This window comes from Neorhizobium galegae (genome assembly GCF_017877135.1).
Classification (GTDB): domain Bacteria; phylum Pseudomonadota; class Alphaproteobacteria; order Rhizobiales; family Rhizobiaceae; genus Neorhizobium; species Neorhizobium galegae_A.
In genome coordinates this window covers 57,672-115,342 of the sequence record NZ_JAGIPH010000011.1, presented here as the reverse complement: position 1 = coordinate 115,342, position 57,671 = coordinate 57,672, and the positions used below count along the sequence as shown (strand labels likewise).

General features: G+C 61.2%; 45 protein-coding genes and 2 pseudogenes (2 of these 47 cut by a window edge). 23 read left to right on the top strand and 24 right to left on the bottom strand.

The genetic code is table 11. The features are described from left to right. The 9 genes from J2858_RS22765 to J2858_RS22725 form a co-directional block, all read left to right on the top strand. On the top strand, window positions 1-227 hold the 3' end of the coding sequence (locus J2858_RS22765; RefSeq protein WP_210107165.1) for a dihydrodipicolinate synthase family protein. It extends 682 nt beyond the left edge of the window; only the last 227 of its 909 coding nucleotides appear in the window; the start codon falls outside the window, past its left edge; the stop codon is at window positions 225-227. Then, window positions 224-1,390, top strand: a complete 1,167-nt coding sequence (locus tag J2858_RS22760) for a mandelate racemase/muconate lactonizing enzyme family protein (protein WP_210107164.1) — start codon at window positions 224-226, stop codon at window positions 1,388-1,390. Before J2858_RS22765 ends, J2858_RS22760 begins: the two co-directional genes overlap by 4 nt. A gap of 24 nt (window positions 1,391-1,414) precedes the next feature. Next, a complete protein-coding gene (locus J2858_RS22755) occupies window positions 1,415-2,686 on the top strand; it encodes an ABC transporter substrate-binding protein (RefSeq protein WP_210107163.1) in 1,272 nt (423 codons plus the stop codon). A gap of 69 nt (window positions 2,687-2,755) precedes the next feature. Continuing rightward, window positions 2,756-3,682, top strand: coding sequence for a carbohydrate ABC transporter permease (locus tag J2858_RS22750; RefSeq protein WP_210107162.1), 927 nt, complete (start codon window positions 2,756-2,758; stop codon window positions 3,680-3,682). Window positions 3,683-3,692: 10 nt separating this feature from the next. After that, complete coding sequence (locus J2858_RS22745; RefSeq protein ID WP_210107161.1) at window positions 3,693-4,523, top strand: carbohydrate ABC transporter permease; 831 nt, start codon at window positions 3,693-3,695, stop codon at window positions 4,521-4,523. Window positions 4,524-4,525: 2 nt separating this feature from the next. Next, window positions 4,526-5,608, top strand: coding sequence for an ABC transporter ATP-binding protein (locus J2858_RS22740; protein ID WP_210107160.1), 1,083 nt, complete (start codon window positions 4,526-4,528; stop codon window positions 5,606-5,608). Next, on the top strand, window positions 5,605-6,588 hold the full coding sequence (locus tag J2858_RS22735) for an NAD-dependent epimerase/dehydratase family protein (protein WP_210107159.1): 984 nt from the start codon (window positions 5,605-5,607) through the stop codon (window positions 6,586-6,588). Before J2858_RS22740 ends, J2858_RS22735 begins: the two co-directional genes overlap by 4 nt. Then, window positions 6,585-8,267 carry an SMP-30/gluconolactonase/LRE family protein gene (locus tag J2858_RS22730; protein ID WP_210107158.1) on the top strand — a complete coding sequence of 561 codons (1,683 nt, stop codon included), beginning with the start codon at window positions 6,585-6,587 and terminating at the stop codon, window positions 8,265-8,267. The genes J2858_RS22735 and J2858_RS22730 overlap by 4 nt, the downstream gene beginning before the upstream one ends. 2 nt (window positions 8,268-8,269) lie before the next feature. Beyond that, window positions 8,270-9,031: an SDR family NAD(P)-dependent oxidoreductase gene (locus J2858_RS22725; RefSeq protein WP_210107157.1), complete on the top strand. Its 762-nt coding sequence runs from the start codon at window positions 8,270-8,272 to the stop codon at window positions 9,029-9,031. Between the two features lie 308 nt (window positions 9,032-9,339). Here the strand turns inward: J2858_RS22725 and J2858_RS22720 are convergent, their stop codons facing one another. Further along, window positions 9,340-9,957 (bottom strand): TetR/AcrR family transcriptional regulator, encoded by a 618-nt coding sequence (locus J2858_RS22720; RefSeq protein WP_210107156.1) that lies wholly within the window; start codon window positions 9,955-9,957, stop codon window positions 9,340-9,342. 88 nt (window positions 9,958-10,045) lie between these two features. Between J2858_RS22720 and J2858_RS22715 the strand changes: the two genes are divergently transcribed. Next, on the top strand, window positions 10,046-10,819 hold the full coding sequence (locus tag J2858_RS22715) for an SDR family oxidoreductase (RefSeq protein ID WP_210107155.1): 774 nt from the start codon (window positions 10,046-10,048) through the stop codon (window positions 10,817-10,819). 330 nt (window positions 10,820-11,149) lie between these two features. Here J2858_RS22715 and J2858_RS22710 read toward each other — a convergent pair whose 3' ends face one another. The 5 genes from J2858_RS22710 to J2858_RS22690 all read right to left on the bottom strand — a co-directional run bounded on the left by J2858_RS22710 (window position 11,150) and on the right by J2858_RS22690 (window position 17,542). Beyond that, window positions 11,150-13,372: a glycoside hydrolase family 95 protein gene (locus J2858_RS22710; protein ID WP_210107154.1), complete on the bottom strand. Its 2,223-nt coding sequence runs from the start codon at window positions 13,370-13,372 to the stop codon at window positions 11,150-11,152. A 14-nt stretch (window positions 13,373-13,386) separates the two neighbouring features. Beyond that, on the bottom strand, window positions 13,387-14,460 hold the full coding sequence (locus J2858_RS22705; RefSeq protein ID WP_210107153.1) for an ABC transporter ATP-binding protein: 1,074 nt from the start codon (window positions 14,458-14,460) through the stop codon (window positions 13,387-13,389). A gap of 30 nt (window positions 14,461-14,490) precedes the next feature. Then, a complete protein-coding gene (locus tag J2858_RS22700; RefSeq protein WP_210107152.1) occupies window positions 14,491-15,312 on the bottom strand; it encodes a carbohydrate ABC transporter permease in 822 nt (273 codons plus the stop codon). After that, the gene (locus J2858_RS22695; RefSeq protein ID WP_245367063.1) at window positions 15,312-16,178 is read right to left on the bottom strand and encodes a carbohydrate ABC transporter permease; all 867 of its coding nucleotides are present in this window, start codon (window positions 16,176-16,178) and stop codon (window positions 15,312-15,314) included. Before J2858_RS22695 ends, J2858_RS22700 begins: the two co-directional genes overlap by 1 nt. A gap of 89 nt (window positions 16,179-16,267) precedes the next feature. Next, window positions 16,268-17,542 (bottom strand): ABC transporter substrate-binding protein, encoded by a 1,275-nt coding sequence (locus tag J2858_RS22690; RefSeq protein WP_210107150.1) that lies wholly within the window; start codon window positions 17,540-17,542, stop codon window positions 16,268-16,270. A gap of 236 nt (window positions 17,543-17,778) precedes the next feature. Here J2858_RS22690 and J2858_RS22685 point away from each other — a divergent pair, with 236 nt between their 5' ends. Beyond that, window positions 17,779-18,804 carry a LacI family DNA-binding transcriptional regulator gene (locus J2858_RS22685; protein WP_210107149.1) on the top strand — a complete coding sequence of 342 codons (1,026 nt, stop codon included), beginning with the start codon at window positions 17,779-17,781 and terminating at the stop codon, window positions 18,802-18,804. Window positions 18,805-18,975: 171 nt separating this feature from the next. On the opposite strand, the gene J2858_RS22680 is transcribed toward J2858_RS22685, so the two are convergent. Further along, window positions 18,976-20,916 (bottom strand): autotransporter outer membrane beta-barrel domain-containing protein, encoded by a 1,941-nt coding sequence (locus tag J2858_RS22680; RefSeq protein ID WP_210107148.1) that lies wholly within the window; start codon window positions 20,914-20,916, stop codon window positions 18,976-18,978. Between the two features lie 401 nt (window positions 20,917-21,317). Then, window positions 21,318-22,094: an SDR family NAD(P)-dependent oxidoreductase gene (locus J2858_RS22675; RefSeq protein WP_210107147.1), complete on the bottom strand. Its 777-nt coding sequence runs from the start codon at window positions 22,092-22,094 to the stop codon at window positions 21,318-21,320. 197 nt (window positions 22,095-22,291) lie between these two features. On the opposite strand from J2858_RS22675, the gene J2858_RS22670 reads away from it, so the two are divergent. Then, window positions 22,292-23,068: a FadR/GntR family transcriptional regulator gene (locus J2858_RS22670; protein ID WP_210107146.1), complete on the top strand. Its 777-nt coding sequence runs from the start codon at window positions 22,292-22,294 to the stop codon at window positions 23,066-23,068. A 351-nt stretch (window positions 23,069-23,419) separates the two neighbouring features. Next, on the top strand, window positions 23,420-23,653 hold the full coding sequence (locus J2858_RS22665; protein ID WP_210107145.1) for a hypothetical protein: 234 nt from the start codon (window positions 23,420-23,422) through the stop codon (window positions 23,651-23,653). A gap of 213 nt (window positions 23,654-23,866) precedes the next feature. On the opposite strand, the gene J2858_RS22660 is transcribed toward J2858_RS22665, so the two are convergent. The 8 genes from J2858_RS22660 to J2858_RS22625 all read right to left on the bottom strand — a co-directional run bounded on the left by J2858_RS22660 (window position 23,867) and on the right by J2858_RS22625 (window position 33,303). Next, window positions 23,867-25,300, bottom strand: coding sequence for a M20 family metallopeptidase (locus J2858_RS22660; protein WP_432443395.1), 1,434 nt, complete (start codon window positions 25,298-25,300; stop codon window positions 23,867-23,869). Window positions 25,301-25,421: 121 nt separating this feature from the next. Then, on the bottom strand, window positions 25,422-26,966 hold the full coding sequence (locus J2858_RS22655; protein WP_210107143.1) for an ABC transporter substrate-binding protein: 1,545 nt from the start codon (window positions 26,964-26,966) through the stop codon (window positions 25,422-25,424). Window positions 26,967-27,004: 38 nt separating this feature from the next. Beyond that, window positions 27,005-27,874, bottom strand: coding sequence for a serine hydrolase (locus tag J2858_RS22650; protein WP_210107142.1), 870 nt, complete (start codon window positions 27,872-27,874; stop codon window positions 27,005-27,007). Between the two features lie 2 nt (window positions 27,875-27,876). Further along, window positions 27,877-29,505 carry an ABC transporter ATP-binding protein gene (locus tag J2858_RS22645; protein ID WP_210107141.1) on the bottom strand — a complete coding sequence of 543 codons (1,629 nt, stop codon included), beginning with the start codon at window positions 29,503-29,505 and terminating at the stop codon, window positions 27,877-27,879. After that, window positions 29,502-30,320 carry an ABC transporter permease gene (locus J2858_RS22640; RefSeq protein ID WP_210107140.1) on the bottom strand — a complete coding sequence of 273 codons (819 nt, stop codon included), beginning with the start codon at window positions 30,318-30,320 and terminating at the stop codon, window positions 29,502-29,504. The genes J2858_RS22645 and J2858_RS22640 overlap by 4 nt, the downstream gene beginning before the upstream one ends. Beyond that, the gene (locus J2858_RS22635) at window positions 30,317-31,261 is read right to left on the bottom strand and encodes an ABC transporter permease (RefSeq protein WP_210107139.1); all 945 of its coding nucleotides are present in this window, start codon (window positions 31,259-31,261) and stop codon (window positions 30,317-30,319) included. The genes J2858_RS22640 and J2858_RS22635 overlap by 4 nt, the downstream gene beginning before the upstream one ends. 172 nt (window positions 31,262-31,433) lie before the next feature. Then, a complete protein-coding gene (locus J2858_RS22630) occupies window positions 31,434-32,348 on the bottom strand; it encodes a LysR family transcriptional regulator (RefSeq protein WP_210107172.1) in 915 nt (304 codons plus the stop codon). A gap of 49 nt (window positions 32,349-32,397) precedes the next feature. Continuing rightward, a complete protein-coding gene (locus J2858_RS22625; protein WP_245367059.1) occupies window positions 32,398-33,303 on the bottom strand; it encodes a LysR family transcriptional regulator in 906 nt (301 codons plus the stop codon). A gap of 112 nt (window positions 33,304-33,415) precedes the next feature. On the opposite strand from J2858_RS22625, the gene J2858_RS22620 reads away from it, so the two are divergent. Beyond that, a complete protein-coding gene (locus tag J2858_RS22620) occupies window positions 33,416-34,765 on the top strand; it encodes an MmgE/PrpD family protein (RefSeq protein WP_210107137.1) in 1,350 nt (449 codons plus the stop codon). A gap of 99 nt (window positions 34,766-34,864) precedes the next feature. Here J2858_RS22620 and J2858_RS22615 read toward each other — a convergent pair whose 3' ends face one another. Genes J2858_RS22615 through J2858_RS22605 form a run of 3 tightly spaced genes read right to left on the bottom strand, consistent with a single transcriptional unit; the run spans window position 34,865 to window position 39,408 of the window. Next, window positions 34,865-35,764, bottom strand: a complete 900-nt coding sequence (locus J2858_RS22615; RefSeq protein WP_210107136.1) for a DMT family transporter — start codon at window positions 35,762-35,764, stop codon at window positions 34,865-34,867. Beyond that, window positions 35,761-38,163, bottom strand: a complete 2,403-nt coding sequence (locus J2858_RS22610; protein ID WP_210107135.1) for a PIG-L family deacetylase — start codon at window positions 38,161-38,163, stop codon at window positions 35,761-35,763. The genes J2858_RS22615 and J2858_RS22610 overlap by 4 nt, the downstream gene beginning before the upstream one ends. Window positions 38,164-38,181: 18 nt before the next feature. Next, complete coding sequence (locus J2858_RS22605; RefSeq protein WP_210107134.1) at window positions 38,182-39,408, bottom strand: ROK family transcriptional regulator; 1,227 nt, start codon at window positions 39,406-39,408, stop codon at window positions 38,182-38,184. A gap of 254 nt (window positions 39,409-39,662) precedes the next feature. Here J2858_RS22605 and J2858_RS22600 point away from each other — a divergent pair, with 254 nt between their 5' ends. The 8 genes and pseudogenes from J2858_RS22600 to J2858_RS22570 all read left to right on the top strand — a co-directional run. Further along, window positions 39,663-40,916 (top strand): extracellular solute-binding protein, encoded by a 1,254-nt coding sequence (locus J2858_RS22600; RefSeq protein WP_210107133.1) that lies wholly within the window; start codon window positions 39,663-39,665, stop codon window positions 40,914-40,916. A 14-nt stretch (window positions 40,917-40,930) separates the two neighbouring features. After that, on the top strand, window positions 40,931-41,872 hold the full coding sequence (locus J2858_RS22595; protein ID WP_210107132.1) for a carbohydrate ABC transporter permease: 942 nt from the start codon (window positions 40,931-40,933) through the stop codon (window positions 41,870-41,872). Continuing rightward, window positions 41,869-42,711 (top strand): carbohydrate ABC transporter permease, encoded by an 843-nt coding sequence (locus tag J2858_RS22590; protein ID WP_210107131.1) that lies wholly within the window; start codon window positions 41,869-41,871, stop codon window positions 42,709-42,711. The genes J2858_RS22595 and J2858_RS22590 overlap by 4 nt, the downstream gene beginning before the upstream one ends. Before the next feature lie 4 nt (window positions 42,712-42,715). Beyond that, window positions 42,716-44,230, top strand: a complete 1,515-nt coding sequence (gene argH / locus J2858_RS22585; protein WP_210107130.1) for an argininosuccinate lyase — start codon at window positions 42,716-42,718, stop codon at window positions 44,228-44,230. Further along, window positions 44,230-45,267 (top strand): ABC transporter ATP-binding protein, encoded by a 1,038-nt coding sequence (locus J2858_RS22580; protein ID WP_210107129.1) that lies wholly within the window; start codon window positions 44,230-44,232, stop codon window positions 45,265-45,267. The genes argH and J2858_RS22580 overlap by 1 nt, the downstream gene beginning before the upstream one ends. Further along, window positions 45,264-46,172: a carbohydrate kinase family protein gene (locus tag J2858_RS22575; RefSeq protein ID WP_210107128.1), complete on the top strand. Its 909-nt coding sequence runs from the start codon at window positions 45,264-45,266 to the stop codon at window positions 46,170-46,172. Before J2858_RS22580 ends, J2858_RS22575 begins: the two co-directional genes overlap by 4 nt. Before the next feature lie 370 nt (window positions 46,173-46,542). Continuing rightward, window positions 46,543-46,706: pseudogene (locus J2858_RS24180) on the top strand (IS3 family transposase); the annotation flags it as partial. Then, window positions 46,694-47,051 (top strand): annotated as a pseudogene (locus J2858_RS22570) (transposase); the annotation flags it as partial. The pseudogenes J2858_RS24180 and J2858_RS22570, both read left to right, overlap by 13 nt. Before the next feature lie 91 nt (window positions 47,052-47,142). On the opposite strand, the gene J2858_RS22565 reads toward J2858_RS22570, so the two are convergent. Both J2858_RS22565 and J2858_RS22560 read right to left on the bottom strand, forming a co-directional pair. Then, window positions 47,143-47,463: a helix-turn-helix domain-containing protein gene (locus J2858_RS22565; protein ID WP_245367057.1), complete on the bottom strand. Its 321-nt coding sequence runs from the start codon at window positions 47,461-47,463 to the stop codon at window positions 47,143-47,145. 721 nt (window positions 47,464-48,184) lie between these two features. Continuing rightward, a complete protein-coding gene (locus J2858_RS22560; RefSeq protein WP_210107127.1) occupies window positions 48,185-50,230 on the bottom strand; it encodes a sensor histidine kinase in 2,046 nt (681 codons plus the stop codon). A gap of 87 nt (window positions 50,231-50,317) precedes the next feature. Between J2858_RS22560 and J2858_RS22555 the strand changes: the two genes are divergently transcribed. Then, window positions 50,318-51,058 carry a response regulator transcription factor gene (locus J2858_RS22555; RefSeq protein WP_210107126.1) on the top strand — a complete coding sequence of 247 codons (741 nt, stop codon included), beginning with the start codon at window positions 50,318-50,320 and terminating at the stop codon, window positions 51,056-51,058. Window positions 51,059-51,231: 173 nt separating this feature from the next. On the opposite strand, the gene J2858_RS22550 is transcribed toward J2858_RS22555, so the two are convergent. From J2858_RS22550 to J2858_RS22540, 3 genes are all read right to left on the bottom strand, one after another. Then, the gene (locus J2858_RS22550) at window positions 51,232-51,843 is read right to left on the bottom strand and encodes an invasion associated locus B family protein (protein ID WP_348635522.1); all 612 of its coding nucleotides are present in this window, start codon (window positions 51,841-51,843) and stop codon (window positions 51,232-51,234) included. 114 nt (window positions 51,844-51,957) lie between these two features. Continuing rightward, on the bottom strand, window positions 51,958-53,574 hold the full coding sequence (locus J2858_RS22545) for a ShlB/FhaC/HecB family hemolysin secretion/activation protein (RefSeq protein WP_210107124.1): 1,617 nt from the start codon (window positions 53,572-53,574) through the stop codon (window positions 51,958-51,960). A gap of 188 nt (window positions 53,575-53,762) precedes the next feature. Continuing rightward, window positions 53,763-57,671 carry the 3' portion of an MBG domain-containing protein gene (locus tag J2858_RS22540; RefSeq protein ID WP_210107123.1) on the bottom strand. 2,541 nt of this gene lie beyond the right edge of the window, so only the last 3,909 of its 6,450 coding nucleotides appear in the window; its start codon lies off the right edge, out of view; the stop codon is at window positions 53,763-53,765.

Genomic DNA, 57,671 nt, shown 5'->3' with positions numbered 1-57,671 from the left:
CCGCCGGCCGGCGCGACGAAGCCCGCCGGATCTATGTGCGCACCCTGCCGCTTCTGGTTCTGCAGGCCGTCTACCGCATGCGGCTGACAAAATACGTCCTGATGCGCCGCGGCATCATCGAGGGTGTCGGCGTGCGGGCGCCAACCCCCGATCTCGATGCGGCTGCCATTGCCGACATCGACGCCAACCTTCTGGAACTTGGCCTCCTCGGCAGGGAGGCCGCATGAACAGCCCCGTCTCGACGATCGAGGTCTTCACGCTCACACAACCACGCAAGGTGCCCTATCTCGGCGCGCTTCGCGAGGGGGAGGTGGTCAACCCGAACGGCTATATCGTGCGCAAGGGAAACCGCACGGTCTATCCGACCTTCGACCGCAGCGTGCTTGTCCGCATGACGACACAAGGCGGCACCGTTGGCTGGGGCGAAACCTATGGTATCGTTGCCCCGGGCGCAGTCGCGGCCCTGATCAACGATCTCCTGGCCGGCTTCGTCATCGGCCGCGATGCATCCGATCCGTCGGCGATCTACGACGACCTCTATGACATGATGCGGGTGCGCGGCTATACCGGCGGCTTCTATGTCGATGCGCTGGCCGCCCTCGATATCGCGCTCTGGGATATTGCAGGGCAGGAGGCGGGCAAATCCGTTCGTGACCTGCTTGGTGGCGGTGTCGACAGCTTTTCGGCCTATGTCTCGGGTCTGCCGGAAAAAACGCTCGCGGCTCGCGGCGACCTCGCCAGATACTGGCAGGACCGCGGCTTTGATGCCTTCAAGTTTGCCACCCCCGTTGCCGATGATGGCCCGGCCGCCGAGATGGAAAACCTGCGCAGGGTTCTGGGGCCTAAGGCCAGGATCGCTGCTGACATGCACTGGAACCAGACGCCGGATCGGGCTTTGGAACTGATCGCGCAAATGGCACCGTTTGACCCCTGGTTTGCCGAGGCGCCCGTCTGGACGGAAGACATTGCAGGCCTCGAAAAAGTCTCTAAGGGTACGGATATTCCGATCGCCGTCGGCGAGGAATGGCGCACCCACTGGGACATGCGCGCCCGCATCGAACGCTGCCGCATCGCCATCGTCCAGCCGGAAATGGGTCACAAGGGCATCACCAACTTCATCCGCATCGGCGCGCTTGCCGCCGAACACGGCATTGACGTGATCCCGCATGCGACCGTCGGCGCCGGCATTTTCCTGGCCGCCAGCCTGCAGGCCTCATCCACCCTGCCGACGCTGAAGGGCCATGAATTCCAGCATTCGATCTTCGAGCCGAACCGCCGCCTGCTGAGCGGCGACATGGATTGCCGCGACGGCCGATATCACCTGCCGTCCGGGCCGGGCCTTGGGGTTGCGCCATCGCAGGCGGCCCTTGATCTGCTCGAACGTATTTAACCGGGCTCTTTGGAGGAGGAAGCCATGACCCTGAACGTGAAAAGACTGGCGCTTGGCGCTGCAACCGCAACCTTGATGACGATGGGCAACCTTGCCCCGGCCATGGCCGAAACCGTCCTCAAGTTCATCTCGTGGCAGACCGACGATGCCGGGACCGGCGAATGGTGGCACGCTGTCATTGCCGCCTTCGAGAAGCAGCATCCCGGCGTCAGGATCGAGTTCACCAAGGCCGAACGCAGCGCCTACGCCGATACGATGACGACGCTGTTTGCCGCAAACCAGCCGCCGCAGATCGTCCATCTCGCCTCCTTCGAATTCCAGATGTTCGCCGACAGCGGCTGGCTGGAGCCGCTCGATCCGTGGCTGAAGAAGGACGGCATCGACATGACCGGCTGGGCCGGCCAGCAGAAATGCGAATGGAACGGCGAAACCGTCTGCATCATGACGAATTATTTCGGCTTCGTCATGGCCTACAACAAGAAGATCCTCAATGAAGCCAGCGTTGCCGTGCCGAAGACCTATGACGAATTCCTGGCAGCAGCCAAGGCGACGACCAAGGATCTGAACGGCGACGGCATCATCGACCAATTCGGCACCGGCCATGAAACCAAGGGCGGTCCGGGCCAGTACCTGACCGAAATGCTGAACTACATCATCGATGCGAAGGCCTACTGGACCGACAAGGACGGCAATATCACCATCGATACGCCGGAAATGGTCGAGGGGCTCACCCGCTGGAAGACCGTGATGAAAAGCGGCGTCAGTCCCGTGGACATGAGCGCGAGCGATGTGCGCAAACTGTTTGCCGACGGCAAGATGGCCATGCGCCTCGACGGACCGTGGCTCTATGGCACGACCGAGAAGGGAACCGCCAAGAGCGACATCGTCTATACCGTGCCGCCCTTCACGCCTCCGCTTGGCGGCTCCTCCAACGTGCTTGCCATGCCAGCAGACATTCCTGACGACCAGAAGGCTCTTGTCTGGGATTTCATCAAGCTGACAATGACGCCGGAATTCCAGCGCAGCTACGCCACGATGGGCGGCAATACGCCTCCAAGCCCGAAGGCTGATGTCTCCGGCGTCGAAAAGACCATTCCGCATTTTCCGGTCCTCATCCAGACGATGAAGGAAGCCGCCGCCGCGGGCATCGACCGCGTGCCGACGGGTCTCGAACTCTACTACAACGAGTTCAGCAAGATGGTGATGGAAGAGACGCAGCGGATGATCATCCAGGATCTTGATCCGGCAGCCGTCGCAAAGACGATGCAGGCGAAGGCCGAGGCGATCAAGGGCTGAGGCGATCTTCAGGGCAGGGGCCTCTTGCGGCCCCCGCACCACTTTCAGCATCCGGCAGGAGAACCATCCATGACCGACACCGTCCAGGCGGGGCGGCGCAAGTTCTTTGACCTTGCGCGCCCCAGCCGGCAGCATCTTCTCGGCTACATCCTGATCGCTCCGGCGGTGCTGATGGTAGCCGCCATCATCGTCTGGCCGCTGATTCTGGCGATCGACCTGTCGTTCCAGCAGGTGAAGATTCCTAGGCTCGGCGGTGCCAGCCGACCGTTCTCGATAAGCAACTACACCTGGCTTTTTTCCTCGCAGGAATTCTGGCTGGCCTGCTGGGTCACGCTCAAGCTCGTGGTCATCGTGACCGCCGGAAGCGTGGCCGTTGGCCTCAGCACCGCGCTTCTTGCCAACAACCGCTTCAGGGGGCGCACGGTCGCGCGTCTCGGCATGGCTCTGCCCTGGGCGGTGCCGGAAATCATCGCCGTCGTCATCTTCGCCTGGATGTTCGACACGTCCTTCGGCCTGTTCGGCTGGCTGGCGATCCAGCTCGGCTTCGCCGACCAGATGATCCCGTGGGTCAGCAGTTCCACGGCGGCCTTCTGGGCCGTGGCAATCACCATGGTGTGGAAGGGCTTTCCCTTCGTTTCGATCATGTGCCTTGCCGGATTGCAGTCGATCCCGTCCGACTATTACGCAGCCGCCAAGGTGGATGGGGCGAGCGTCTGGCAGCGTTTCCGCTGGATCACCATGCCGCTTCTGATGCCCGTTCTCGGCGTCACGCTGGTGCTGACGCTGCTTTGGGTGTTCCGGGATTTTTCGATCATCAAGGTGCTGACCGGCGGCGGACCGCTGCGCTCCACCCAGACGCTCTCGATCATGACCTATGACCAGGCCTTCCAGTATCACAACTTCGGCCGCGCTGCAGCGGTGGGCGTTGTGACGCTCGTCATCTGCATCATTGCCAGCCTGCTGATGCTCGGCCGGCGTTCGAAATCGATCTATTGAGGAGGCCCTGATGAAACGTAGCTTCGCCCAGAGCCTTGCTCTCTATGCCACCGTGATCTTCACGCTGGCGATGATCCTTTTCCCGGTCTACTGGCTGCTCGTCACGGCGCTGTCGACCACGAATGAACTCTACCGCCTGCCGCCGACCTTCTGGCCGGCCGACCCGCAATGGGGCATTTTCGCCCGCGTCTGGGCGGCAAAGCCGATCCTCCTGTGGCTGTGGAACTCCATGCTGGCGGCCGTCGGCTCCGTCGCGCTCTCCATGCTGGTCTCCGTCAGTGCCGGTTACGCGCTGTCGCGCTACTCGATGCGGGGAGGGGCAACGATGGGCCTCTTCGTGCTCACCGCCAAGATGCTGCCGGCGACCCTGCTGGTCATCCCGCTCTTCTCGATCTTTTCGAGTTTCGGCCTGATCGGTAGCCTCTGGACGCTGGTGCTTGCCCATTCCACCATGATCATCCCCTTCGCCACCTGGATGCTGAAAGGCTATTTCGACACCATTCCGAAGGAGCTTGAACAGGCTGCCATGGTGGATGGCTGCTCGCCGATCGGAGCGATGGTGCGCGTCGTGTTGCCCATCGCAACCCCGGGGCTTGCCGCCACGGCACTCTATGCCTTCGTGCTGAGCTGGGCCGATTATGCCTATGCCCGCACGTTCCTCGTCAATTCCCCGGACAACTGGACGGCCAATCTCGGCATCACGACGATGCAGGGCGAATATGTCACCTACTGGAACGACATTTCCGCCGCGTCGGTGTTCATCGCCGTGCCGATCATCGCAATCTACCTGTTCCTCGAACGTTATTTGGTCGGCGGCCTCACCGCTGGCGCGGAGAAATAAGCATGGCCAATATTTCCATTCGCAATGTCAGCAAGTCCTATGGCGCCCTTAACGTTCTGAGGCCCTTTTCGCTGGAAATCGAGGATGGCGAGTTCGTGGTGCTGGTTGGCCCGTCCGGCTGCGGCAAGTCGACGATGCTGAAGATCCTCGCGGGCCTTGAGCCCGCCAGCGAAGGCCAGATCTTCATCGGCGAGCGGGAGGTCACCGATCTCTCCCCCGGCGATCGCGATATCGCCATGGTCTTCCAGAACTACGCGCTCTACCCGCACCTGACCGTCCGGCAGAACATCGGGTTCGGACTGAAGATGCGCGGCACCGACAAGGCGGAACTGGACCGGCGCGTCGACGATGCGGCGCGCATTCTGGAGGTGACGCCCTATCTGGATCGCAAACCGAAGGACCTCTCCGGCGGCCAGCGCCAGCGCGTCGCTCTCGGGCGGGCGATCGTGCGCCAACCTCAGGCTTTTCTCATGGACGAACCCCTGTCCAACCTCGATGCCAAGCTGCGCGTCCACATGCGCGCCGAAATCGGGGCGCTGCACAAGCGCATCGGCGTGACCACCGTTTATGTCACCCATGACCAGGTGGAGGCGATGACCATGGCGGATCGCGTCGTCATCATGCAGGGCGGCATCATCCAGCAGATCGCCGCCCCGGACGAGCTTTTCAACAATCCCGCAAACCTCTTCGTCGCGGGCTTCATCGGGTCGCCCGGCATGAACTTTCTGAACGCCGACCTCACCGCAGGACGCCTGACGGCCTTCGGCCAGCAGATGGAACTCACAAGGGCTGCCAACCACCATGGCCCGGTGATCGTCGGAGTGCGGCCCGAGCACCTGACGCTCAACGACGCGCCGGTGACGTTTGGCGTGCGCCCGACGCTCGTGGAAAGCCTCGGATCGGAAAAATACGTCTATTTCGATACCGAAGGCGCCCGGATCGCCGATGGCGAGGATGGCAAGACCAAGGGGCTGATCGCCCGGGTATCCCACAGCGGGCCGTTGCCGCGGCAGGAGGAGTTGCGGCTCGGCTTTGATCCCGCCCATCTCTATCTGTTCGATGCCAGGACGGGGGCGCGGCTATGATCCTCGTTACCGGATCGGCCGGCCGCGTCGGTCGCGGCGTTGTCGCAGCCTTGCGGGCAAACGGGCGGCCCGTGCGCGGGTTTGACCTGCGGCCTTCGGGAATGGGGGGCGACGAGGTCGTCGGCTCGCTGGAGGATGCCGCCCGCCTCAGCGAGGCGACCATCGGGGTGAGCGCCATCGTGCATCTCGGCGCCTTCATGTCCTGGGACCCCGCGGATGGCGAGCGCATGTTCGGCGTCAATGTCGAAGGCACCCGCCGTCTTCTGGTTGCCGCCGCGGCGGCCAAGATCAAGCGCTTCGTCTTTGCCTCCTCGGGTGAGGTCTATCCGGAGAATCGTCCGGACTATCTGCCGGTGACGGAGGACCACCCGCTCAATCCGAATTCGCCTTATGGCCTGACCAAGCTCCTCGGCGAGGAACTGGTGCGGTTTTTCGAGCGAACCGGCGCGTTCGAGACGGTGATCCTGCGCTTTTCGCACACGCAGGATGCCTCAGAGCTTCTCGATGAGGAGAGTTTCTTTTCAGGCCCGCGCTTTTTCCTGCGCCCGCGGATCCGGCAGCAGGAGACGTTCGGCAACACCGCCAATGCCGATCTCCTGCGCTCCAGGGATATCGGTAGGCCCGCCCATGTGCTCGCCCGCAACGAGAATGGCAGGCCCTTTCGCATGCACATCACCGAGACGCGCGACATGGTCGCGGGCGTTCTTCTCTCACTCGATCATCCCGATGCGGCGGGCGGCATCTTCAATCTCGGCTCGGACGAGCCCTTCGATTTTGCCGTGCTCCTGCCCCAGATGGCTGCACGAACCGGACTTCCCGTCGTGCCAGTCGATTTTCCCGGCGCCGGCGTCTATTACCATACGTCAAACGCACGGATCAGAAACACGTTGGGGTTTGAAGCGAGATGGACGATGGAGCGGATGCTGGACGAGGCAATGGCCGCAAGACGGCAGCGCTTCGGTCGGGAGGGGACACCGTGAAGCCGGAGACGCCGGGGGGAACGGCAGCGCTTTCGAAGGGGCTTTCGCTGCTCGACATGGTGGCAGACGCCCCCGAACCGTTGCGGTTTGCCGAATTGCTGCGGGCGTCAGGCCTGCCGAAACCGACCTTTGCGCGCATTCTGCGCACCCTCATCGCCTACGGACTGGTGCGCCAGGACGAGGCCCGCGGGACCTATGTGCTTGGGCAGCGCTTTCTGGAAATGTCGCACAAGGTCTGGGAGAGCTTTGATCTCGTTTCCGCAGCCACACCCGAACTGGAACGGCTGGCCGCCGAACTGGGCGAGACCGTCGCCCTGTGCCGTCTGGACGGTGTGACGGCGCAGTATCTGGCGGAACGCTCCCCCAATGGCGTTTCCGTCCGCGTCGAAGTGGGCCGCCGGGTACCGCTTCACTGCACGGCACCGGGCAAGACACTGCTTGCTTTCCAGGATCCCGCCGTCGGACGGGCGCTCCTCGACCGGCTGACGCTCGACGCCCATACCCCTCATTCCGTCACCACGCTTGAGGCGCTGCAGGCGGACCTCACCCTCACGCGCGCCCGCGGCTATGCAATCTCCTATGAAGAGCATCTGCCGGGGGTCAATTCCGTCGCAGCCCCGGTGATGGGGCGCGACAACACGCCGATCGGGGTCCTGGTGGCGCTTGGGCCGTCGTCGCGTCTTGAAGCCTCCAATATTCATCCGGCCGGGCGCGAACTGATTGCCGCGGCCCGGCGCATTACGGGGGCCGCCGGCGCCGTTGCCATCAGTTCGCGGCCACGCCCGCGTTCGGCCGTCAGCCGGCCGACGGCGGATCTCAGCTGCATTCTTCCCTGGGGCGCCCAGCTCGGCGAAAGCCCGGTCTGGCACGAGGGCGAAAACGCGCTCTACTGGGTGGATATCCTGCACCCCTCCGTTCATCGTTTCGATCCGGCAACGGGCCGCAACGAGACGGCGGAGACCGGAAAGCTGGTGAGCGCCGTCATTCCGGTAAGCCAGAACCGCCTGCTGGTTGCTTCGCAGGACGGTCTGGAATGGCTGGATTTCGCCTCCGGGCGCCTCACGCCCTTCGTGAACCCGGAAGGCGGCATTGCCGACAACCGCCTTAACGACGCCAAATGCGGACCGGATGGCGCCGTCTGGGTCGGCTCGATGCGCATCGATGCCTCCAAGCCGACCGGCGCTCTTTATCGGATTACCCCGGCCGGCGCGTTTGAACGCAAGGAAGGCGGCGTCATTGTCTCGAACGGGCTGGGCTGGAGCCCCGACGGGCGGACATTCTACTTCGTCGATACGGTTCCAGGCCTGATCCACGCCTATGACTGCGATCCGTCGACCGGGGCGCTGTCCGGCCGCCGCGACTTTGCCCGCATCCCCGTCGCCGACGGCCGCCCCGATGGGCTGGCCGTTGATGCGCAAGGCGGGGTGTGGTGCGCGGTCTGGGACGGGTGGTGCGTGAGGCGCTACCTGCCCAACGGCAAGCTCGACCAGGTCATCGAACTGCCCGTTCCGCGCCCGACGAGCATCGCCTTTGGCGGACCGGACCTGTCGACCCTGTTTATCACCAGCGCCCGCACACGCCTACCGGCCTCAGCGCTTGCCGACGCGCCACTATCGGGCGGCCTGTTTTCCTGCCGTCCCGGCGTCTCCGGCGCCCGCGTTCAATTGTTTGAGGGTTAAATATGCGTCTGGAGACCCTGTTTGGCCTAAAGGGCCGCACCGCCCTTGTCACCGGATCGAGCCGCGGCATAGGGGCCGCGATTGCCGAAGGGCTGGCAGGTGCCGGGGCGCATGTCATCCTGCACGGCATCCGGGAGGGAAGTACCGCGGGCGTTGAGCAGCGCATCGCCAAGGCGGGCGGTACGGCGCAGGAACTTGCCGGCGATCTGTCTGCGGCGGGGTCAGGCCGCGACCTCATCGAACGGGCCGAAGCCATCGCGCCGGTGGATATACTGGTCATCAATGCCAGTGCGCAGATCAATGCGCCGCTCAGCGCGCTCACCGCAGACGATCTGGCATTCCAGCTGACGGTCAACCTGGTCTCGACCGTCGACATGCTGCAGACCGTCCTGCCGCGGATGGCAGCCCGAAAGTGGGGAAGGGTCGTCTCCATCGGATCGGTGAACCAGTTGCGGCCGAAGGGCATCGTCACGGCCTATGCGGCGACGAAGGCTGCGCAACACAACCTCATCCAGAGCCAGGCGCGCGACTATGCCCGCGACAATGTGCTGCTCAACACGCTCGCACCCGGTCTCATCGATACCGACCGCAACGCCGATCGCCGCGACAACGACCCGGAAGGCTGGGCCGAATACACCCGTGCACTGAACTGGATGGGCCGCGCCGGCCAGGCGGAAGAAATGGTGGGCGCGGCCATTTTCCTGTCATCCCAGGCCTGCAGCTTCATGACCGGCGAAACCATCTTCCTGACAGGAGGCTATTAGAGGCGGCGCGGACAAACATCGTCACCGCAGCACACTGTGAAACGAAGGGGGACGTGACACCCGGCGATCGCATGGCGTTGGGGCGGATGCATAGACCAAAAGTATCCACCGTCATCAAGGTCCATATTGTCTCAAGCCGCACGACCGATCCGCATATGGTATGCAATGGAATTCAGTTACTTGGAGGGTCTGATAAGCAGGTCGCAGGTTCGTATGGGTTCAACGCGTCCATGGGCAAACCATCGAAGAGGCCCTGCGACGCTTGCGGTCGGCACAAGCAGGTCACGTGTCTTTGGCCCAACTCCCTTTTAGGTGCTACGCTTCCCAGGCCAGGCCGTGAGTGCGAGATCGACCAACCGTTTCAGCTGCGCATTGCAGGCACCATCGCAGGCCTGTGCCGACATGCCTTGGATAATAGCACCATAGAAGCGGGCGAGCGTATCGGTGTCGGTCTGAACAGGCAGTTCGCCTTCCTCGATGGCGCGATCGAAGCGGGCTTTGAGGATCTGCATCGACGCCTCGCGCAATGCCGCCGTCATACGCGCGACGGATGCGTTCTCTTCCGCATGCTGCAGGACGGCCGTCGAGACTATGCAGCCTCGCGGCTTATCGGGCTGGGTGTCGCCATCAGCAATATCGTAGAGGTACAGCTTCAGGGCGTCGTAAGCCGGACGGCTCGATTGCAGGATCTCTAACCGGCGGCTGTTTTCGCGGACGATGCTGAAATCGAGGGCTCGACGGTACAGTTCTTCCTTGGAGCCGAACATTGAATAGAGGGTCGGCGGATTGATACCCATGGCTTTGGTCAGGTCGGCGGTTGAGGTCCCTTCATAGCCGCGTTCCCAGAACAGCCGTGCCGCGATGTCGAGCCCCACGTCGCGATCGAGCAGGCGCGGTCTGCCTCGTTTGCGGGTTGGATTCGTCATTAAAATAGTGACTCCTATTAAATTGTTGACAGGCGGATTTCATTTATTATTATAGGGATCACTATTTAATCTAGCAACGGAGTGATCCATGTCCCAAAGACTAGCAAACAAGATAGCCCTCATCACAGGAAGTTCGCGCGGCATCGGCCGCGCCGTTGCTCTTGCGTTCGCGAAGGAGGGCGCGGCACTGATTGGTGTGCACTACACCGCGAATGCCGATGCGGCAAATACCACCATACGTGACATCGAGGCACTTGGCGTCAAGGCCGTCGGTGTGAGGGCTGATCTGAGGCAGGGCAAGGACGCCGCCGACAGCCTCTGGGCGCAGTTGGGCGAAGCCGCGCGTACCGAGACGGGGTCTTCTGCTCTCGATATTCTGGTAAACAATGCCGGCATCGCGCCCGCACTGCCGTTGAAGCAGACGAGCGAAGCTGCTTTCGACGAAGTGATGACGATCAACTACAAGGCGCCCTTCTTCCTGATCCAGGCACTGGCCGATCACATTCGAGACAACGGCCGGATCATCAATGTGTCCACCGGGTTTACGCGCATCGCCGCGCCGACCCATCCCGCCTATGCGGCTTCCAAGGGGGCGCTGGAGACGTTGACACTGGCGTTGGCACCTGAATTTGCTGCTCGCGGGATTACGGTCAACGCCGTGCTGCCAGGTGTGACGGAGACGGATATGAATGCCGAGTGGCTGGCATCACCGGATGCGCGCGCCGGTGCCGAAGCCCTCTCGGTCTTCTCCCGTGTCGGAAAGGCGGAAGACGTCGCCGACGTTATCGCATTCCTCGCATCAAACGATGCGCGTTGGACGACGGGCCAGATGATTGATGCGACAGGTGGTGCCCGGATCTGATTGATCCCGGCACTTTGCTATGTTTGCTGCCATTCAAACAGTGGCAGAGGATGAATGGTTGACGAGGAGCCGGTTGAGGTCTGGTTCCACGTCAATCCACCATAAAGGATTTCGCTCCCCGAGCGCGATTCTGTCTTCACCAACTTGGCTGGGCGCATTCACCAGCCTGGCCTCATCCTCTAGCGTCGGATCGCGCTTGCCGAAACGTGCCGCCAAGACATGCGTTTGGTTCCGATCCCTTCAAGAGCTAGAAAGTCGACCCATCATGCCAATGATGACTGACATGATGGGGGCGGATGGTACCAACCTTCCAACTCAGCGGGACCGACCTCAGATCACGGTTGTCCAAATGCCCGCTTCCAGTCCCAGTTTCGACGCAGTCTGAGAATTGCGCAGCAGCACCGTCTGCGTATCATCGGACTTCAGTCTGGCAGAAACAATCTGTCCGTTCGACCACTCCATGTCGAGCTCTATCCCCCCACGCAACCGCAGACCGGCCACTCTGCCCGTCGACAAGGCCGCAGGCAATGCAGGGAGGAGGCGAACCTCGCCGGCGCGACTGTGGACTAGCATTTCGCAGATACCCGCTGCCCCGCCAAAATTGCCGTCAATCTGAAAGGGGGGATGAGCGTCGAACAGATTGGCATAGGTGCGAGCCGGCGAAAGCTGAGTTTTGAGGATCGACCATGCTCGTTCTCCGTCCCCCAACCGCGCCCATAGGCAGATCCGCCAGCCAATTCCCCATCCCGTTGCGTTATCGCCGCGGATATCCAGCGAGCGCTTGGCGGCAGCAGCAAGTTCAGGCGTGTGGATGGTGTCGATGGCAAGCCCAGGATAGACGGCATAGAGGTGCGAGACATGTCGATGGTCCATTTCCGACACATCCATGTCCCAGTCCTCCAGCCATTCCTGTAATTGGCCGGCGTGCCCGATACGGTCGGGCAAGAGACGCGCTCGCGCTGCTCGGATCCTGTCCAAGAAATCCGCGTCCGTCTCCATATCTGCCGCGAGGATCGCGTCGAAGAGGTCGCGTCCGAGCTGGTTGTCCATCGCGGAACCCACAGAAAGGCTGACCCCGAACGGGTGGATGTTTTCCGGCGAATTGGTGGGCACTGTCACAAGCGCATCCGTACCGGGAAGGGGCGCGAGGAAGTCGAGTAGGAACTCGGCTGCTCCACGTATGATCGGGTACACTCGCTCCACAAGCGCTGCGGGTCGGCCGGCATAGACACAGTGGTCCCATAGCTGACACGAAAGCCAAACGCCTCCCATCGGCCACAGCCCCGGGTCGGCGGCATCCATCGGGCCGGCCGCCCGCCACAGGTCGGTATTATGATGCAGCACCCATCCCCGCGCGCCATAGTGCTCCCGAGCGATCTCGGCGCCCGTTTCCGTCAGATCTTCCAGCATCGCGATCAGCGGCTCGAAACATTCGGGAAGGTTCGTCGGATCTGGTAGCCAGTAGTTCATCTCCGTGTTGATGTTGACCGTGTATTTCGAGTTCCACGGCGGCCGGAATTCCGCATTCCAGATCCCTTGCAGATTGGCGGGCTGTGTGCCGGGGCGAGAGGCGCTGATCATCAGGTAGCGGCCGAACTGGACGTAAAGTGCCGCGAGTGCGGGATCGGCTTCCTTGTCAGGTGCGGCGACCCGCTTGTCCGTCGGCAAGTCGGTTCGGCCGGCGCCAAATTCGATCGAGAACCGATCGTAGAGACGCTTGTAGTCCGCCACATGATCTGCCCGGACGGCGTCCCAGCCCTTAGCGGTCGCTGCGGCTATGCGATCGGCGGTGGCACTGGCAGGGTCGCCCGAAACGTCATCGAAGCGCTTGAAGCTGGTGCCCACGTCGATCCAGAGGGTAACGCCACGCACGCCGGTAAGTCTCAGTCCGCCATCGTAAGGTTCCATCTGGCCGCCATCCGGTAGGACCTTGACCCGCACCACCCAGTCCAGCCCTGCCGGTACGCCGAATTCGCCGCGGTTTCGTCCGCTGCAAATGATTTCGCCTCTCTCGGCATTGATGACAGGGGACACCGTCTGCTCGATGTCGAAGCTGATATCGGTGTTGAACGTTTCGCCGCCTTGCGTCCACATGCGAGTGCCGATGACGTTGTCCGGGGCGGACGCAAAAGTCTCGCGCTTGTAGTGGATCCCCTGGTGTCGGTAGTCGACGGAAGCGATGGCCGTTTCCAAGTCAAGCCATCGCTTAAACGTATCGCGGTCGGGCCTGTGGCGGGTCTCAATGAACACCCAGCCGGCCGGCTGGTAGGTCATCTGCGTCCGCGGCCGCGACATCATCCGCTGATCGGCCAGCCTTTCGGCATCGGCGTAACGGCCGGCGAACATCAGCTCCCGCAAGGCCGGCAGGTGTTCGTGGGCACCCTTGTTGGCGGCGCTGTATGGCGATCCGGTCCACAACGTGTCTTCGTTCAGCTGGATCTTTTCTTTGCGGCTGCTTCCGAAAATCATCGCACCGAGACGCCCGTTTCCGACGGGCAAGGCGCGCGTCCAATCCACCCAGGCTTCGCGCTGGTACCAAAGTATGTTCGACATGTTCTGCCTTTACGTCATGAAGGGATAGGAGCCGCGGACCGGATCCGCTTGCCGGATGCGTCGAAGAGCATCACGCTGTGATTGTCGAAGGTGACGTCGATCTGCTCGCCGGCGCGGATGCCAGTGTTGTCGCGCGCCTCGATGGCGACCGGCGTCTCGTTTGCCAAGCGGCCGTAGAGGTAACGTGTGCCACCGAGATACTCGATCATGTCGATGGTAACCGGCAGGCTATGTGCCCGTCCGCCCCGCGGCGTCATGTGTTCCGGACGGATGCCGACGCTCACGGGACCAGACAAGGTTGAAGGGCAGGGCAATGTCACGCCTTGCGCCAGGTGAACCAGTCCCTGGCTTGCCTCCCCTGACAGGAAGTTCATCCGTGGGCTTCCGATGAAGCCGGCTACGAAGACGTTGTCGGGGTCGCTGTAGAGCTGTTCGGGTGTGCCCGTCTGCTCGATCCTCCCGTCGCGCATCACGACGATCTTGTCGGCGAGCGTCATCGCCTCCGTCTGGTCGTGGGTGACATAGAGCATGGTCGCCTTGAGCTTCTGGTGCAGGCGGGCAAGCTCGACGCGCATTGACACACGCAATTCGGCGTCGAGGTTCGACAAAGGCTCATCGAACAAAAACACCTGCGGATCGCGAACGATGGCGCGGCCAATGGCAACGCGCTGGCGTTGTCCGCCGGAAAGGTTGGCCGGCTTGCGGTCGAGGAGGTGCTCGATCTGCAGGACATCGGCGGCCTCGCGCACGCGGCTTTCCACCTCGGCCTTGTCAAGCCCTGCGATTTTCAGGGCAAAGCCGATGTTTCGGGCAACGGTCATGTGCGGGTAGAGCGCATAGTTTTGAAAGACCATCGCGACACCGCGGGCAACGGGATCGAGATCGTTGGCGCGCGTGCCGGCGATCTCCAGGATTCCGCCGGAAATCGTCTCAAGCCCGGCGACCATCCGCAGCAGGGTGGACTTGCCGCAGCCGGATGGACCCACAAGAACCGTGAAGCTGCCGGCCTCGACCATCAGGTTGAGATCGCGGATCACTTCGACGCTGCCATAGCGCTTGCTGACGTCTTTGAGCTCAACTTGAGCCATGTGTGTTCTCCATGATGAAGCAGAAGAGCATCATTCTTTGCCGCCGCTGGACACGCGGTTGCCGGCAGCGAACTGCTTCTGGAACAGAAGAAAGATGCAGAGAGGAATCACCGCGGTCACGATGGCCGCTACCGCCTGCTGGTCGAGGTTGGGATCGTAGGTCCCGGCAATCCGCGCGAGCAGCACGGTAAGCGAGATGTCGCTGCGCAAAAACAGCATCGGCAAGAGCAGCGTGTTCCAGCACCAGAGAAATTGCAGGATGCCGCAGGCGGCGATCGGCGAGATCAGGTTTGGCAGCACGACTTGGGTGAAGGTGCGGATCGGGCCGCATCCGTCGATCCTTGCCGCCTCGATCAGTTCCTTGGGAAAATCCTCAAGGAAGGATTTCACCAGGAAGACGGCCCAGGCGTAGCTCAATCCGACGAAGGGAATGATGACCGCCCCCATGTTGTCGAGCAGGCCAACGTCGCGCCAGAGCTGGAACAAGGGGATGATCACCACCTGCTGCGGCAGGACGAATGCGTTGATGATGATGATCAGCCACAGGCGTCGCAAGGGAAAGCGCAGATAGTGAAAAGTGTAGGCGGCCGCCGGGGCTGTCACCATGGTGAGGATCGTGGCGGCCAGCGTTATCTTTGCCGAGACCCACAGGCTTCCCGCCAAGGGGTAGGTCTGCCAGACGGTGCGCCAGGCCTGCAATGAAAACGTGTTCTCGCCGAAGTGCCACCAGCCGCGGGCAATCGAATCTGTCGTCTGCAGCGACGTAGCCACGATGCCGATGATGGGGACGATCCACAAGCAGCCCACGAAGCCGACGACGATGATGATCCATTTCGGTGCTCGTCCGGTCATCACTTGGCTCCTTTCGTCCGCTGCGCGATTGCGGGTGTCGACACGAGTAGAACACCGATCAGAAGAATGATGGTCGCCGCGGCCCCATAGCCGAGATTGAACTGCGTCATCGATTCCCGGTACATGAAGAAACCCACGGTTTCGGTTGCCCGTGCGGGGCCGCCGGCCGTCAGAACGAACACGATGTCGAAGGCGCGCAGCGAACTGAGAAGCGTCAGGAAGATCGCGACGCGGGCGCCCGGCAGAGACAGCGGCACCATGATATGCCACATCATCGCGAGCGGCTTGGCGCCGTCCATATAGGCCGCCTCCAGGATTGACCGCGGGATGGCCTGCACGGACGCGAAGCTGAGCAGCAGCGGCAGGCCGACCGCACTCCAGGCCGCGGTGATGATCAGGGCGATCAGCGCGGAGTTTGCGCCGCCCAGCCACGGCTGGGCGAGGTCCGCCAGGCCGATCGCCGAAAGCATGCCGTTGAGGAGACCGGCGTCTCCGGGACGGAAGATGCCGATCCAGATATAGCCGGCGACGGCCTCCGAAATCCCGAAGGTCGCAAAGATCATCAGCCGGAAGATGGAGGTCTGGCGCGGCGCAAAGGCACACAGAAGAGCGATGGTCCAGCCGATGGTAACGGCAACGATGGTGACGCCGACCGTGAAGATCAGCGTCGTCCACAGCGTTCCGAGAAACACCGGATCGCTGAAGAGTCGAAGATAATTGTCAAAGCCGACGAAGCGCGGTCTGCCAAGTCCGCGAATTTCCCAGAAGCTGATGCGCAGCGTTTCGATGACGGGGTAGATGACCGACAGACCGAAGAGGAGAATGACGGGCGTGAGCAACAGCAGGGCGGTGGCGGATTCCGGCATCCAGGCCCGTCGACCAGGCGCGGGCCCCGGAGAACCCCGGTGCGCAGCGCGCGCACCGGGGGGTGGGAGGCGTGTGTCGACGGCGCTCATTAATAGGCCCTGGCCGCCGCAGCCTCGATCCGTTCAAGGGTCGGTGCGATATTGGCTTCGGTAGGGTTGCCGATGAACTGCTGCAGGGCGAGGCGGTACTCGTCGACCAGGCTACCAGGCAGCAGGTCGCCGAGCACGAAGCGGACGTCGCCTTCATTGACGAAGCGCACGGACGCCGCGGCAACCGGATCATAGATCGAGGCGTCAACGCTGGAGCTCGGCGTGGTGAACCCCGCCTTGGCGATGATGTTGGCGCCGTCCGCGCTGAGGACATAGTCGAGGAACGCGTCGGCTCCGTCCGGATTGCTGCCGATTCCGGTGGCCAGAATCTCCTTCGCATCGATGATTGATGCATTGTCGAAGCCGCGGCCGAGCGCCGGGAACTTTCCGAGCGAATAATCGGTGCCGGGCTTCAAATGGTATTGCGAGATGGCACGCGCATTGATCCACATGCCGATCTGCAGGAAGTTTGCCTTGCGCTCGACGAAGATGCGATCCGCCGCATCGTCCCAGTGGGTGGCGTACATCAGTTTGCTGTCACCGCAGCATTTGGCGCCGAACAGTCGCGCGTACTGGCGCAGTGCCTCGGCCACTTTCGGATCCGTCCAGGCGATCTTGTGCGCTCCAAGATCGGTGACGAGTCCCGGTCCGCCTGTGCGCATCAGCAAAGTCTCGAACCACTCGGAATGCGCATAAACCTTGGCCGGCATCGCGATGGGTTCGGCAAATCCTGCCTTGCGCAGTGGATCAAAGGTCGCCAAGAAGTCATCGTAGGATGTGGGGAATGCCTGAAGCCCGATCTTCTGCAAATCGGCTGGGACGTACCAGATGCCGCTGCGGTACCCGAAAATGTAGGGAATGCCATATACGGATCCGCCGGTTGTGCTGATATCGCGCCACGTCTTGGCGAGAGACTTGTCCCAGCCCTTACTGGTCCATACGGGGGTCACGTCGCGCAGAATGCCGGCGTCCGCGAGCTCCTTACGGAATGCTGGCCAGGTGTTTGTGACGAGATCGGGCTTTTCTCCGCCCATCAGCGCCGTTCGCATGCCGCCACGGGCATCACCCTGCGACGTCACGACATTGATCTTGACCTTGTAGTCCGGGTGCTTGGCCTGAAAGCCGGTCACGAGCGTGTCCAGAACCTTCCGGTCCGGACCGCCGAGCCAGGTCAGCAACGTGATGTCCTTGGCCGCCTCAGCGAAAGCGCTGGTGCCGAGCAGCGCCAACCCGAGTCCAAGCGCCACGACGGTAGAAGTTCTATAGCTGCGCATTTTTGGTCCTCCTCCAAAAGTGCCTCGATCGCCTCTCCCAAGTGCTTGATCGAAACGTTACGATTGAAAGAAATCATTGGAGACGCGCAAATGTCAAGCACGTTGGGCGAGAAATGCGGCGTCAAATGGCGGAATATTCGGCATATCGAGCGGATCGCGAAGTTAGGTGGTTGATTTTTCGACCATCTTCGAACATTGCTGGGTTGAGAGATAATCGAAAGCATTCGAGAGGATACATGGCGACGATCAAGGATGTTGCGCAAACTGCAGGTGTCGCGATTTCTACCGTCTCGTTAACCTTTGCCAACCCCGACCGTGTCAGCCCGGACACCGCTCGGCGCGTCTGGAAGGCGGCGGACTTGCTCGGCTACCGGCCCAACCCTCTGGCACAGAGCCTGAAGCGCGGACGCTCGCGGATGATTGGCGTATTGGTCGGCGATATCTCCAGCCCGTTTTTCGGCCGGTTGCTGAAGGCCGTCGAACGGCGGGCGCTGGAGCGCGGCTATCTGATGATCGTCGCGGACACCGATGGCGATCCGGAGCGCGAGCTCGAACTGCTCGATCAGTTCACCGCGCAACGGATAGCCGGCCTGCTGATCTCGCCGCACGGAAGCAGCACGGCCTATGGCCGCCGATTGTCCGCCTGTAAGACGCCTCTGGTGATGGTGGACCATCGTTTTCGCGGTGCGCCCCTCGATTACGTCGCCTCAGATACCCGCATGGCGGCGCGCATGCTCACAGACCACCTGATCAACCTCGGGCACCGACGCATTGCGCAGATCACCGGTCCGGTGCAACTCTACACCGCGGCGGAGCGTGTCGAGGGATATAAGGAGGCGCTTCAGGCGGCAGGCCTGCCCGTCAATGACGACCTTCTGGTGGATGGACGCTACCGCGATGCGGAAAGCTATGCGCAGACCATGCGACTGATGACCCGTGCCGATCGGCCAACGGCCATTCTGGCGGCCAGCAACATGATGGCGCTCGGCGCACTCCAGGCGCTCCAGGAACTGGGCTATGCGTGCCCGGAAGATGTGTCGCTGGCGACCATCGACGACATCCCGTGGAGTGCCGTGATAAAGCCGAAACTGACCATGGTCCTGCAGGATATAGAACAAATTGCCCAGGTATCCGCCGACTATCTGCTGGACCGGGTCGAATCGACCTCGCCCGACAAGTTGACCCCACGTGAGACGGTCCTCATCCCGCGGCTGTTCATTGGCAGCTCCACCGCGCCGCCATCTTCCATCAACGGTGCATGACCGCAAGAGCCTCCGGATGCATTGGCTGGGCGTTACGCGCCGGAAGAACCGGCGCGCTAACGCCGGTCCGTTGATCGAGAGCGCCGGTTCCTGGTATGTTGCGGCCTTCTTGGGAGGATCAGAGCGGCCCACCCGGTCGGGACCGTCCCGTGGGTACGGTCCCGACGCGCATCAGAAGCGGACGTCTAATCCGACCTTGAATGCGTGATCGCGGCTGTTGTCGGCAAACTGGCCGGAATAGCTGGCTCTCAACGCCGACTGGTCCGAGAGGGCAACCTCCATACCGAGATCGACAGCAAGTGCATCCTTGGCAATCGGAACGCCTGGACTGCTGAACGATGCGCCGCTGGTCATGGTGAATGTTGTCTCGGGTGTGACATTGCGCATGGCATGCTGCCAGCCAATCATGGCGTGGACGAAGGTCGGGCTGCTTGCCGCCTCGATCTTCGAGTTGATGCGCAGGCCAACAGTTGAGAACAGGTTGCTGTCTGTGCTGCCGTCGCTGCTGAGGGCGGCGGTGGTGCCGCCCTTTTCGGAAAAGCCGTCTGTCTTCACACGGACATAGTGCATGCCTGCAAAGGGCCGGAACTCGACCTGCCGCTCCAGAAACCGGTAGTCGATTTCGCCATAGGCCTGGCTGGTAGCGGCATCATAATCGGCCGTCAGCGTCTCGGAGAATGCCGGAAATACCACATCTCTCCGGGTGGAAATGTCGTGGCGCCCATAGGAGGCACCAAAGCGAAGGCCGACGCTATCGACCTGCGTTCCGGCAAAGGCGCCAAACTGGTAATTGTCCGTTTCCGCTGTCGAGAAACGATTGGCGACGGAAAAATCGCTCTGGCTGTAGCTGCCCATCACGCCCAGTCGCCAGCCGCTCACAGGGATGTCGACACCTGCAATGAGCCCCGTCGAGTTGTGATCGGCGTCTGCGACATAGCCGCTTCCGTCGACACTGCTCCTGGCGTGGATGCCGTCCGTCCAGAAGCTTGCAGCGTCCGGATCTAGGGAGGCGTGCTGCTCGGCGGGGCCGGACGCTGCAAGCGCCATGCCCTGTTCATGCGCAAGGGCGGCTATCAGGCGATTGTTGGTCGCATCGCGCAGGAGACGGGTGTCATCGATCAATCCGGCGGTGATGTCGGAATGGATTTCGCCGGAGAGCGCATTTCCCCAGGGCCGCAGATATGTGTAGAAACCGACGCCTTCGGCGCCGCTTCCCGGGAAGCTTTCCTCTCGGTTGAGGACGTTCATCGACCAGCCGTGGTCCGTCCAGCGCATGGACAGACCTTCGACTTCCTGTTCGCCATCGATCTTGAGATTGCCGATGATCTCGACCTTTCCGGTTTCCAGATTGGCGCGGTAGAGGGTTTTGCCATCGCCATCGGTGGCAAAATACATCCATCCGTCGAGAAGCTTGCCGCCCTGGGCCTGGTCAATGGTCTGGGACAGCGTGATGTATTTGACGAAGCTGAAATCGGCGAGATTGTAGACTGCCATTTCGGTGGCATTATCATAGGCCATGCCATAGGCAAAACCGGCCTTGGCATCGACCGCGACCCAGCTGGCGATGTCGTGGATGCCGTGCGACGGATCGAGAACATAGGCATTGCCGGTGAAGCTGAGATCCGCGGCGTTGTAAACGGCAACAACCGGGTTCGAATACTTGTTGCCGGTGACCGGATCGCGATTGCTGGAATCCAGCGATATATAAAGAAGCCCATTGGCGTAATCGATATCGCCGATGTGGTTGAGGCCGATATCGGAATACTGCGAGGGAATCTTCAGGTTTGCGGCGATGGCGTCGGTGTCGATGCGCACCCTGCTGAAATCCTGATTGGCGATTTCCAGCGAATGGGTGCCGGAAAAATACCAGTTTGTCCCATCGGTCGTGACGCCCTGTCCGCGTGCGGCATCGGCATCGCTGCCGCTGAAAAACGTCCGTTCAACCAGCGTCCATGGCTCCTGCGCCCGGGCAGGCCTTGCCCCTGAACCGATGATCAGAGAGGCAGTCAAAACGGGAATGATGGCGCAGCTGCGCAAAAGAAAAACACGGCAATAGGGGATGCAGCCGCCGGGCGCTGCGCGCCGGCTGAACCCTGAAACTTGGGACAACATGAATGAAGACCTTCTGCTGGCAAGATCAAAGAGGATGACACTTCATCAGCGTCCGGTCCGGGCCTGACGCTGACGACGAATGAGAGACGGGGAGTTGGGATGCAGCAGGCAATCGCGAGCATCTGGCGCGACCGCCACCGATGACTTGCTGGAAAGTGCCGCTGGTCTGCCCCGTTCCTCCCGATCCGAACTAAAGCTCTCCGGTGACAGGCAGATGAAAGTTATGAATATTCATAAAAATAAAATCTGACTAATGCTCGGTCTCGCCTACGGCAGGAACCATGACGCGCAGGTGCTGCCTTAACCGAAACATCGTCTCGGCAAGAAGAAGGGCAGTGTGCCTTGAAGCGGCGCGGCAACCCAAGGCAGGGGCGTGGTAGCTGCGCGGACGGGGCCGGCGATCAGATCCAACCGGCGTCCACAATGAACTGCTGGCTCGTGCACATGCGACTGTCATCGGCGGCAAGGAAAAGCGCCATGCGGGCGATATCCTGCGGCTGCACCTTTTCCCGCAGGCATTGGCGCTCGCGGATCTGGCGCTCTCCGGCGTCGTCAAGCCAGAGCTGCTTTTGCCGCTGCGTCATCACCCAACCGGGCACAAGTGCGTTGACGCGGATCCGTTCCGGCCCGAACTCTCGCGCCAGGGCGCGAGTCATGCCCCATATGCCGGCTTTTGCCGTCACGTAAGCGGGACAATCGGCATCGCCAACCATAACGGTGATCGAACTGAAATTGATGATGGAACCACCGCCTGAATCGCGCATCATCGGGCGCACAGTCTGCGCCGCAAAGAACTGGTGCTTGAGATTGACTGCCATCCGGTCGTCCCAATAGACGGGGGTCACGTCCTCGGTTTGATGCCGATCATCATTGCCGGCATTGTTGAGCAGCACCGTGACAGGGCCGTGTTCGTCCGCCGCCTGATGGATGGCCCGCCGCAGCGCTTCGGTATCCCGCAGATCACAGGGCAGGAACAGCGGTATATTTCGACCTGAACCAGCTATCTCCTCGACCAGAGCCTTTGAGGCTTCTTGCGCAATGTCGACGAAAGCGACACGGCACTCCTGATCGCAAAAATGCTGCACGAGACTGGCCCCGATACCACTGCCGCCCCCTGTGATAAAAACACTGCGGTTCTTCAGGCTCGGATAGGTGGCGAAACTGGACTGCGGCAACATGATGGATCTGGCTCCAGGGACAGGATCGGGCGGTGTTAGCACAGAGTTGTATATTTTGATTATTCATAATTTTCGCGTATCGCGTTACAGACCAGATTGCGATACATGCGCAAGACAAGCTCCCGCGAGCCGCGGTTTGGCACGATACCAAACACGATCCGCGCCCAGGTTGACCGGCCGTTTCCAGAAGGATGCACATGGGTAAGACCAACTTAGACCCCGCCCAATTCTCCCTGGCTTGGAGCGGCGACGGGGGGCGGGCAGGAAATCTTCATGAGATACTGGTTCGCCGGTTGGGCCACATGATTGTGTCAGGCGCTTTTGGTGCTGGTGAGGCGCTGCCGCCCGCCGAAGAGCTTTGCGAGCGCTTTCAGGTGACCAGAAGCGTTTTGCGCGAGGGACTGAAGATCCTTTCCGGCAAGGGAATGATAGAGGCGCGGCAGAAGACAGGCACTCGGGTCAGGCCCCGGGCAGACTGGAACCACCTGGACCCGGATATCCTGCTGTGGCGTTTCACCTCGCCCAAGCTCGATGATGTGGTTGCGCTTTTCGAGCTGCGACGGGCGATTGAGCCGGAGGCGGCTGCGCTCTGCGCACGTCGGGCGACACCCGAGCAGATCGCCATGCTCGGGCAAATCATGACAAGAATGGAAGAGGTGGCGGGTGACAACATGGCCTTTGCCTTGCCGGATCTGCAATTCCATCTGGCGATCATGCGCTTTACGGGCAATGACCTGATTGTCAGTTTGTCGGGCATGATCGAAGTGGCGCTGCTGATCAGCTTCAGGCTTTCGGACGAAATCACCGGTGACCAGCGCCATGCGCTTCCGCTGCATCGGACCCTTCTGGACGCGATTTCCATCCGTGACGAGGCTGGTGCGCGTACCGCAACCCTGGTCCTGCTGGACGGCGCTGAAAATGATGTGCGGCGCGTTGTCGCTCGCAGCGGCTTTGCAGCAGGTTTTCCTCGTTGACGGTCTGAACAGTGAAGTCGCGCCCGAGGCGTGGATGCATCGCAGGACGACGGGAGCAAAGACTGTCGCCCCATGGCTCAACGTTTGCGCGTTAGAGTATACTTGGCTACTGCATGGCTCGTTCGGAAGTGAACCGCTCCGGCTTTGCGGGAAACCCCAACTCCGCGACGGTGCAGCGCGCGGTTCCTTTGTCGAGGCCCCGGATGCCGATGAGGTACGGGAAATATTTGCTGCGCGCGTCGCCATCGAGGCCCGGACCACGGAGGCCGTCGCCCGAGCGTCGAACGCTCCGCGATAGCACGGCTGCAGGAAAACATCTATAAGGAGAACAGGCTGCGGCAGCAAGGCCACATGCGAGAAGCCATTCACCTGTCGGGTGGGTTCTACGTCCTGATGGCCGAAGTTTCGGGGAATCGGATCCTTGCCGAGCAGGTTCGTCTTCTCGTGGCGCGTACCAGCCTCATCGTCAACCTGTTCGACAATCAGATTGGCCTGGCGGGGTGGCACGATCATCACGATGATCTGATCCGGGTTGATGCCCACATCAAGCTGATGTCGCCGATCCTCGGCACCTGCGCGGATTAGCAATCGGCGTTTTGGCGTAACGCGTTAGCAGTTTCGTGGCCCACCAATGCCGATCGGGTCATTGCTTCGAAATTCCGGCAAGAGCTGGACCACCTATCTGCCGGGGTCGCCTTCGGCCAGCAGAACACTGCCGCACCTGAAAATGAGGCTAGTTTTAGGGGCGGCGCGCGGGATGCAGATCTCCAGAACATCCCGCGCCAAGATTGCCTATCCTCATCCGACATCCGGTTGAATATGGTCGGGGATCGGGCAGACATAGGGTTCCCGGCTGATCTTTTCGGACCATTCCGCCTGGACCTTTGCCAGCAGAGCCGGCGAGGTCAGGAGATCGAGGCCGGTGGTTGCCAGTGCCTTGGCGGCGTGGATCATGGCCTTGTGAGCGCCGGGGCTGCGGCCCTGCGCCACGACCTGCCAGGTATGCGGATTGGTGCCGATGGCCCAGGTCGGGGCCCAGCACTGCGCGGTGGGGGTCACCCGGCTGACGTCGCCGACATCGGTGGAGCCGGCGCGGAAATGCGAGCGACCCTCGAAGTCGCGCAGGCCGAGATGCAGCGGGGTTGATCCGTCGATCTTCTCGTTGGAGAAGACGTCGCGGTCGATCTGGTAGAGCCGGAGACTGCTCCTGATGGCTTCATGGGTGAAGGTCGCCTGGATCCTGCGGGCAAAGTCAAGATCGGCCTCATCGAAGGGAACGGGACCAAGCGATACCAGATTGGCGTGGATTGCCGTTTCCAGCGCCAGATTCGGCAGCAGGTTGGTGGCGGCCGTGTCGAACACGATCTCGACTTCTGTTCCGGTCATCATGGCGGCACCCTGCGCCACTTGGTTGACCCGCTCAGCAAGCGCCAGAGCCTGCGACATTTCGGGAGCACGCACCAGATAGAGGACCTCGGCCCTAGCCTGCACGACATTGGCCGCCCGTCCGCCGGCATCGGTGATGGCATAGTGCACCCGGCAATCCTGAGGCATATGCTCGCGCAGGAAGTTGACGCCGACATTCATCAGTTCGACGGCATCAAGCGCGGAACGACCGAGATGGGCTGCATTGGCGGCATGGGCGGCCGTGCCCTTGAACCGGTAGTAATATTCGAGAACGGCGAGATTGTTGGTCGAGCGCACCCCGTTGAAGGGTGCCGGATGCCAGGTGAGCGCGGCATCGACATCGGCAAAGGCGCCCGCGCGCACCATGAAGGTCTTGCCCGAGCCCCCTTCCTCACCGGGGCAGCCGTAGTAGCGCACGGTTCCCGGCAGCTTGTGTTCGGCGAGATGCCGCGCCAGCGCGATGGCGGCGAGAAGCGATCCGCAGCCGAGAAGATTGTGGCCGCAGCCATGGCCGCTGGCGCCGGGTGTCTGCTCCGCCGGATAGTCTACATCCGGCTCCTGGCTCATGCCCGCCAGTGCATCATATTCACCGAGAAAGGCGATGACCGGCTTGCCCTCGCCGAATTCGCCGATGAAGGCGGTTTTCATGCCGGCAATGTCCTGGCGCACCGAAAAGCCGTTCTGTATGAGCGCCGCCATCAGCAGGTCGGCGGAGCGGAATTCCTGGAACTTCAGTTCGGCAAAATCCCAGATCCGGTTGCTGAGCGTCACAATGTCTGGCGCCAGACTGTCAATGGATCGGGTCAGCGCGTGGAGGGCGGGCATGTCGGGCATGATGCATCCTTGGGGAGACGGGATGGCGGGAGCGGGGAAAGCAGGCTGTTGGCCATCCGGACAGGCGGATGGGTGCCGCCTGACGGTTGCGGCACCCTCATTTTCGAAAGGCTTACTTGTCGAAGGAGACTTCCCAGAGCCGCGCATTGGACTGCCAGACGGGCTGTCCCTTCAGCGACTTGGCCGCACCCCAGACATCGATCATGTCGTAGAGGAAGATACCCGGCATATCCTCAAGCATGAGTTCATGGAACTCGTCGAAGATCGCCTGCCGCTTCTTGCCGTCGATTTCCGTGTAGGCGGCCTTCATCAGCGCGATCGCCTTCGGATTGTCCCACATCAGGGAGGCGTTCTTGTCCTTGTCGCCGGTGTAGAAGCTGTACATCAGCGCCGGATCGAGACGCGGGGCCACCGATTGCGAGATGATCTGGTAGTTGCCCGAGCGGCGGCGGTCCACCTGCGTGGCATAGTCCAGCACCTCGATCTGCACGTTGAGGCCAATCTGCTGCAGCATCGCCTGGGCGATGACGGCAGCGGGGAAGCTCGGGACATTGCCGCGCTTGTTGGCGATGATGCTGATCGGTTCGCCCTTGTAGCCGGAGGCCGCCAGTTCCTTCTTCGCGGCGGCCAGATCATGCGGCAGGCGCTTCTTCTGGATGTCGCTGAAATAGACCGAGTCCGACGAGACCATCGAGCCGTTCGGCTTGCCGGTTCCGTTCGACGCGGCGGCCACCAGTTCGTCGAGATCGAGCGCCATGGCCATGGCGCGGCGAACGCCCGGCTTGCTCAGCACCGGATCGCGGGTCTGGATGTAGAACAGGTTCTTGCCGTTGTTCTGGGAGATGATGACCTTGGTCTTTTCGCTCTTTTCGAATTCCGGGATGAGATCGGGAGAAATTTCCGCCGTGTCGAGCACGCCCGATTGCAGGCCGGCCTTCACCGTGGAGGCATCCGGAATGACCATGAACTTGATGCCATCCACCAGCGGCCGCTTGGAGCCCACCATGCCATCCGGCTTGCCGTCATTGGCCGGCGAGACATAGCCGGCAAACTTGCTGAGGTGGATGTATTCGCCCTTCTTCCACGCGTCCCACTGGAAGGGACCGGTGCCGATCGGCTTGTCGAACGAACCGTCGGCCGCCAGCGATTCCCGCGCAATGATGCCGGTATAGCCGCATTCCGGCCGGGACATCAGGCCGAGGAAGACGGCAGAAGGCTTTTCCAGCGTCATCACCACCGTCGCGGCATCGGTTGCCTGGATGCCGGTCACCTTCACCGTGCCGCTGCCATCGAAGTCCTTGATGCAGGTCCATTTGGTGGCCGGATCCATGTAGCGGTTCCAGTTCCAGACAACCTCGTCGGCGGTGAGGGCCTTGCCATTGTGGAATTTCACGTCCGGGCGCAGCTTGAAGGTGTAGGTCAGGCCATCGGCGGACATGGCAATGCTTTGCGCCAGCAGCGGCTTCACTTCGCCATTGTTGGCATAGCCCACCAGCCCCTCGACGATGTGAAGGATCACGCCGTCGGTATTGCCGTCACGGTTGACGCCGGGATTGTTGCTGCGCAGATCCGAACTCTGGGCAATGACGATGTCGCGGGCGACGGAGGCCGAGGTCAGCGCCATCAGGATGGTGCCGGCCAGAAGTAAGCTTTTCATGTGTTCTACCCTCTCTGTTGTTCGTTGTTCCGGAAATGTCAGGCGTGAAAGCCGTCCCAGCAGATGCGGGACAGGCGGCCGATGGTTTCGAGCGACAGCGTGTAGCCCGGTGTTCCATCCGCCATTTCCTGGGGCACTGCGTCGGTGAAGGCGGCGATGATGTAGAAGGGCTTTCCGTCGCGGTAGACGATGCCGGCATTCATTCGTCCGCGCTTGCCGGTGCCGCCCTTGTGCGCGACCACGGTGCCGAAGGGCAGGCGCGACGGAATGGCGTAGCGCAGGATCTGGTTCTTCAGCGTCTGCAGGGCATAGGCCGCAAGCTCTGGCGTCACGCCAAGCCGTTCGGCTGCGGCCGCCGAGGTCTGCGCGTCGAGGATCCACTCAAGCAGCAGCATCTGGTCGCGCGCGGTGGTGGTGGTTACCGATTTCAGGGCGTGATCGGGCGACAGGGCAAGCGGCGGGATGAGAAAACGGTGATGCGTGCCGCTCATTCCGATCGCCTGGCAGTAGGCGTTCACTTCCTCCAGCGTCAGGCGTTCGAACACCATCTTGGTGCAGACATTGTCGGAGAGCACCATCATGCCGGTGATGGCATCGCGCAGCGAAATCACGATGCCGGGTGTCAGGTAGCGGAACATGCCGCTTGCCACCTCTTCGGCGAAGCGCGCCTCATAGGTAATGCGCTCATCCAGATCGAGCCTGCCCTCGCGGACGGCTTTCAGCGCCGCCATCATGATCGATGTCTTGCGGGTGCTGGCGGACGGGGTTTCCTCATCCGCGCCACGCTCGAAGGTTTCCCCGGTGACAAGATTGCGGATGGCAAAGCGCGTGACGAAGGGTTGCGCGTCGCAGACCGCATTCAGCCGTTCGGCCACGGCGGTGTTATCGATGGTTGTCGTATCGGTCATGGTCAGGTCTCCAGGCGCCACTTCAGGCGGACGCCGCCGGTCTCGTTGAGATCGAGTGCGGGAATGGCCGAGAGCAGGCGGCGAGTGTAAGCCTGCTTCGGCGTGTCGAAGATCGTGTCGCGGTCGCCTTCCTCGATGATGCGCCCGTCCTGCATCACCACCACCCGGTCGGCCACCTGTTCGACCACGCCGAGGTCATGACTGATGAACAGGCAGGAAAAGCCGTAGCGTTTCTGCAGATCGGAAAAGAGCGTCAGCACCTGGGCGCGAACGGTGACGTCGAGCGCCGAGACCGGCTCGTCGGCGATGAGGAAGCGGGGACGACGGGCAATCGCGCGGGCAATCGCCACGCGCTGCCGCTGGCCACCGGACAGTTCATGCGGATAGCGAAGCGCATAGTCGGCGCCGAGCCCGACCTCCTCCAGCGTCTCATAGGCCCGCTTCCTCTTGGCGGTCCGCTCGAGGCCGGGCACCAGACGCAGGGCCTCCTCCACCAGCGAAAGGATCGTCATGCGCGGGTCGAGCGATGAATAGGGATCCTGAAACACCATCTGGCAGTTGAGGCGATAATCCTGCCAGTCGGCATCCCGCCGCCGGCCTTCGAACAGGATTTCGCCGCCGCTTTCCCGCACGAGGCCGGCGATTGTGCGTCCGAGCGTGGTCTTGCCGGAGCCCGAGCCGCCGACCAGCGCCACCACTTCGCCGGCATGAATGTCGATGGAGACCCCATGCAGGGCCCGCTTGGGCGCCCCCTTCTTGAGAAGTGACTTGCGACCGGGATAGTCCACCACGATGTTGCGCGCCGAGACAACCGGCGCCGAGGCGGTCTCGATCGTCCGCGCCGCACCGCGGATCGGCAGAGAGGAGAGCAGCTTGCGGGTATAAGGGTGCTGCGGCCGTTCCAGGATGTCCTCGGTGCTGCCGGCTTCGACGATCCGGCCCTTTTCCATGACGACGATGCGGCTGGTGTAGCGGGCCACCATCGGCAGGTCATGGCTGATCAGAACCACCGCGGTTCCTTCCGCCTGCGTCAGTTCCACCATCAGTTCCATGACATCGCGCTGCACGACGGCATCGAGCGCCGTGGTCGGTTCGTCGGCGATCAGCAGGGCCGGCTTCAGGAGCATGACGGAAGCGAGCATGATGCGCTGGCGCATGCCGCCGGAAAACTCGTGTGGATAGGCGGTCAGCGCCCCTTCCGGATCGCGGATACCGACACGGTGCAGCATGGCGAGGATCTTGTTGCGTCGCTCTTCCGACGTCGCCCGGCTATGCAGGGCAAGCCCTTCCTCCAACTGCCGCCCGATGGTCATGGACGGATTGAGCGAGGTCATTGGTTCCTGGAAGACGAGACCGATTTCGGCGCCGCGCATGCTGCGCAGATCCTTGTCGCTCATAGCGGTCACGTCACGGCCCCTGAAGATGATCTCCCCCGCCGTCTGGCGGATCACCGGCGGCAGCAGCGAGACGAGTGCCCGTGTCGCCAGCGATTTGCCCGAGCCGCTTTCGCCGACAATGCCGAAGATCTCGCCGGGCGCCACGTCGAAGCTGACATCGTTGACGACGGTGGCGTTGCGGCGGGCGATCTCGAGCGAGAGGTTTTTGACGCTGAGAAGCTTTTCCTGTGTCATTTCAAACCTCTCATGCGGGGGTCGAGCCTGTCGCGCAGCGCATCGCCGAGCAGATTGATGCCGAGCAGGGTGAGCGCGATGCACAGGCCGGGAAACAGCCCGAGCCAGACCGCCTGTTCGAGGAAGGGCCGGCCGGCCGCCAGCATGTTGCCCCAGGTCGGTGCCGGCGGCGGCACGCCGAGGCCGAGGAAGCTGAGTGCGCTTTCCGACAGGATGGCCCAGCCGAACATGGAGGTGGCGAGAACGGTGATCGGCGCCAGGCAGTTGGGCAGGATATGCCGCAGCATGGTGTAGATCTCGCCGTTGCCCATCACCCGTGAGGCCTCGATGAACTCCCGTTCGCGCAGCGAAAGCACGGCGCCGCGCACCACACGCGCCATGGAGGGCGTGTAGGCAATGCCGAGCGCGAAGATGATGCCGTACTGGTTGGCGCCGAACACGGCGAGCAGACCAAGCGCCAGCAGGATGCCGGGAAAGGCGAGAAGCGCATTGTTGATGGCCATGATGACGCCATCGATGACGCCACGGGCATAGCCGCTGATCAGGCCGATCAGGGTGCCGGCGATGACCGCGAAGCCGACCGTCAATCCGCCGATCCACACGCTGGCCTGGGCACCGATCATCAGGCGGCTCAGCACATCACGCCCGAACTCGTCGGTGCCGAGAAGATGCTGGGCGCCGGGAGCCGCCAGACGCGCGGTGAAGCTGAGCTTCATCGGATCGAACGGTGTCCAGAACAGGCTGGTGGCTGCGACGACCAGGAGAGCGGCAATCAGGATGCCGCCGATCAGGCCGTTGAGAGACAAGAACTTCATTCGGCCACCACACGCGGATCGAAGAGGGGATAAAGCAGGTCGACGATCAGGTTGACGACCACATAGGACAGGGCGATCAGCAGCAGGCAGCCCTGGATGACCGGGTAGTCCCGCTGAAAGATGCTGTCGACCATCAGCCGGCCAAGGCCGGGTATCGTGAAGACCGTCTCGATGACGGCGATACCGCCGAGCAGGTTGCCGAGGATCAGGCCGATCATCGTCAAGGTCGGGCCGAAGGCATTCTTGAAGGCGTGCTTCCACAGCACCGCCTGTTCCGAGAGGCCCTTGGCGCGGGCATGGGTAATGTAGTCCAGGCGCAGCACCTCCAGCGTGGAGGCGCGCGCCATGCGGATCAGCACGCCGGACTCGTGGATGACCAGCGTCATGATCGGCAGAACCAGATAGAGCAGTCCGCCCACGATGTTGTCGCCGATCGACACATAGCCGAGCACCGGCAGCCAGCCCAGTTTCAGGCCGAAGAACAAGAGCAGCAGCAGGCCGAGCCAGAAGGTAGGGATGGACAACAGCACCGTTGCCGTGCCGACAAGGGCAAGGTCGGTGAGGCTGTTCTGCCGCCATGCGGCAATCACGCCAGCGGGAACCGCGATCAGGCTTGCCAGGATGACGGCGACCACCACGATTTCGGCCGACACCATGAAACGCGACAGGACGAGCGGCAGGACCGCTTCCTTGCTGACGATCGAATGGCCGAAATCGCCGCTCAGCACGTTGCCACTCCAGACGAGGAACTGCTGCGGCATGGACTTGTCGAGCCCGAGATCGCTGCGCATCGCGGCGATCTGGTCCGGTGTTGCCATGTCGCCCAGCATCAGGGCGGCTGGATCACCCGGAATAAAGCGGATCAGAGCGAAGACCGTGATAGCGACGATCACAAGGGTAGGGACCGCCATCAGCAGGCGGTGAAGTATGAAACGTATCATCGGTTCCCCTGAACGCGATTTGCGGGGCCGGATCTGACAAAGTCACCGGCTGTTTATGCTGAGACTATGAAGGTTGATGAAAAATGGCGCAATATTATGCGCTTTTGTCATATGTTGATGCGGATTCCGGGCAGTCTGACCGCCCCTTGCAGCACTCCGCGGAGGCGGTGCTTCAGTTTGCGGGACTCTGTTGCTGCGAAATGGCGATCTGGCGCTTCAGCGTTTCCATCAGCGCCTTGGCAGCCAGAGAGGAGGAGGTGCCGGAAGGCGTCGCCAGTGCGAAATCCTGGGTCGTCACCGGCACGAAGGGCCGTTGCACGATGGGAAGATGGCGATAGAGGTTGGCGAAGAAACTGCTGAGGATCGCCACCCCAAGCCCGTGCGCCACATAGGCGCAGGCCGAACTGTTGGTATGCGTCTCGATCTTGACGTTCTGCTTCACGCCGGCGCGCTGGAAGGTCTGATCGAGCAGCATGCGGGTCGGCCGCTGGCGTCCGATCAGGATCAGCGGCACGCCGCGCAGATCCTTTGGCGTGATCTCCCGGAGGCTGGCGAGCGGATGATCCTGCGGTATCACGCAGACGCCGGTGCCCGTTGCCACGATCTCCATATCGATGCCGGGCGGCACCTGGTCCTCATGGCGGAGGAAGCCGAAATCGATGACCTTCTGCTCCACCAGACGGGCGATGTTCGAGGTCGTCTCGAAGAAGGTTTCGATGCGAACCGTGGGATAGTCGCGGGCATAATCGACCAGCATGGCGGGTGCGAAATTTTCCCACATGCTGCTCGGCAGGCCAAGCCGCACGACTTCCGGCCCCTTGGCGCCGCTGCGCAGATCCTCCGCCAATCCGGAAAACCGGTTCAGCCCGAGAAGAATGGTCTCGGCATCGCGGGCCAGAATATGCGCTTCGGGCGTGGGGATCAGCCGGCCCTTGTCGCGTTCGAACAGCCGGAGCGACAGATCCGTTTCCAGCTGCTGGAGAAGACGGCTGACGCCGGACTGGCTCAGTCCCATGCTTCTGGCGGTGGCAATCGTCGAGCCGGTGGCCAGCAAGGTTTTCAGCACTTCGAGCTGTCGGAAATTGATCATGGAGCGTGCGGACCTTCATGCCATGCCGTCAATCGGCCTGTGCCTCTCATGCCCATTCGCGCAGATACTGCAACAGGGGTGTCGCCGATTTCGGCAGCGGCTGCCGGTCCGAACTGACGATGGCATAGTCGATGCCAAGCGCCGGCTCCAGCGGCACGAAGGCAAGCGGCAGCGCGGCATACTCCCGCGCCAGCAGCGCGCTGACGATGGCGATGCCCAGTCCCTCCGCCGCAAGCGCGCAGGCGCAGCCGACCGAATGGGCCTCGATGGCTGGCCGCTGGCGCAGCCCCTGCCGGTAGAACAGCGCTTCCAGTTCGTGGCGCACGGGCCGCTCGCGGTTCAGCAGGATGAGATCATGCGATTTCAACTCCGGCACCGTCAGGGCCTGCTGTCCGGCAAGCGGATGGTCCCGGTGCATCACGCAGATGTTGCGCGACGGCATGACGTGCTCCTCGCGCAGGCCGGCCGTGGGGGAGGGCAGCCGGGTGAAGCCCAGATCCGCCTGGCCATCGGCCACCATACGCTCGATCGCCAGATAATTTCCGGAGGCGATCTCGATTCGCACCGGACCGTTGTCCGTGAGGAACCGTTTGATCAGGCGCGGCACCAGCGTCACCGAAAGGCTGGCGGGAAAGGCGAGCCGGAGGGGAATCTCCAGTGAACGCCCCTGTTCCAGTTCGCGGGCCGTCACCTTCAGCGCCGTCAGCCGGTCGGAGATCGCGCGGATTTCCGGACCGAGTTGCAGGCCCTCGCGGGTCATCGACAGCCTGTTCTTGTCGCGCTCGAAGAGGCGCACGCCGAGATAGACTTCCAGTTGGTGCAGAAGACGGCTGGCATTGGATTGCGAAATGCCGAGGTCTGCCGCTGCCGCGATGGTCGAGCCGGTTGCGGCAATCGCATCATAGGTCTGGATGTGCTTGACGCTGATCGTGATGTCGTTGTGCTGCCGCATGCCTGCTTCCTCAAACTGAATAGCACCACCCGCAATCTGCATAAGATTGCGCTGTCGGGCATCGCTGCCCATCAATGCGGCCCAAAACAGAGACTTGCAGGGGTTGGATGGAATGGCAACGGTTCTCGAGTTGATCGCAGCGCAGGTGGCGTCGCGCAACACGTTTTCCCCCGTCGCGCTGGCGCGGGCACGCGATGCGATCACGGATACGTTGGGCTGCATGCTGGCCGGCGCCGTGGACGCCGCGCCGCAGGCGGTGGCACGAGCCTTTGCCGGGGACATCGGCGCAGAGGGAGCATCGCCACTCGTGACCGGCGGCCGCGGATCGCCCCCGCTTGCCGCGCTGGTCAATGCCACGGCGGCGCATTGCCTCGATTTCGATGACAACTTCCATCCGGCCCGCGCCCATGCCTCCGCCGTGCTCGTGCCGGCGCTCCTGGCGGTCGCAACGGCCGATGCGTCGATCTCAGGCTATCAGCTCGTTGCGGCCTATCTTGCCGGCCTCGAGGCGCAGGCCTCGGTTGGCTTCGGGGTCAATCCCTCCCACTACAACAGGGGTTGGCACGGCACCTCGACAGTGGGCTGCATCGGGGCCGCGGCCGGGGTTGCCTTCCTGATGGGGCTCGGTGCGGATCGCGTTGCGCAGGCCATGAGCCTGGCAGCCAGCATGGCCGCCGGCCCCAAAGGGCAGTTCGGAACGGCCGCAAAACCCTTTCATGCCGGCATGGCCGCCCGCAATGCGATCGAGGCGGCACTCCTCAGCCGCGCCGGGCTGACCGGCCGGCTGGATATTCTGGAGCGACCCCAGGGCTTTCTCGACCTGTTCGGTGGCGATCAGGCGGCCGGCTGGGCGGGTCTGCCCCTGGATGGAGCGCATGTCATCGAAACCCGGGGGCTGGTGACCAAGCTGCATCCCTGCTGCGCCTCCACGCATCGGGCGATCGATGCCGCCCTCGACCTGCAGACAGAGCACGGGTTCTCGCTTGAGGAGGTCATCCGCATCGAGACGAAAGTGGGCCGGTCCGCCCGCGATAATCTCGCCTATCCTGACCCGGCCGACGAGATGCAGGCGCGCTTTTCGATGCAGTACTGTCTTGCGGTTGCCCTGTTGCAGGGCCGATTGTCGTTGTCCGACTTCACCCCGGATGCGGTCTCGAGATCTGCAGTGCGCACGCACATGGCAAAGATTGCCATGGACGCCTACAGTGCCGAGGAAGAGCGCGGTGTCGAGCGTCTGCCACACAAGGTTTCCATCACGCTGCAGGACGGCCGCATGCTGCACGCCGAGCGGCTTCACGCGAGGGGATCGATCGCCTGCCCGCTGACGGAAGAGGAAAAGCGTTCCAAGTTTACCGATTGCCTGCGCTGGGGCGGGATCAAAAGCGACGAAATGCACGGCATCGTGGCTGCACTCGGTGATGCTTCGTCCGTCAGCGAAGCGCTGGCGGGGATGGTGTGGTAGCTATCTGTCGGAAAGGGAGGCCCAGACCGATTGTGACAAACGGCCCAGCTTATATTGGTGGCAAGCGGCCACTATGAGTGGAGGGGCAGGATCAGAGCACTAACGTCCGCGGGCACGCCTTCGCTCCAGCAAGGCTGCACCCTGCAGAGAGGCGATGATCATGATGACGCCGATCACCACACGCCACTGTGGCACCTCATCGAAAAAGACGTAGCCAACAGCGGTGACGAAAACAATCGACAGATAACCGACCGGCGCCAGAATACTGGCATCGGCCATGCGGTAGGCGCGCAGAAAGCAATATTGGCCAAGCTGGGCCAGCAGGCCGATCCCGAGGAGCGGCAGCCAGTCCAGCGGCAAGACAGGTTGCCATGTGACGATAGCCGGCACGGCGGTGATAACGGCAAGACCGACCGTGTAGAAGACCATCATCACTGTGGTGTTTTCGTCGCGCAGGGCTCGCGTCTGAATGATCGCCAGCGATCCGAACACAACCGTCACCAGAACGACCAGAATGTTCACGTCGAAGCCCGATGTTCCGGGTGCGACGATAAGCAACACTCCGGTAAAAGCCAGCCCCGCGCCGACCCAGCGGATACGACTCACCCTCTCATTCAGCATGATGACGGCCATCGCCATCGTCACCAGCGGGCGTGAAAAGCCGACGGCATTGACCGTTGTGAGCGGCAACAGGGTAATCGCCAGAAAATTGCTGGTCAGCGCTACGGCGTTGCAGGAAATCCGCACGATGTTGCGCCACGGGTGGCGGATACGCGTCATCTCGGCGCGGTGGTGCCAGATGAGCGGCAGGATGAACATGAGGCCGATCATCGCGCGGATGAAGACAAGTTGAAAAGCCGGGTATGTCGCGCCCTGGGCCTTGACCAAGGCGGTCATGCCGCCGGACACCAGCGTCATGTCGATCAGCAGCCAGCCGGCGGCGATACGGGCATTGGCAGCCTGTTCGCGCGTATCGTCGAGCGACCGCTCGGCGGTCATGCCGGCTGCACGAGGTTTGCCATGAGGCGGAAGGCGCCCGGCACGAGTTTGTCCATCTGGTGATGGAGCACAAGGCTGGTATGGGTATGGCGTCCGCGACCGATGGCCGCCGAGAGCAATCCACCTTTCAAAGGCTGCTCGTTAGCGTCATGCATGGCCAGCAGCGGCTCGTAGGCATCGTCCCAGCGGGCCGCAAAATAAAGCCCGCGCTCCTTGTTCCAGCCCTGCCAATCCTGGGACCCGATCCTGTTCGGGCCGGCGAGCAATGGATGCTCGGGTGCAAGCACCGTAACTTCCGCCATAGGGTCAGTGACACGGAAACGCAGCGACGGCGATCCGATCTCGATATGCCGTGGAGGAGTCTCCTGCGGATGCCAGCCGTCGCTTGGACGGTGATAGAGGGTGACCAGATGTCCGCCTTCCTCAACGAAACGATGCAGACGGGCGGTTGCCGCCGCAAGATCTTTGCGAATGCCGAAAGCAAAAATGCCGACGACGATTGTCGTGAAGCGTGACAGGTCGCCGGACAACGCCGCAGCGTCCATCTCGGTCACCTCAAGACCCATACGCGCTAGCCACAGACCGACGCGGTCCGCACCGCCGCCCACATATCCGACGCGTGCTCCCTGCGGTAATTTCAGATCAAGCGACAGGATGCTCAGTGCCGCCGATTGTCGAAAGCTTGTTCGACCAATATGGCGGAACGCGATGGGCGTGACCCTGAAGGCCTCTAAGCCGCCGAGATGTGGCAGGATCTCGGTGAGGCCCGGTTCCAGCGGTTTCGTGGCCGAAACCGTCCAACCGTCGTCGCCGGCCTTGAGGCTAAGGCCCGGCGGCGCTCGAAAGGAGAGTGGGGCCTGGACCCCGTCAATGCTTGCCTTGATTGACCATTCGGTCTGGTCACTCTGAAATGGAACCAGCAGGGTTTCCGGCGACAATGTCAGCGACTGCGCCGGTGAGATGGAAAAGGGTTCCTCAAGATCGAAGCTGCCGGAAACCGTGCGTCCTCCGATTGACGCAGAAATCCCAATATGGGCATGGCCGTTGCCGCCCATAGAAGACCAGGACGGCAAATAGAGGTTCGACAGCGGCATGTCCGAGGCAGCCTCAAGGACAATGGACTGACCGTTATCCCCGTACTGGGCGGTAAAGGTCACCCCTTCAGGCAGGATCGGGACCACGTCGATCGCAGCCTCTGCAGCGCCCCGCCCGAGCGTGACGCTCAGAACGGCTGAACCGCCGGGAGCAATGCTGGAAGGACTGGCATAGGCTCGCTCGAAAATCTCGGCCACCTCCAGAAGCGCAGCGTCGATCTGCCGCTGCTTGCGCGTGATCCTGTGTCGGTGCAGTGCCTGGAAAGCCTGCGGTGCCGAGGTGGAGACGAGGTCCAGTTGCTCTGCCGCCTCGACCAGGTGACGCGCGATCGTCTTGCGATCCGGGAAAGCTGCGATTGCTGCTCTGATGGCAGCATCTGCTGTCAGCAGCGCATTGGCGATTGTCGAGGACAGCCCGTCCCATTCGGCCAGTGTGGAAAGGGATGCCGGAATGTTGTCCAAGATGGACGTTTCCGTTTCGATCCGCTCAGCGGACAGTTTCAGATGCAGCGGCCAGTTCGTCTTGGGGTTTTGCGGCCAATGTCCCATGCCCTGCGAGGCGTGATAATATCTCGACCATTCTCCAATCCGGTCGAATTCCACGCCGGTTGCCGGGTCGCGGTCAACGGCGCGCAGTGTGACCGTGGCATCCGGTGGCGGCACCTCGTCGTCGTAAGTGTCGCCACCGCCCGACCATGCCGGCAGATAGTATTTTGCGACCGTCCAGGGTGTCATTCCCTGGCTGAAGTGCTCGGGGAAAGCCGATGGGTCGGCGGCGAGGGAGATCGCCGTTTCGGCTGCGCGCGTCATCGCACGATGATGACCGTGCTGACCCGGCACATCAAGGAAGGTCGGTACGACGATATCAGGGCGTTCCATGCGATAGGCGCGCACGAGCCGCTCCACGATACGCTGCTCGCCCCATCGGCCGAAGGTGGCGTTGCCATCCTTGGAAAAGCCGAAATCGTGGACGGGATCGTCCGGGCCATGCCCAAGCCAGAGGACGTCCGCATCAAGGACGCGCGCGGCCTCCTCGAGTTCGCGTGTGCGCAGCACGCCGAGCGCCCCCAACCGCTCGGGCCCCAAGGCATTCTGACCGCCTTCGCCCCGTGTCGAGCAGGCGATGATCACCCGTATGCCCAGGCCGAGACGCAGAAAGGCAAGCATCCCGCTCTGCTCGTCATCCGGATGGGCACCGGTGTTCATCATCGTGACAGTCGATGAGAGCCGGCTGAGCTTTCGATGAAGGCGCACCAGTGCCGGATCGTTCATCTGACGTTCTATGCGTTCGCGGGCGGTCAGCATGTAGATCTCCTCAGAATATCATGGGTGAACGTCACTCGATGTCCGAAGCGACAGTTCGAGCTTCGGCGTTACCATGTCGAATAGCGGCAGCGCGGCAGCGCCGAGAGCCGCGGTCAGTTGTCCGGTTTTGCCACGCATCACGCGCGGCAGGTCACGGGCTCTCCGGCTGGCGACAGATGTGGGGAGGGGGGCGAGACGGGCGATCACGTCATCGATGAGTGCATCGGGCAATGCGCCGCCCAGAATGACCGTTTGCGGATCAAGGATATTTTCCAGCATCGCCACCATCGGCGCAAGATAGGCGGCAGCTTCCTCGACCCATTCAACGATGGTGGGATGGGCTTGCGCATGCAGCCGTTCGAGGTCTTCGAAACCGGTGTCAGTAATCCCGGCTGCGATGAGTTTTTCTTTCAGTGCATAGGTCGAGACGTAGCCTTCCAGGCAGCCGCGTTGGCCGCAGGAGGGGCAAGGCTTGCCCTTAGGCACGACGGTCACATGACCGATCTCGCCTGCATTGCCGAAGGCACCGCGATAAGGGGCGCCGTCCTGCATGATGCCAAGGCCAAGGCCAACGCCGAAGTAGAGCATGCAGAAGTTGGAAATCGACAATCCACTCCCGAACAGCCGCTCACCGACTGCGGCCGCCGTGGCGTCGTTTTCAACGATGACCGTATGGCCGCACGCATCGCTGAGGGCCTGGGCGGTATAGTGGCCTGCCCAATCGGGCAGCGTCGTCGGGCCGACGGATGTCATGCCGTCGATCTCGAAAGGACCGGGCAGAACAACACCGGTCCCAAGAAGCTTTAATCCGACAGAGGTTCTGATCGCTTCAAACTCGTGCGCAAAGGTTTTCAGAATGTTGTCAGGCGTTCTGGCGGTCAGAGGGACAAATCGTTGCGCACGCAGCCGGCCGGACAGATCCAGGGCAAGGGTCACGATGTGATCGGCGGCAATCTCGACGCCAATGGTGACGCCGCCATCCGGATTGACAGCGAACTGGACCGGAGGCTGCCCGCGTCCGCTGCGCAAACGGCCCATTTCGATCAGCAGTCCTTCGCCGACCAGTTCATCGACGATGTTCGCCACGGCCTGCTGTGTCAGCTGGGTTTGCTTTGCAATATGCGCACGGCCGAGGCTTTCGTGCTGACGAACGATGTCCAGAATCACACGCCGATTATGCTCGCGGCTACGCTCGGGGTTCTTTCCAATGGCCACGGGGTGGCTGCCGGTTGGATGCATCGTCATCGTTATATCCTCGCTCTGAATTCATAGCCGCCGAAACCCGAGGGCGGCAATACAATAATTCAAGTAAATTATCTTATTGACATCACGCCTGTGTCAGGAGACCGTAGCGCATGAACGACGGCTTGGATCAAGCACGCCGCCGTGGCCAGGGTGAGGAAACCTGGTGTGGATAAGTTCGCGCCACGCCCCCGCGTGGAGGACATAGGGAACAATCTCCCCAGACCGCAAAGCCGGCGGGGAAACTGGAGGTTCACATGCGCAAGGCAACTTTGTTCGCCGGTCTCGTCGCCGGATTCAGCACATTCGCATTCAATGCCGCCCAGGCGGTCGAAATCGAATACTGGCAGTACGTCTACGAGACGCGTGTCAAGGCGATGGACCAGCTGATCGCCGAATTCCAGAAAGCCAACCCCGACATCACGGTCAAACAGGTTACTTTCCCCTATGCCGACTATCAGACGCGGGTGATCGCCGCGAACATGTCGGGGAAGGGGCCTGACGTGATGCAGTTGTTCTACGGCTGGCTCGACAAGTTTACGACGGGCGGCATTCTGCAGCCGCTTCCCAAGGACACTTTCCCGCATGACAAGATCGAGAGCGAGTTCTTCCCCATTGTATCGGCGATGAAGCGTGGGGATGATTATTACGGCCTGCCAACCGCCGTGCGTTCGCTGGCGCTTTTCTATAACAAGAAGCTGTTCACGGAAGCCGGTCTTGACCCGAACAATCCACCGAAGACGCTCGACGAATTCGTGGCTGCTGCGCAAAAGATCGCCAAGCACGATGCGTCAGGCAACATTACGGTCGAAGGATCGACGCTGGACATGGGGGGGCAGGATCACCAGTGGTGGCGTGAAGTCTTGATCCGGCAGTTCGGCGGAGCGCCCTATACGGACGGCGATTCGAAGGTTGCCTATGACAGTGCCGCGGGCCTGAAGGCACTGAATTTCTACACGAGCTTGCAGCTGGAGAAAAAGATCGGTCAGGCCGGTTTCATGGACGAAGGCCAGGCAGCCTTTCGCGGCGGCAAGGCGGGAATGACCATTGACGGGACATTCCGGCTGGGCTCGTTCAAGACCATCAAGGATTTTGAGTGGGGCGTCACGGAACTTCCGGCGAATGCCGAAGGCGTCCGGTCAAACTATGCCAGCTATTTTGCCAACGGCATCAGTGCGAAGACCACCGGGCCGAAACTCGAAGCCGCGAAGAAATTCCTGACCTATATTTCTTCGCCGGAGGCCATGGATATCTGGCTGAAGACTGTGGGTGAGCTGCCGGCCAGGCGTTCCGCAGCGCTGACGGAGGCCAATCTCAAGGATCCGATCTATGGGCCCTTCCTCAAGGGCCTCGACTACGCCCATACCACGATGTTCAAGGACGAGGCTGCCCAGCGCCAGAATGCGATCGACATGGTCAATCGCATTCTTCTGGAGAAACAGCCTGTTGAAGCATCCCTGAAGCAGGCCGCAGAGGCGGAGCAGGAGATCATCGACGCGGCCAAGCCGTAAATCGGGAGCGGGTCATGGCGATGAACGAACAGCAGGGGGCGGCGCAGGGCCGTCCCGGCGGGGCCTTCGGCGACCGCTTTTCCATGCAGACAAAGCGTCTTTTGTGGGTGTGGGGTTTTCTGGCTCTCCCGATCCTCTTCTATGCCGTGATCCGTTTTTATCCGACGGCACAGGCCTTCTATCTGTCCTTCACGAACTGGGATCTGCTGCGTCCGGCAAAACTGGTGGGTTTTGCCAATTACATCAAGCTATTCAAGGACCCGCAGTTCTGGAAGGTGTTCAAGAATACCTTTACCTATCTGATCGTGGGCACGCCGATCAGTCTGACGCTCGCCTTTGCGATCGCCTATTTTCTCGACCGTGTCCGCTTCATGCACAATTTCATCCGGGCGCTGTATTTCCTGCCATTTCTAACCACGGCTGCGGCGATGGCTTGGGTATGGCGCTGGTTCTATCAGCCGCCGCCGATCGGCGTGATCAATGATATCCTCGGCATGGTCGGCATTCCGCAGCAGCCCTTCATCCGCTCGACTGACCAGGCGCTTTTTTCCGTGATGGTGACGTCGATCTGGGCAGGTCTCGGTTTCCAGATCATCATTTTCATGGCGGGCCTGCGCGCCATTCCCTCCACCTTCTACGAAGCCGCGCGCATCGACGGTCTTGGGGAGTTTGCGATCCTGCACAAGATCACGCTGCCGCTCCTCAAACCCACGACCGTTTTTCTCGTGGTGTTTTCCTCCATCGGCTTCCTGCGCATTTTCGACCAAGTCTACAATATGACCACCAACGATCCCGGCGGCCCGCTCGGATCGACCAAGCCTCTGGTGCTGATGATCTACCAGACGGCATTCAACACCTATGCCATGGGGTATGCGGCGGCACAGACGGTGGTGCTGTTCACAATCCTCTTGATTGTCTCCCTCCTGCAGCTGTTCATCCTGAGGGAAAAGAAATGAGCGAAACGCCAGTTCTTCACCGCGCCAATATCCGCCCCGGTCGCATCATTGCCTGGACCCTCCTTTTTATCGGCGGCCTGATCATGATCTCGCCGATCGCCTTCATGTTCTCGACATCGCTGAAGACCGCCGATCAGGTCTATGACCTGCGGCTCATTCCGGCGGCTCCGACGCTTGCCAATTACATAAGCGTGCTGGCGGACGGTCGGTTCATCCGCTGGTTCTTCAATTCGACGGTGGTCGCGGTTGTCGTCACCCTGTCGAACTGCTTCTTCGACAGTCTCGTGGGCTACACGCTTGCAAAATTCCAGTTTCGCGGCCGTCAGTTCGTTTTCATCGCAATCCTGTCGACGCTGATGATCCCGACCGAAATGCTGGTCATCCCCTGGTACCTGATGTCGAGCCAGCTCGGCTGGCTGGACAGCTACTGGGGCATCATGTTCCCCGGCATGATGACGGCTTTTGGCACGTTCCTGATGAAGCAGTTTTTTGAAACGGTGCCGAACGATTTCATCGAGGCTGCACGGGTCGATGGACTGAACGAGTTCCAGATCTGGTGGAAGGTTGCGATGCCGCTTGTGACGCCGGCACTCTCGGCGCTTGCCATCTTCACGTTCCTCGGAAACTGGACGGCGTTCTTCTGGCCGCTGATCGTCACCACCAGCAAGGAACTGTATACGCTGCCGGTCGGACTTTCGAGTTTTGCCGTGGAGCAATCCATCCAGTGGGAAATGATCATGACTGGGGCTGCGATCGCCACTCTTCCCACCCTTCTCGTCTTCCTGGTTCTGCAGCGCTACATCGTCCGCGGTGTGATGCTGGCAGGCCTGAAAGGATAATGGCATGACTGACATCAACCCCCGCCTGTCCGACACCAGCCGATTTCCAGATCCGGTCTATAAGGAAACGGTGCTTCGTCCGCTTTTTGATGGCGCCAAGAGCCACCATGTCGATGCCTTTCGCAGAATCGACCGGGCACATCTCGTGATGCTCGTTGAGACCGGCATTCTCGGTACCGACATCGCCGGCAAAATCGCCGGTGCCCTCGACGCGATCGACAGAGACATCGACCCCGCTGCCCTCACTTACACTGGCGAGGTCGAAGACTTCTTCTTCCTGATCGAAAAGGAACTGAAGGCCCGCGTCGGAGTGGATGTCGCCGGACGGCTGCATACCGCGCGGTCGCGCAACGATATCGATCATACGCTGTTCAAGCTTGGCTTGAAGGAGCGGATCGATGCGCTGATGGTCAAGGCGCGCGCACTTCTTTCCGTCATGATCGATGTGGCCGACGCCCAAAAAGAGACGTTGATTGTCGCCTACACCCATGGCCAGCCGGCACAGCCGACGACTTTCGGTCATTATCTGTCCGCTGCAATTGAAATTCTGATCCGCGACATCGAGCGGTTTGGCGAGGCCCGCAAGATCGTCGATCTGTCGTCGATGGGGGCTGCCGCGATTACGACATCCGGCTTTCCCATCGACCGTGCCCGAGTGGCGCAATTGCTCGGCTTTTCCGCCGCACAGCGCAATTCCTATTCCTGCATCGCCGCAGCCGATTATATCACATCGACGTATTCCGCCATCGAGCTGATGTTCCTGCATCTGGGTCGGCTCATCCAGGATTTCCAGGTCTGGGCGAGTTTTGAGGTCGGCCAGATCTATGTGCCGAACGCGCTGGTACAGATCTCCTCGATCATGCCGCAAAAGCGCAATCCGGTGCCGATCGAACATCTGCGCCATCTGGCCAGTCAGACCTTCGGGCGTGCCCGGGCCATGCTGGATGTCGTTCACAACACGCCGTTCACCGACATGAACGACAGCGAGGGTGAAACGCAGGGCATGGGCTACGAGGCCTTCGCATCGGCGTCACGGGTGCTTGACTTGATGGCGTCACTGATCGGCCAGATTAGCATCGACCCGCAACGGGTGGACCAGAACATTCGTCGCTCCTGCATCACCATCACCGAACTTGCCGATTCGCTGGTGCGCATCGAAGGCCTGTCCTTCCGCGAAGCCCATGAGATCGCAGCGGCAACGGCAAGGAGTGTCGTTGCAGCCGGAGGCGACCTTCCCAACCATGGCTTCGAACCATTCCTTGAGGCTTTCGCCCAGGCCGTCGGGCGGACACCGTCGATCGATCTCCAGGCGTTCCAGGAAATCGTATCGCCTGAGCATTTTGTTGCTGTGCGCAGCCGCTTTGGCGGGCCGGCACCGGAACCGATGCAGTCTGCAATTTCGAGCTACCGCGAGCAGCTTGCGGTTTTAGAGGCGCAGGCTGACGCGTTCACGGCACGGCAATCCGCCGCCGCCGCTGAACTGCAACAGAAATTCACGGCACTGACAGGAGCCCGCTGATGGCAAAGATCGAGCTTGAAAAGCTGGTAAAGCGCTACGGCAAAGTGGAGGCGGTCAAAGGGATCGATCTATCGATCGCCGATGGGGAATTCGTGGTCTTCGTCGGCCCCTCTGGCTGCGGAAAATCGACAACCTTGCGCATGATCGCCGGCCTTGAAGAGATTTCCGCCGGCACGCTGAAGATCGGCAACGAGGTCGTCAACGAACGCGAGCCGAAGCAGCGCAATATCGCCATGGTGTTTCAGAACTATGCGATCTATCCGCACCTGAGCGTCCGCAAGAATATCGGCTTTGGCCTTTACACATCGAAGATGAGCAAAGCCGAAAAAGATGCGCGGATTGAGGAGGCTGGCCGTATCCTGGGTCTTGAGGCCTTTCTCGATCGCAGGCCGGCAGCCCTTTCGGGTGGCCAGCGTCAGCGTGTGGCCATCGGGCGGGCTATGGTTCGGGATCCGTCCGCCTTCCTGTTTGACGAGCCGCTTTCGAACCTCGATGCTCAGCTTCGCGCCCAGATGCGTATCGAGATCAAGCGGCTGCACCAGCGGCTGAAGACAACGACCGTCTACGTGACCCACGACCAGATCGAGGCCATGACGATGGCCGATCGGATTGTCGTGATGAAGGACGGTCGGATCCTGCAGGTCGGCACGCCTTCCGAACTCTACGAGAAACCGGTCGATGTGTTCACTGCGAAATTCATTGGTAGCCCATCCATGAACCTCATCGGTGGACGACGCAGCGGCGATACCATCGAAGCGGGAAGCGGTGGCGACATCCTGATCGGAATTAGACCGCACGACCTGACGGCCGATCAAGGCAATCCGGGTGCCCGGATCAGCCTGAGCGGCACGGTCACGGCCGTCGAGCCGCTCGGACCGGAAACGCTGGTCCATCTTGACGTTGCCGAGACACCTGTCATCGCCACCGTGCTTGATAAACGGATACCGGAAGTCGGAACCTTGCTCACCTGCACGGCGCCGCCCGGTAGCCTTTACCTCTTCGATGCCCGGACAGAGACGTTCCTGGGTCGGTCATGACGGCATCGACGTGCACAGCTTCCGCGGTGCTCAGCATCGGACGGGTTTACTGCGACCTCATCTTCACCGGACTTGACGAGATGCCGGTGCTGGGGCGCGAGCTTTTTGCAGGCGGAATGGACATTGCGGCAGGAGGCGGCGCCTTCATCGCGGCTGCGCATGTTGCCCATCTTGGCCGCAAAGCAGCGCTCGTCGCTCGCCTGGGAACGGACGCGCTGTCTGTCGGTGTTCGTGACGAGATAGAACGCACCGGCGTCGACCTGCGTTTTGCCGACTATGCTGCCGATGCCGGTCCGCAGGTGACGGTCGCGGCGGTCGTTGGCCAGGAGCGAGCGTTTCTGACGCGTCGTGCCGGGGAGGTGTGCCCGACAACCCTTGAAGTCGCACTGAGTTGGGACGAAGCTCGCCACCTCCATATCGCGGAATATGCGACCCTGCACGAGATCCCCGATCTGGTTGTGCGTGCCAAGGCCAAGGGGCTGACTGTCTCGCTTGACCCAAGCTGGGATGCGAGCCTCATTTATGATCCAGCGCTGCTGAGCCGATGTGAGGGGGTAGACGTGTTCCTGCCCAACCTTGAAGAGGCCGAAGCAATCACCGGCAGTCCCGATCCGGAAATGGCTTTGAGGATGCTGAAGAGCACATTCCCCATTGTTGTTCTCAAGGGTGGCGCTTCTGGTGCCTGGGCGGCGTCCGGTGACGTTCTTCTTCACGTTCCGGCAAAATCGGTGCCTGTTGTCGATACAACGGGTGCAGGAGATGCGTTCAATGCGGGCTTCTTGAACGAGTGGCTTGGAAAAAGTCTCCTCTCGGATTGCCTTTCTGCAGGTATCGATGCCGGCAGTCTCGCCGTTCAGACGGCGGGGGGAGCGACGGCACTGCCAAAACGCCAACCAGGAAGGTGACGCGCCGGACGGCAGCGGATTGGAGTGTCTTCGGTGTAAGCGGTCGTGTTCGCGGGCGCGATATTGGCATGCGGCCTGATTTGCCCTCCTGCCGCCAGGCGACACCGCCGGTTCAAGGCACTTCTACGCGCGCGTAGCTTTAAATGCAGGTGTAGGACCGACCCGTGGCCCGTTATTTTCAACCGCGGATGAGCGCGTTCCTGCTGCCGGTCGAAGCGGCATGGGCTTTTCGGCTTCACCTGGTTGAATGCACCGATCAGAGCTGTAGGAAATGCTTAGTGCTTTGATTTCTCAACAGTATGTTTCAACAGCGATACTGAACCGCACGGGGTTTGCCGGAGGCTGCAACTTCTTAGAAAGTGGAGCCATTATGAGCAAGACAATCAACAAGTTTTCACCTGAAGCCCCCGAAAGCGCCACCTGTATGGTGCTGGAACACAAGACAGACCACCCGTCTCGGTGGGCGCCGTTTCATCTATCGCGGCCAAGATTGGCTGCTGGCCAGCCACGCTGTATGAATGGGTCGCCCGCTCAATTCCTTCATAACGGCCGTTCAGGTCAGCGATTAGACCGGTGCTGCCGCCTTGCTTAATGAGTTTCCGAAGGTCAAATGGCTACTGGCCGACTGTGGCTATGATGCAAACTGGTCTCGCGACGCTTTGCAGGCCGGCGGGGGCACTGCCTGCATTCCCGGTCGCAAATGCCGCAACAAGACCATCAAATGCGACAAACGGCGCTGCAAACGGCGTAACCGGATCAAGATCATCTCGGGCATCTCAAAGACGTGCGGCGTGTCGATATACGAAACGACAGGTGCCAAAGGCCTTTCTGGCGGCAATCGCTCTGGCTGCAACCGTTATCTTTGGCTTTGAGCAATGAGGCCTGATCCCCGACAAGTGTGCTACTTTGCACGCGGAACGTGTGCCCGCCCGCGGGTGGCGCAATAGGCGGCTTCAGGAGCGGGTTTTTATCAGTTCACTGCCGGTTTTGCGGATAAGCGAACTTCGACATCCAGACCGGAAGCAGCGGCTATCTTGACCAACGTATCGAGAGTGAACATGTGGACCTTGCCGCGCATGAGGTCTGAAATCCTGGGCTGACTTATCCCAAGTTGGCGGGCGGTTTCGCTCTGGGTGCAGTTCCTGGTTTTAATGTGCGTTGCGATCTCGGAAAGCAAAGCTGAACGCAGTTTGATATTCTCGGGACCGCTTTGGGCAACGCCGCCAGATCTTGACTGCTCGTTACAGCAGCGCGTTGCAGGTGCAGTTTGTTCTTGGCGCATGTCACTCATTTCCTATCTTGTCATATCTCGATAGCGCAGCAACTGTTCGACGTTGGGCAGCATTGATTTCGGCACATCACCGGCGGACATGTGCGGGAGCTTCAACCGAGGCCGAGTGCTGTCCAGGCTCGTAAAGACCGAGTGCAGCCATGGCGCGACGGTTCTGGTCCTCCGTGCCACCGAGTTTGTAACCTTTGCTGATCAGCCTGGTTGTAAAGAGCCGATTATAAAGACTGCCCCATACAGTCCCCACAGCGAACCAGCCCGCTGCAAGCCCCCAGATCCCCATTCCACTGGCAAAGGCAAGCACTGCAAGAACCAACGCTGCGGTTGTGACCGCCAAGCCTTGCCAAACATCGTGACGAACAACGGACGGGAGTCCGGCAAGCATGAGGCACATCCAGTTGAATCCGTAATAGCCGGTTCTGGACAGACCACTTCGTGAATGTATGAGCGAGATAGGTGTAGACATTTCGGCGCCACGATTGGGGTCGGAAGCTGCAACGGTTGGTAAAAGAGATGTCGGCTCCTTGCATCTTCAAGGATCGGCGACCTGCTGTTCTTGCTCGTTACAATAATAAGGATGGTCTTCAGACGCCACGAAATGTCGGTTACGCGATGTAATGCCACGTAACATGACGCAACAAAAAGCGTCACTTTTGGGTTACAGATAGTGCAAAAGTGCAAGGTGGCCCGTGTTAAGGCTCGATCTGCGATATCTGGAGCAGGGTCACGGGCGAATTGTCGGGAGGATCAGCCTTACGGTAGTGCCCTTGGTACTTTCGATCTCGATCTGTCCGCCATGCACCGTCATGACTTTGGCGACAAGAAAGAGACCCAGGCCCGAACCTTCGACGGAGCTTACGTTGGATCCGCGCACCGCGTTTTCGAACACATGCGGCAACTCGCTGGCGGGAATGCCGACGCCCTGATCTTCCACCGCGAGGACTACCGCATCTCCTCGTTTCTCTACGGAAAGCGTGATCCATCCCGCATCTCTTATCCCACCATATTTCACTGCATTTTCCAAAAGATTGATCAGGGCGAGTTCCAGCATATCCTGGTCCGCATGGACCTTCGTCGCCACAGTATCGTCGGCGATCTCAAGGCGGATATCCGGTGCATTCAACAAGTCATAGGAGCGATGCACGGCGGAGGACACGATCGAGGAAATGGAGAGGATGTCCATAGACGGCTTGAAGGATGGTCCTTGGAGACGGCTGCGCGCTACGTTGACCTCGAGAATTTCGACCAGACGTGCGACGGCCCGCCGAATGCGCTGGATCCGCGTCCTGTCCGCCTGTTCAATATCGCCCATCGAAAACTCTATGCTGTCGATGTTTGAGCGGATCGAAGCGAGCGGGGTACGGTACTGATGCGAAACCACCTCGAGGAAGCGCACCTGTCGAAGCTGTGAATCCATTTCCGCCTTCAAGGCATTTTCAGCCGCTTTGCGGGCCTCGATGAGTTCACGAGTTCGTTCGACCACAAGCTTCGCAGCAACCTGCTCGGCAGAGCGGGCACTTGCCAGCGCCTCCTGATGCATATGCCGGTTTTGGCTTTCAGCCTCCCGCAGCCTGACAGCCATTGCTCCTGTGAGAAGCAATGTTTGTAGCAGGACGGAAATCCCGTAGGCACTGAACGTCCAGTCGGGCAACCAGGAAACCCCCAGTCTCTGGAGCATGGCGACAGTGGCACCAATGCCTACCATCGCAAATGCGACGGCAGCGAGCCGACTGACGGTCCCTTCCTCATTCATCTGAAGAAAGCCCACCACCATGGTCAGGAGCGCGCCGAGCAGACCAAGCACGGAACCGAACGGCCCGAACAACAAATTCTGGTTGGCGAGAGCAAAGCCGGATCCAGCGAGCCCGCAGAGTGCGATCGTTAGATATAGCCGATACAGCCAGGCCGATCGTCGGCGCAGGCCTAGGATTGCTTCATAGGCCATGGCACTGGCGCTCAACCCGGCCCATGCGTTTACTCCGATAAAGCTGTCATTATAGCGACCGTTCCCCATGAATAAAAAGGCGTGACTCAAGCCAAGATTCCCAAAATATATGAGAATAACTCCAAGGGTACTCAGGGCCAGAAGAATGTACTGCGCTTTCCGATCAAAGTAGACAAAGACGAGCTGTGTGAGGAGGAGTGCTGTCATTGCCCCGAACCAAAGCCCCAGAGCCAAGCCCGAAATGACGTGACGAAGCGGCAACGTACTTAAAGGGTCAAGCTGAAGATTGAGTTGGGTGGATGTGCCCTGGTTTGCAACCCGAATATACACGACAGTGGTTAGCCCCTGCGCTACATCCACAAACACCGCCGGCGAGATCGTGGAGGGGCCTGTTCGTGACGGAGGCCGATAATCGCCGAAGGCGAAATGATCAAATGCTGCATTGGTCTGTTGCGCACCAGGTGCGGAGACATACACGTCGATATAATCCAGATAATTGGGCCCCAGTGAAAGTGCGGCCTTCAGATCGGCATCGCCCGGCAGCGTCAGTTTTACCCAGAATGCCTCGCGGGTGTATCCGAGGTTGATCCCATTGCCTGCAATGGGCTTGAAAGACCTTTGCTCGTCTTGCGATAGAACTTCTGGCAGCGTCATTTGGGCGGTAGGATCGAGCAGGATTGAAAGCTTCCCTTTAATGTCCGGGAGAGGTGCCGAATCCGCAGTATCTATTCCTCCAGCCATGGCGGAGACGACAAGCAACGCGCAAAAAATAATCCGATAAACGCCCGACCGGGTATGTAGAGATAAAATACGACTTATAGTCATTTTTATGTTTAAGTCCCGGCTGTCGCCAACAGGAGTTTGAGCCGTGCAAGCCGTATGCACATTGCTCGATTAATGGAGTAGCGTTCCATGGACGAAATCAACAAGCTTCGCAAATTTCGGCTCATCCTTGTCGAAGATGATGATGATTTACGTCAGGGGCTGGTTGAATATCTTCAGCTGCGGGGGTTCGAGGTCGCCGAGGCATCCTCTGGTCTGGAATTTCAGCGCATGGTTGCCCATGAAAGTTATGACGTTGCAATCCTTGATGTCAACTTGCCGGATATCAGTGGATTCGATCTGGCCCGTCAGCTCGTTGTCGCAAGCTCGGGCATCGGCATCATCCTGCTCACGGCGCGGCGTGCGCGTGAGGATCGAATCCATGGCTATGATCGGGGTGCCGATCTCTACTTCACAAAACCCGTTGACAGCGAAGAGCTAACCCTTGCTGCAACCAATCTTGCCCGACGCATTCGTCATGAAAGATCTGTTCTAACGCCGGCGCCCCCCGCTCCTCAGGTGAAGGTGTCTAGTCACTGGACGCTCGACCGGACGCTCCGCACCTTGACGGCGCCAGAGGGAGCAACCCTGCACCTTTCCGGCCGCGAGAGCATGCTGCTGGAATTTCTGGCGCACAGAAAGGACACCCTGGTTGCGCGCGCGGATGTGCTCGAAGTTTATGCGGACGCTGGCACAGATCCGACGAGCCGGCGATTTGATGTTGCGTTTGCGCGCTTGCGTTTGAAGGCCACGCAGGCGGGAACGACATTGCCTTTTATGGTGGTGCGCGGCTCAGGACTTCGACTGATCGAGACGATCATCATTGTTTAGGGACCAGACTCGATCAGGTGATTAGCGTAGTTTGGGCATGCGCGTACGCCATCGGCGACCGGCTGGAAAGTCGACGATCCGGAATGCTCTCTCTGGCACTGCGTCGGAGATTGACGAGGTGACCGCGTGTGGTTGGCGTGCTGCCTGCCGTGGCCCCAAGTCCTTGAGCCTCGTCACCCTCTTGCCAGCGCATCAAGGGCCTGTGGGAGGCCGTTCCAGGAGAGGGGGAGGCCGATCGTTCGGCCGGCGGCGTCGATGAAGCGCAGTTGCGCCTGTGGTTCGTTGCGCCAGATTTTCAAGATGTCGTCGGCGGGTTGGCCGTCGGCATAGCATGCACCGCCGGCGCAGCGGCGCCATTGCAGATCAAGGCCGCCCTTTTCCTCCGTGCCGTCCTTGCCATTTCCGCTGACATGGACATTGCCCGGCAGGCTGACATTGACCGGCAGGACGGCGGTAATGTGCAGGGCGGCCTCCCCCGGAAGGCGGCCTAGGGCAATCTGGGCCACCGGCTGCGATTGCCCCTCCACCTGGATGGTCTGGACGATCTCGCACTGCTTTGTCTGCTTGGCGTCGGCTTCGATGCGCAGGCAGCGCAGCACCCAGTTGCCATAGGTGGCCGTCGTGACGGCAGGTTCGCTGCTGACGTGTGGTGCGGCCGGTGCTGCAGGCTTGTCCGTCTTTGCGGCCGGGGCCTGGGCCATCGACGTGGCTGGCAGAGAGAGACCAGAGGCGGCGATCATCGCGCAGGCGATGGCATGGCGGGTGAGGTTGGAAGCGTATCGCACGTGTCTTGTCCTTGTCATTCCATAAGGCGCGCACCGGGAAACGGTCCCGGCGGCGGTCTTCATCATGGGGTGGTGTGGATCCCGCCATGCCGAAGCGGCGGGTGGCTTGCCGGATCAGAAACCGATCTGGAAGCGCAGGTTGAAACGATCCTCCGCATCGCGGTCGGATGCCGTGCCATGGGCATATTCCAGCGAAAGGCTACTGTTGCGGGGCGATGCCTTGTCGGACAGCGCAAGCCGCAGGCCGGCCCCGAAGGCACCCGCCCGGGTGACGGCATTTTCCACGGCGCTTGGATTTTCCAGCCTGGCAAGGCCGCCGGCGGCAAACAGATAGGGCGAGGCGATGCTGCCGAGGCCCGGATAGATGTCCAGGGCCGGCAGCACCACCGGGAAGGAGAGTTCGGTTCGAAGGACCGCGCCCGTATCCGCCTGGATTGCGCCGCTGTCGAAACCGGAGACCCAGTCCATGCCGGTGATCGACATCTGCTCGGAGGCGACGAGCGGATCGCCAAACGAGGTCTGGGCGCGCCCGGCCACAGACAGTTGAACGCGATCGCCGGCAAAACCCTGGGCGTAGGAGAGCGAGAGTTCTGCCTTGCGGAAGTCCGGTTCGGCGCCATCGCGCGACAGCGGCAGCGCTGCCGTGCCTTGCCGGGCGCCCAGCGCATCAAGGCCGAAGGACAAGACGGCATTGCCGGACAGCCGGCCGCCATTGTCCAGAATGGCATCAGCGGTTTGCGTCAGGCGCAGCACACGCAGCCGATCTTCGCTAAAATCCGTGCGCGTGCCCGACAGATCGATCTTCTGGCTTTCGTCTGCCATATCAAGCCCGATCAGCGTGCTGGCATTCAGCGTGCGCGAGCGCAGCCAGCCATAGCCGAGACGGGTAGAGAGGCGCTGATACTGGTCGGCCATCGTATAGCCGAGGTCGGAGGTTGGATGCGTCTTGCTGTCGACGCCCTCCACATTGAGCCAGACGCCATCCGTGCCGAGGGGAAGCGTGATACCTGCCACGACCTGGCGGTTGCGGGGATCATCGCTGAAGATGTTCTGGTCGCCGCCACCCGGATAGCCGCTGAGGCGGACATAGGTGGTTTCGCCAAGACCGAGGACGCTGTTGATGTCCATGCCGAGGCTCAGCGAATACCGGCCCATCTCCCGCGACAGGCCATTGTCCAGCGCAACGTTGCCCGATACCGGCGCATAGCTTCCTTCGATGACGATGATGGTGGCACCCGGCGCAGCACCTGCCTTCAGCGTGGAGCGCAGCGACAGGCCGGGTGTATCGCCGGCCAGAAGCAGGCGCCGTTCCAGGTCGCCCTTCTGCAGGCCGCGGCGCCCTTCCAGCGGCTTGAGGATGGCAGCCACCCGCTCGCGGACAGCCTCCGGCAGCGCGGAGACATCGATGGCGGCCACATAACCATCGGTCACGATGAGCTTCAGCGGCTTGCCGTTCTTCAGCGTCTGCGGCGGCAGGGAGACGCGGGCGAGCAGAAAACCGGCGCGGACATAGGCGGATTCGAGATCCTGGGCGATCACGAACAGATCTGCGCCGCTGACGCGCTTGCCCTTCAGGCGCGCTTCCACGGCAGCGGTTGCCTCGGCCAGGTCCGGCAAGCCATTCTCCACGACAATGCCGGAGGGAGTGACGTGGACGCGATCGGCGCCTGCCGGCGCAACGAGCCCGACGACGGCCGGCAGTTCGATGCCGCTGCCTAGGGAGCGGATCACGGGGGGAGCGTAGCTACTTTCAGTCAGCTGGCTTGCGGTTTGGGAGTGTGCCGAGCCGGCCAAGACTGGATAGAAGGCCGAAGCCAAAGCCAGGGCAAGCAACGCCTGGCGCCCGCATCGCGCCGAATATCGAGACGAGCCGGTCAGGGAAAAATGCAGTCGGGTCATACCTTGGTCTCTTGCGCGGATCAGTTGGCGGTGCAGGCGGCTGCGTCGGCGTTTTCGGCTCCGTCGCTGCAGGAAATGCTGTTGGTGGCGATGTCGGAAGAGGTTGCGCTGCTGCCGAGAACGACGATCTGCGCGGGCGGGCTGGAGACGGTGGTATTGGCATCCCCGAAGGAGACAAGGCTTTCCGGCAGCTGGCTGCTGATCGGCGTTGCCGGAACCGGGGTGACGGAGAGCGTGGCCTGCGTGACGGTGAGATCGTAGTTGTCACCCGCCGTCAGGCTGCCGCGGGAGATGACATACTCCCCGACCGGCGATGCCGCCGTTGCCTCGGTGGCAAGCTGACCCTTGACCTGATCGCCGTTGACGAGGTTGCCGGCGGTGATGGCCCAGGTCAGATCCGGGTTGTCCAGGCTGAACAGGCGCGACTGGTTGTTGGCCGCCACCGTGATGGCGCGCTGCTTTACCGTGAGGCTGCCCGCGGTAAACGTCAGTGCGTAGTTGTTGGAGGCCGACAGGTTCCCCTGCGCGATCTCGTAGAGGCCGATATTGCTCGTGGCATCTGCCTTGGTGAACAGGCCGCCGGTGAGGCTGTCGCCATTGACGAGATTGCCCTTGGTCACTGCCCAGGTGAGGTCCGGATTGGCATCGCCATAGATCCTCGACAGGCTGTCGGCGGTGACTGTGATCTCCCGCTGATTGACCTTCAACTGGCCCGCTTCATAGGTGATGGCATAGTTGGCGTTGTCGAGCGTGCCCTGGGTGATGTCATACTTGCCGACGGCGCTTTTTGCATCGGCCGTGGTGGAAAGCGCGCCGGAAAGCGTATCGCCATTGACGAGGCCACCCTTAGACACGGTCCAGGTGAGGTCCGGATTGGTATCGCCATAGGTTTTGGACCTGTCGTTTGCGGCGACCGTGATTGCCCGCTGCTTCACCGTCAGCGCGCCGGCGGCAAAGGTCAGCGCATAGTTGGAGGATGCGGCAAGCGTGTCCTGACCGATGGCATAGCTACCGACGCTGCTTGCGCCGTTCGCCGTCGTTGCAAGCGAACCGGAGATGCTATCGCCGTTGACGAGGTTGCCCTCGGAAATGCTCCAGGTGAGGTCGGGATTGGCGTCGCCATAGGTTTTGTACTGGTCGGCGGCGGTGACTTTAATGGCGCGGGCCTTTACCGCAAGCGTGCCGGAGGCAAAGCTGATGGCGTAGTTGGCATTGTCGAGCGTGCCTTGGATGATGTCATAAGCGCCGACATTGCTGGTCTTGTCCGCCGTGGTCGAAAGCGTGCCGGAGAGCGTGTCGCCGTTCACGAGGCTGCCGTCCGTCACCGTCCAGGTGAAATTTGGAATAGCATCGCCATAGGTCTTCGACAGGTTGTCGGCGGTGACCGTGATGGCGCGCTGGGTGATCGTCAGCGTGCCGCCGGTGAATGACAGTGCATAATTGTCGGAGGCCGACAGGGTCCCCTGTGCGATCTTGTAGCTCCCGACGCTGCTCGTGGCGTCTGCCTTCGTAAGCAGGCCGCCGGTCAGGCTGTCGCCGTTAACGAGGCTGCCCTCGGAAATGCTCCAGGTGAGATCCGGATTGGCATCACCATAGGTCTTGGACCGGTTGTCGGCGGTGACGGTAATGGCGCGCTTGTTGATGGTCAGCGTGCCAGAGGTAAAGCTGATTGCGTAATTGGCATTGTCGAGCGTGCCGCGGGTGATGTCATAGCTGCCGACATTGCTGGTCTTGTCCGCCGCGGTCGAAAGCGCGCCGGAGAGTGTGTCTCCGTTGACAAGGTTACCCTGCGAGACCGTCCAGGTGAGACCCGGATTGGCCTCGCCATAGGTTTTTGACATGTTGTCGGCGGTGACCGTGATGGCCCTTTGCTTCACCGTCAGCGCGCCTGAAGCAAAGGTCATGTCGTAATTGGCAGAGGCCGCGAGCGTGCCTTGGGTGATGTTATAAGCGCCGACGCTGCTTGCGCTATTCGCTGTCGTTTGAAGCGCACCCGACAGGTTGTCGCCGTTGACGAGGTTGCCGTTCGTCACACTCCACGTCAGGTCCGGATTGGCGTCGCCATAGGCTTTTGACTTGCTATCGGCGGTGACCGTAATGGCGCGTTTGTTGATGGTCAGCGTACCCGAGGCAAAGCTGATGGCATAGTTGGCATTGTCGAGCGTGCCTTGGGTGATGTCATAGCTGCCAACATTGCTGGTCTTGTCTGCCGTGGTCGAAAGCGTGCCGGCGAGCGTGTCGCCATTGACGAGGCTGCCGTCCGTCACCGTCCAGGTGAGATTTGGATTGGCATTGCCATAGGTCTTCGACAGGTTGTCGGCGGTCACCGTGATGGCGCGCTGGGTGATCGTCAGCGTGCCGCCGACGAAGGTGATGTCATAGGCATCGGAGATGGCAAGCGTGCCCTGGGTGATGGCATAGGTGCCGACGCCGGAAGTGGTGGTGGCGGTGGTGGCCAGCTGCCCGGTCACGCTGTCGCCCTCTTCCAGCGCGCCAGTGGTGATGCTCCAGGTGAGCCCGGGATTGCCATCGCCATAGCCGCGGCTGAAACTGTTGGCGGTAATGGTGATCGAGATGCCGGTGGGAAGGTCTGGGGTCAGGGCCCGCAGGACGGGGTAGGAGCCGTTTTTGATGTACCAGACATCCCTAAAGTCCCAGCCGGAATAGCTGCCTTTCGTCTGCATCTGCGCTGTGGTGAGCCCGGTAATGCCGGTGGCATCGCCATACCCTACGCCATTGGTGAGGCCGGCCGTTTCGGTGTTGAAGTAGGACGAGGTCACGGTGCCGGCCAAACTCGAGCCGATCAGGCCGCCGGCGACCATTCCGCCGCTTGCCGTGATCTTGCCTTCGGCGAAGGTGCGCTCAACTGTCATATTGATGGCATCGCCGATAAGACCGCCGACATAGTTATAACCAGTGACTGAACCGGTGGTGTAGGCGTCGCGGATTGTCGTATTGACAGCAGATCCAACAAGTCCTCCTACGTTGACGCCACTCGACTTGACCTCACCTGAAGCGAAAGACTGGCTGATCAGTCCGCCCCTGGTCGTGCCAACCAGACCGCCAATGGCGGCTCCAGTTCCTGTGATGGCACCGGACGCTGAGGACTGGCTGATTTTCCCGGAATTTTCCCCGACCAAGCCGCCAATGTACTGGTTGCCCTTGACGGAGGCGCTGGAATTCACTTGCGTCATCGATCCGTAGTTGTAGCCGGCGATGGACCCCGCGTTGCTGCCCGACGTGACGATGGAGCCCGTCAGAGAGAAATTTTCCAGAATGCCATTCGTGTCAACATAACCAAATAGGCCAACGGCAGACGACGCACTATTGATTTTAAGGTTTGAAATCGTACGGCCACGGCCGTCCAGCGTGCCTGTAAATCTTGATCCGCCCGTCGGACCCACCGGCACCCAGCCTGTCGATGCCCAGATGCCGGAGGCGGAGTAGGCTGCTTTGGAAGCGTCGGTCTCAGATGCATCGATATCTGCGACAAGCCTGTAGGAACCGGACAGATTGGCTCCCATCAGCGCCAGTTGGTGCAGGTTGGAAATGGCGATGACGCCATCGCTGCCCGCCGTTGCCGCTTCCGAGCGCAGGATCGGCCGCATGTCGCCGGTCTGATACCAATCGGTGGAAAAATTCCAACCGGAATAGGCTGCGCTGGTGCGGGCCTGGGCCGTGGTCAGGCCGGTGACGCCTGCCTGGCCATAGGCACTTCCGGTGGTCTTGCCGCTTGTCCCCATATCCCAGTAAGAGGTTTTGATGCTGGAATAGTTCTGGCCAACAAATCCACCGGCGAAGCTGGACCCTGTCACAAGTCCGCTCGACCAGGAGTTTGAGATTTGACCGCTGGTATATCCGACGAACCCTCCCACCGTAGTGTCTGATACGGTGACAGCGCCCGTTGCATAGGAATTAGAAATGATGGC

Bases quoted from the DNA above. Each gene is read 5' to 3' on its own strand.
- J2858_RS22760 (WP_210107164.1), top strand. From the start codon at position 224: ATGAACAGCCCCGTCTCGACGATCGAGGTCTTCACGCTCACACAACCA.
- J2858_RS22755 (WP_210107163.1), top strand. From the start codon at position 1,415: ATGACCCTGAACGTGAAAAGACTGGCGCTTGGCGCTGCAACCGCAACC.
- J2858_RS22750 (WP_210107162.1), top strand. From the start codon at position 2,756: ATGACCGACACCGTCCAGGCGGGGCGGCGCAAGTTCTTTGACCTTGCG.
- J2858_RS22745 (WP_210107161.1), top strand. From the start codon at position 3,693: ATGAAACGTAGCTTCGCCCAGAGCCTTGCTCTCTATGCCACCGTGATC.
- J2858_RS22740 (WP_210107160.1), top strand. From the start codon at position 4,526: ATGGCCAATATTTCCATTCGCAATGTCAGCAAGTCCTATGGCGCCCTT.
- J2858_RS22735 (WP_210107159.1), top strand. From the start codon at position 5,605: ATGATCCTCGTTACCGGATCGGCCGGCCGCGTCGGTCGCGGCGTTGTC.
- J2858_RS22725 (WP_210107157.1), top strand. From the start codon at position 8,270: ATGCGTCTGGAGACCCTGTTTGGCCTAAAGGGCCGCACCGCCCTTGTC.
- J2858_RS22720 (WP_210107156.1), bottom strand. From the start codon at position 9,957: ATGACGAATCCAACCCGCAAACGAGGCAGACCGCGCCTGCTCGATCGC.
- J2858_RS22715 (WP_210107155.1), top strand. From the start codon at position 10,046: ATGTCCCAAAGACTAGCAAACAAGATAGCCCTCATCACAGGAAGTTCG.
- J2858_RS22710 (WP_210107154.1), bottom strand. From the start codon at position 13,372: ATGTCGAACATACTTTGGTACCAGCGCGAAGCCTGGGTGGATTGGACG.
- J2858_RS22705 (WP_210107153.1), bottom strand. From the start codon at position 14,460: ATGGCTCAAGTTGAGCTCAAAGACGTCAGCAAGCGCTATGGCAGCGTC.
- J2858_RS22700 (WP_210107152.1), bottom strand. From the start codon at position 15,312: ATGACCGGACGAGCACCGAAATGGATCATCATCGTCGTCGGCTTCGTG.
- J2858_RS22695 (WP_245367063.1), bottom strand. From the start codon at position 16,178: ATGCCGGAATCCGCCACCGCCCTGCTGTTGCTCACGCCCGTCATTCTC.
- J2858_RS22690 (WP_210107150.1), bottom strand. From the start codon at position 17,542: ATGCGCAGCTATAGAACTTCTACCGTCGTGGCGCTTGGACTCGGGTTG.
- J2858_RS22685 (WP_210107149.1), top strand. From the start codon at position 17,779: ATGGCGACGATCAAGGATGTTGCGCAAACTGCAGGTGTCGCGATTTCT.
- J2858_RS22680 (WP_210107148.1), bottom strand. From the start codon at position 20,916: ATGTTGTCCCAAGTTTCAGGGTTCAGCCGGCGCGCAGCGCCCGGCGGC.
- J2858_RS22675 (WP_210107147.1), bottom strand. From the start codon at position 22,094: ATGTTGCCGCAGTCCAGTTTCGCCACCTATCCGAGCCTGAAGAACCGC.
- J2858_RS22670 (WP_210107146.1), top strand. From the start codon at position 22,292: ATGGGTAAGACCAACTTAGACCCCGCCCAATTCTCCCTGGCTTGGAGC.
- J2858_RS22665 (WP_210107145.1), top strand. From the start codon at position 23,420: ATGCGAGAAGCCATTCACCTGTCGGGTGGGTTCTACGTCCTGATGGCC.
- J2858_RS22660 (WP_432443395.1), bottom strand. From the start codon at position 25,300: ATGCCCGCCCTCCACGCGCTGACCCGATCCATTGACAGTCTGGCGCCA.
- J2858_RS22655 (WP_210107143.1), bottom strand. From the start codon at position 26,966: ATGAAAAGCTTACTTCTGGCCGGCACCATCCTGATGGCGCTGACCTCG.
- J2858_RS22650 (WP_210107142.1), bottom strand. From the start codon at position 27,874: ATGACCGATACGACAACCATCGATAACACCGCCGTGGCCGAACGGCTG.
- J2858_RS22645 (WP_210107141.1), bottom strand. From the start codon at position 29,505: ATGACACAGGAAAAGCTTCTCAGCGTCAAAAACCTCTCGCTCGAGATC.
- J2858_RS22640 (WP_210107140.1), bottom strand. From the start codon at position 30,320: ATGAAGTTCTTGTCTCTCAACGGCCTGATCGGCGGCATCCTGATTGCC.
- J2858_RS22635 (WP_210107139.1), bottom strand. From the start codon at position 31,261: ATGATACGTTTCATACTTCACCGCCTGCTGATGGCGGTCCCTACCCTT.
- J2858_RS22625 (WP_245367059.1), bottom strand. From the start codon at position 33,303: ATGCGGCAGCACAACGACATCACGATCAGCGTCAAGCACATCCAGACC.
- J2858_RS22620 (WP_210107137.1), top strand. From the start codon at position 33,416: ATGGCAACGGTTCTCGAGTTGATCGCAGCGCAGGTGGCGTCGCGCAAC.
- J2858_RS22615 (WP_210107136.1), bottom strand. From the start codon at position 35,764: ATGACCGCCGAGCGGTCGCTCGACGATACGCGCGAACAGGCTGCCAAT.
- J2858_RS22610 (WP_210107135.1), bottom strand. From the start codon at position 38,163: ATGCTGACCGCCCGCGAACGCATAGAACGTCAGATGAACGATCCGGCA.
- J2858_RS22605 (WP_210107134.1), bottom strand. From the start codon at position 39,408: ATGACGATGCATCCAACCGGCAGCCACCCCGTGGCCATTGGAAAGAAC.
- J2858_RS22600 (WP_210107133.1), top strand. From the start codon at position 39,663: ATGCGCAAGGCAACTTTGTTCGCCGGTCTCGTCGCCGGATTCAGCACA.
- J2858_RS22595 (WP_210107132.1), top strand. From the start codon at position 40,931: ATGGCGATGAACGAACAGCAGGGGGCGGCGCAGGGCCGTCCCGGCGGG.
- J2858_RS22590 (WP_210107131.1), top strand. From the start codon at position 41,869: ATGAGCGAAACGCCAGTTCTTCACCGCGCCAATATCCGCCCCGGTCGC.
- argH (WP_210107130.1), top strand. From the start codon at position 42,716: ATGACTGACATCAACCCCCGCCTGTCCGACACCAGCCGATTTCCAGAT.
- J2858_RS22580 (WP_210107129.1), top strand. From the start codon at position 44,230: ATGGCAAAGATCGAGCTTGAAAAGCTGGTAAAGCGCTACGGCAAAGTG.
- J2858_RS22575 (WP_210107128.1), top strand. From the start codon at position 45,264: ATGACGGCATCGACGTGCACAGCTTCCGCGGTGCTCAGCATCGGACGG.
- J2858_RS22565 (WP_245367057.1), bottom strand. From the start codon at position 47,463: ATGAGTGACATGCGCCAAGAACAAACTGCACCTGCAACGCGCTGCTGT.
- J2858_RS22560 (WP_210107127.1), bottom strand. From the start codon at position 50,230: ATGACTATAAGTCGTATTTTATCTCTACATACCCGGTCGGGCGTTTAT.
- J2858_RS22555 (WP_210107126.1), top strand. From the start codon at position 50,318: ATGGACGAAATCAACAAGCTTCGCAAATTTCGGCTCATCCTTGTCGAA.